Source organism: Mycobacterium sp. NGS18 (assembly GCF_059813185.1).
In genome coordinates this window covers 230,687-286,694 of sequence record NZ_JCALEC010000004.1, presented here as the reverse complement: position 1 = coordinate 286,694, position 56,008 = coordinate 230,687, and the positions used below count along the sequence as shown (strand labels likewise).

58 protein-coding genes (2 of these 58 cut by a window edge) are annotated in these 56,008 nt (G+C 68.3%); 38 read left to right on the top strand and 20 right to left on the bottom strand.

Annotation, left to right across the window (positions count from 1 at the left end; translation table 11 throughout):
* The 5 genes in view from AC5Y31_RS10470 to AC5Y31_RS10450 are tightly spaced (at most 3 nt apart) and all read left to right on the top strand, a layout consistent with a single transcriptional unit that may run on beyond the window.
* Positions 1-396, top strand: the 3' end of a protein-coding gene (locus tag AC5Y31_RS10470) for a cytochrome P450 (RefSeq protein WP_499980357.1). 777 nt of this gene lie to the left of the window's left edge; only the last 396 of its 1,173 coding nucleotides appear in the window; its start codon lies beyond the left edge, outside the window; its stop codon occupies positions 394-396.
* Positions 397-399: 3 nt separating this feature from the next.
* Positions 400-1,368, top strand: coding sequence for a zinc-binding dehydrogenase (locus tag AC5Y31_RS10465; protein WP_499980159.1), 969 nt, complete (start codon positions 400-402; stop codon positions 1,366-1,368).
* The gene (locus tag AC5Y31_RS10460; RefSeq protein WP_499980155.1) at positions 1,365-2,117 is read left to right on the top strand and encodes an HpcH/HpaI aldolase family protein; all 753 of its coding nucleotides are present in this window, start codon (positions 1,365-1,367) and stop codon (positions 2,115-2,117) included. Before AC5Y31_RS10465 ends, AC5Y31_RS10460 begins: the two co-directional genes overlap by 4 nt.
* Positions 2,117-2,848 carry an SDR family NAD(P)-dependent oxidoreductase gene (locus AC5Y31_RS10455; RefSeq protein WP_499980152.1) on the top strand — a complete coding sequence of 244 codons (732 nt, stop codon included), beginning with the start codon at positions 2,117-2,119 and terminating at the stop codon, positions 2,846-2,848. Before AC5Y31_RS10460 ends, AC5Y31_RS10455 begins: the two co-directional genes overlap by 1 nt.
* Positions 2,830-4,302, top strand: a complete 1,473-nt coding sequence (locus AC5Y31_RS10450) for a flavin-containing monooxygenase (RefSeq protein ID WP_499980150.1) — start codon at positions 2,830-2,832, stop codon at positions 4,300-4,302. The genes AC5Y31_RS10455 and AC5Y31_RS10450 overlap by 19 nt, the downstream gene beginning before the upstream one ends.
* Here the strand turns inward: AC5Y31_RS10450 and AC5Y31_RS10445 are convergent.
* Positions 4,292-5,395 (bottom strand): alcohol dehydrogenase catalytic domain-containing protein, encoded by a 1,104-nt coding sequence (locus tag AC5Y31_RS10445; protein WP_065023830.1) that lies wholly within the window; start codon positions 5,393-5,395, stop codon positions 4,292-4,294. The genes AC5Y31_RS10450 and AC5Y31_RS10445 overlap by 11 nt on opposite strands.
* A gap of 14 nt (positions 5,396-5,409) precedes the next feature.
* On the opposite strand from AC5Y31_RS10445, the gene AC5Y31_RS10440 reads away from it, so the two are divergent.
* From AC5Y31_RS10440 to AC5Y31_RS10365, 16 genes are all read left to right on the top strand, one after another.
* Positions 5,410-5,877, top strand: a complete 468-nt coding sequence (locus AC5Y31_RS10440; RefSeq protein WP_065023721.1) for an acyl-CoA thioesterase — start codon at positions 5,410-5,412, stop codon at positions 5,875-5,877.
* Positions 5,878-5,911: 34 nt separating this feature from the next.
* Positions 5,912-6,361 carry an SRPBCC family protein gene (locus tag AC5Y31_RS10435; protein ID WP_065023720.1) on the top strand — a complete coding sequence of 150 codons (450 nt, stop codon included), beginning with the start codon at positions 5,912-5,914 and terminating at the stop codon, positions 6,359-6,361.
* Entirely contained in the window at positions 6,358-7,965 is a 1,608-nt protein-coding gene (gene fadD5 / locus AC5Y31_RS10430) for a fatty-acid--CoA ligase FadD5 (RefSeq protein WP_499980144.1), read from the top strand. The genes AC5Y31_RS10435 and fadD5 overlap by 4 nt, the downstream gene beginning before the upstream one ends.
* A gap of 298 nt (positions 7,966-8,263) precedes the next feature.
* On the top strand, positions 8,264-9,001 hold the full coding sequence (locus tag AC5Y31_RS10425) for an MlaE family ABC transporter permease (RefSeq protein WP_109401185.1): 738 nt from the start codon (positions 8,264-8,266) through the stop codon (positions 8,999-9,001).
* Between the two features lies 1 nt (position 9,002).
* Entirely contained in the window at positions 9,003-9,872 is an 870-nt protein-coding gene (locus tag AC5Y31_RS10420) for an ABC transporter permease (RefSeq protein ID WP_064856337.1), read from the top strand.
* Between the two features lie 5 nt (positions 9,873-9,877).
* Positions 9,878-11,092, top strand: coding sequence for an MCE family protein (locus tag AC5Y31_RS10415; protein WP_301632284.1), 1,215 nt, complete (start codon positions 9,878-9,880; stop codon positions 11,090-11,092).
* A complete protein-coding gene (locus AC5Y31_RS10410) occupies positions 11,089-12,117 on the top strand; it encodes an MCE family protein (protein WP_065023718.1) in 1,029 nt (342 codons plus the stop codon). Before AC5Y31_RS10415 ends, AC5Y31_RS10410 begins: the two co-directional genes overlap by 4 nt.
* A complete protein-coding gene (locus tag AC5Y31_RS10405; protein WP_065023828.1) occupies positions 12,114-13,718 on the top strand; it encodes an MCE family protein in 1,605 nt (534 codons plus the stop codon). Before AC5Y31_RS10410 ends, AC5Y31_RS10405 begins: the two co-directional genes overlap by 4 nt.
* On the top strand, positions 13,715-15,280 hold the full coding sequence (locus AC5Y31_RS10400) for an MCE family protein (RefSeq protein WP_065023717.1): 1,566 nt from the start codon (positions 13,715-13,717) through the stop codon (positions 15,278-15,280). Before AC5Y31_RS10405 ends, AC5Y31_RS10400 begins: the two co-directional genes overlap by 4 nt.
* Positions 15,280-16,449 carry an MCE family protein gene (locus AC5Y31_RS10395; protein ID WP_234787307.1) on the top strand — a complete coding sequence of 390 codons (1,170 nt, stop codon included), beginning with the start codon at positions 15,280-15,282 and terminating at the stop codon, positions 16,447-16,449. The genes AC5Y31_RS10400 and AC5Y31_RS10395 overlap by 1 nt, the downstream gene beginning before the upstream one ends.
* Entirely contained in the window at positions 16,443-18,035 is a 1,593-nt protein-coding gene (locus tag AC5Y31_RS10390; RefSeq protein WP_065023715.1) for an MCE family protein, read from the top strand. Before AC5Y31_RS10395 ends, AC5Y31_RS10390 begins: the two co-directional genes overlap by 7 nt.
* Complete coding sequence (locus tag AC5Y31_RS10385; RefSeq protein WP_065023714.1) at positions 18,005-18,679, top strand: Rv1363c family protein; 675 nt, start codon at positions 18,005-18,007, stop codon at positions 18,677-18,679. The genes AC5Y31_RS10390 and AC5Y31_RS10385 overlap by 31 nt, the downstream gene beginning before the upstream one ends.
* The gene (locus AC5Y31_RS10380) at positions 18,676-19,623 is read left to right on the top strand and encodes an RDD family protein (RefSeq protein ID WP_499980138.1); all 948 of its coding nucleotides are present in this window, start codon (positions 18,676-18,678) and stop codon (positions 19,621-19,623) included. The genes AC5Y31_RS10385 and AC5Y31_RS10380 overlap by 4 nt, the downstream gene beginning before the upstream one ends.
* Positions 19,620-20,165, top strand: coding sequence for an Rv1363c family protein (locus tag AC5Y31_RS10375; protein WP_499980134.1), 546 nt, complete (start codon positions 19,620-19,622; stop codon positions 20,163-20,165). Before AC5Y31_RS10380 ends, AC5Y31_RS10375 begins: the two co-directional genes overlap by 4 nt.
* Positions 20,132-20,839: a mammalian cell entry protein gene (locus AC5Y31_RS10370; RefSeq protein WP_499980132.1), complete on the top strand. Its 708-nt coding sequence runs from the start codon at positions 20,132-20,134 to the stop codon at positions 20,837-20,839. Before AC5Y31_RS10375 ends, AC5Y31_RS10370 begins: the two co-directional genes overlap by 34 nt.
* Positions 20,840-20,842: 3 nt before the next feature.
* Positions 20,843-21,508 (top strand): YoaK family protein, encoded by a 666-nt coding sequence (locus AC5Y31_RS10365; RefSeq protein ID WP_499980131.1) that lies wholly within the window; start codon positions 20,843-20,845, stop codon positions 21,506-21,508.
* Between the two features lie 83 nt (positions 21,509-21,591).
* On the opposite strand, the gene AC5Y31_RS10360 is transcribed toward AC5Y31_RS10365, so the two are convergent.
* The 10 genes from AC5Y31_RS10360 to AC5Y31_RS10315 are packed head-to-tail and all read right to left on the bottom strand — an operon-like array spanning position 21,592 to position 32,077.
* Positions 21,592-22,377 carry a mannan-binding family protein gene (locus AC5Y31_RS10360; protein ID WP_499980128.1) on the bottom strand — a complete coding sequence of 262 codons (786 nt, stop codon included), beginning with the start codon at positions 22,375-22,377 and terminating at the stop codon, positions 21,592-21,594.
* 10 nt (positions 22,378-22,387) lie between these two features.
* Positions 22,388-22,942 carry an Rv1363c family protein gene (locus tag AC5Y31_RS10355; protein WP_499980124.1) on the bottom strand — a complete coding sequence of 185 codons (555 nt, stop codon included), beginning with the start codon at positions 22,940-22,942 and terminating at the stop codon, positions 22,388-22,390.
* Positions 22,943-22,963: 21 nt separating this feature from the next.
* Complete coding sequence (locus AC5Y31_RS10350; RefSeq protein WP_499980122.1) at positions 22,964-24,214, bottom strand: MlaD family protein; 1,251 nt, start codon at positions 24,212-24,214, stop codon at positions 22,964-22,966.
* Positions 24,211-25,422 (bottom strand): MCE family protein, encoded by a 1,212-nt coding sequence (locus tag AC5Y31_RS10345; protein ID WP_499980118.1) that lies wholly within the window; start codon positions 25,420-25,422, stop codon positions 24,211-24,213. The genes AC5Y31_RS10350 and AC5Y31_RS10345 overlap by 4 nt, the downstream gene beginning before the upstream one ends.
* A 38-nt stretch (positions 25,423-25,460) precedes the next feature.
* The gene (locus tag AC5Y31_RS10340) at positions 25,461-26,606 is read right to left on the bottom strand and encodes an MCE family protein (protein ID WP_499980355.1); all 1,146 of its coding nucleotides are present in this window, start codon (positions 26,604-26,606) and stop codon (positions 25,461-25,463) included.
* Positions 26,607-26,638: 32 nt separating this feature from the next.
* The gene (locus AC5Y31_RS10335; protein WP_499980116.1) at positions 26,639-27,676 is read right to left on the bottom strand and encodes an MCE family protein; all 1,038 of its coding nucleotides are present in this window, start codon (positions 27,674-27,676) and stop codon (positions 26,639-26,641) included.
* A gap of 4 nt (positions 27,677-27,680) precedes the next feature.
* Positions 27,681-28,772, bottom strand: a complete 1,092-nt coding sequence (locus tag AC5Y31_RS10330; protein ID WP_301632260.1) for an MCE family protein — start codon at positions 28,770-28,772, stop codon at positions 27,681-27,683.
* On the bottom strand, positions 28,769-30,346 hold the full coding sequence (locus AC5Y31_RS10325) for an MlaD family protein (protein ID WP_499980114.1): 1,578 nt from the start codon (positions 30,344-30,346) through the stop codon (positions 28,769-28,771). Before AC5Y31_RS10325 ends, AC5Y31_RS10330 begins: the two co-directional genes overlap by 4 nt.
* A complete protein-coding gene (locus tag AC5Y31_RS10320) occupies positions 30,347-31,204 on the bottom strand; it encodes an ABC transporter permease (protein WP_499980113.1) in 858 nt (285 codons plus the stop codon).
* A 3-nt stretch (positions 31,205-31,207) separates the two neighbouring features.
* Positions 31,208-32,077 (bottom strand): MlaE family ABC transporter permease, encoded by an 870-nt coding sequence (locus AC5Y31_RS10315; protein WP_065023701.1) that lies wholly within the window; start codon positions 32,075-32,077, stop codon positions 31,208-31,210.
* A 368-nt stretch (positions 32,078-32,445) separates the two neighbouring features.
* Between AC5Y31_RS10315 and AC5Y31_RS10310 the strand changes: the two genes are divergently transcribed.
* Together AC5Y31_RS10310 and AC5Y31_RS10305 are read left to right on the top strand one after the other, a co-directional pair.
* Entirely contained in the window at positions 32,446-33,039 is a 594-nt protein-coding gene (locus AC5Y31_RS10310) for a hypothetical protein (protein ID WP_065023700.1), read from the top strand.
* Positions 33,040-33,069: 30 nt separating this feature from the next.
* Complete coding sequence (locus AC5Y31_RS10305; RefSeq protein WP_499980110.1) at positions 33,070-33,702, top strand: Rv1363c family protein; 633 nt, start codon at positions 33,070-33,072, stop codon at positions 33,700-33,702.
* An 18-nt stretch (positions 33,703-33,720) separates the two neighbouring features.
* On the opposite strand, the gene AC5Y31_RS10300 is transcribed toward AC5Y31_RS10305, so the two are convergent.
* Positions 33,721-34,797 carry a phosphodiester glycosidase family protein gene (locus AC5Y31_RS10300; RefSeq protein WP_499980107.1) on the bottom strand — a complete coding sequence of 359 codons (1,077 nt, stop codon included), beginning with the start codon at positions 34,795-34,797 and terminating at the stop codon, positions 33,721-33,723.
* 134 nt (positions 34,798-34,931) lie between these two features.
* On the bottom strand, positions 34,932-35,654 hold the full coding sequence (locus AC5Y31_RS10295; RefSeq protein WP_499980106.1) for a pirin family protein: 723 nt from the start codon (positions 35,652-35,654) through the stop codon (positions 34,932-34,934).
* 99 nt (positions 35,655-35,753) lie between these two features.
* Here AC5Y31_RS10295 and AC5Y31_RS10290 point away from each other — a divergent pair, with 99 nt between their 5' ends.
* Positions 35,754-35,927: a hypothetical protein gene (locus AC5Y31_RS10290; RefSeq protein WP_301632249.1), complete on the top strand. Its 174-nt coding sequence runs from the start codon at positions 35,754-35,756 to the stop codon at positions 35,925-35,927.
* A 16-nt stretch (positions 35,928-35,943) separates the two neighbouring features.
* The gene (locus tag AC5Y31_RS10285; protein ID WP_499980104.1) at positions 35,944-36,783 is read left to right on the top strand and encodes an SDR family oxidoreductase; all 840 of its coding nucleotides are present in this window, start codon (positions 35,944-35,946) and stop codon (positions 36,781-36,783) included.
* Between the two features lie 2 nt (positions 36,784-36,785).
* Here AC5Y31_RS10285 and AC5Y31_RS10280 read toward each other — a convergent pair whose 3' ends face one another.
* Positions 36,786-37,910, bottom strand: coding sequence for an NDMA-dependent alcohol dehydrogenase (locus AC5Y31_RS10280; RefSeq protein WP_065023695.1), 1,125 nt, complete (start codon positions 37,908-37,910; stop codon positions 36,786-36,788).
* A gap of 82 nt (positions 37,911-37,992) precedes the next feature.
* The gene (locus tag AC5Y31_RS10275; protein ID WP_499980103.1) at positions 37,993-38,733 is read right to left on the bottom strand and encodes a glucose 1-dehydrogenase; all 741 of its coding nucleotides are present in this window, start codon (positions 38,731-38,733) and stop codon (positions 37,993-37,995) included.
* Positions 38,734-38,821: 88 nt separating this feature from the next.
* Between AC5Y31_RS10275 and AC5Y31_RS10270 the strand changes: the two genes are divergently transcribed.
* The 5 genes from AC5Y31_RS10270 to AC5Y31_RS10250 all read left to right on the top strand — a co-directional run bounded on the left by AC5Y31_RS10270 (position 38,822) and on the right by AC5Y31_RS10250 (position 42,991).
* Positions 38,822-39,451: a TetR/AcrR family transcriptional regulator gene (locus AC5Y31_RS10270; protein WP_499980101.1), complete on the top strand. Its 630-nt coding sequence runs from the start codon at positions 38,822-38,824 to the stop codon at positions 39,449-39,451.
* Between the two features lie 93 nt (positions 39,452-39,544).
* Positions 39,545-40,732, top strand: coding sequence for an LLM class flavin-dependent oxidoreductase (locus tag AC5Y31_RS10265; protein WP_301632239.1), 1,188 nt, complete (start codon positions 39,545-39,547; stop codon positions 40,730-40,732).
* A 52-nt stretch (positions 40,733-40,784) separates the two neighbouring features.
* Positions 40,785-41,636, top strand: a complete 852-nt coding sequence (locus AC5Y31_RS10260) for an alpha/beta hydrolase (RefSeq protein ID WP_301632237.1) — start codon at positions 40,785-40,787, stop codon at positions 41,634-41,636.
* 99 nt (positions 41,637-41,735) lie between these two features.
* Positions 41,736-42,488, top strand: coding sequence for a DUF2786 domain-containing protein (locus tag AC5Y31_RS10255; protein WP_301632235.1), 753 nt, complete (start codon positions 41,736-41,738; stop codon positions 42,486-42,488).
* Positions 42,485-42,991: a TIGR04338 family metallohydrolase gene (locus AC5Y31_RS10250; protein WP_499980100.1), complete on the top strand. Its 507-nt coding sequence runs from the start codon at positions 42,485-42,487 to the stop codon at positions 42,989-42,991. Before AC5Y31_RS10255 ends, AC5Y31_RS10250 begins: the two co-directional genes overlap by 4 nt.
* 37 nt (positions 42,992-43,028) lie before the next feature.
* Here AC5Y31_RS10250 and mymT read toward each other — a convergent pair whose 3' ends face one another.
* A complete protein-coding gene (gene mymT, locus AC5Y31_RS10245; protein WP_064856982.1) occupies positions 43,029-43,178 on the bottom strand; it encodes a copper-binding metallothionein MymT in 150 nt (49 codons plus the stop codon).
* A 121-nt stretch (positions 43,179-43,299) separates the two neighbouring features.
* Here mymT and AC5Y31_RS10240 point away from each other — a divergent pair, with 121 nt between their 5' ends.
* A complete protein-coding gene (locus AC5Y31_RS10240; protein WP_499980098.1) occupies positions 43,300-43,956 on the top strand; it encodes an O-methyltransferase in 657 nt (218 codons plus the stop codon).
* Positions 43,957-44,084: 128 nt separating this feature from the next.
* Entirely contained in the window at positions 44,085-44,531 is a 447-nt protein-coding gene (locus AC5Y31_RS10235; RefSeq protein ID WP_065023688.1) for an SPW repeat protein, read from the top strand.
* 69 nt (positions 44,532-44,600) lie between these two features.
* Here AC5Y31_RS10235 and ilvD read toward each other — a convergent pair whose 3' ends face one another.
* Positions 44,601-46,316 carry a dihydroxy-acid dehydratase gene (ilvD, locus tag AC5Y31_RS10230; protein WP_301632228.1) on the bottom strand — a complete coding sequence of 572 codons (1,716 nt, stop codon included), beginning with the start codon at positions 46,314-46,316 and terminating at the stop codon, positions 44,601-44,603.
* Positions 46,317-46,393: 77 nt separating this feature from the next.
* On the opposite strand from ilvD, the gene AC5Y31_RS10225 reads away from it, so the two are divergent.
* The 4 genes from AC5Y31_RS10225 to AC5Y31_RS10210 all read left to right on the top strand — a co-directional run bounded on the left by AC5Y31_RS10225 (position 46,394) and on the right by AC5Y31_RS10210 (position 49,874).
* A complete protein-coding gene (locus AC5Y31_RS10225) occupies positions 46,394-46,966 on the top strand; it encodes a DUF305 domain-containing protein (RefSeq protein WP_499980097.1) in 573 nt (190 codons plus the stop codon).
* Complete coding sequence (gene ricR / locus AC5Y31_RS10220; RefSeq protein WP_499980096.1) at positions 46,963-47,256, top strand: copper-sensing transcriptional repressor RicR; 294 nt, start codon at positions 46,963-46,965, stop codon at positions 47,254-47,256. Before AC5Y31_RS10225 ends, ricR begins: the two co-directional genes overlap by 4 nt.
* A gap of 78 nt (positions 47,257-47,334) precedes the next feature.
* Entirely contained in the window at positions 47,335-48,546 is a 1,212-nt protein-coding gene (locus AC5Y31_RS10215) for an MFS transporter (RefSeq protein WP_301632223.1), read from the top strand.
* 161 nt (positions 48,547-48,707) lie between these two features.
* A complete protein-coding gene (locus AC5Y31_RS10210; RefSeq protein WP_499980094.1) occupies positions 48,708-49,874 on the top strand; it encodes a L,D-transpeptidase in 1,167 nt (388 codons plus the stop codon).
* A 98-nt stretch (positions 49,875-49,972) separates the two neighbouring features.
* Here AC5Y31_RS10210 and AC5Y31_RS10205 read toward each other — a convergent pair whose 3' ends face one another.
* The gene (locus AC5Y31_RS10205; RefSeq protein WP_499980093.1) at positions 49,973-51,958 is read right to left on the bottom strand and encodes a M13 family metallopeptidase; all 1,986 of its coding nucleotides are present in this window, start codon (positions 51,956-51,958) and stop codon (positions 49,973-49,975) included.
* A 53-nt stretch (positions 51,959-52,011) separates the two neighbouring features.
* Between AC5Y31_RS10205 and AC5Y31_RS10200 the strand changes: the two genes are divergently transcribed.
* Together AC5Y31_RS10200 and AC5Y31_RS10195 are read left to right on the top strand one after the other, a co-directional pair.
* Positions 52,012-52,728 carry a hypothetical protein gene (locus AC5Y31_RS10200; protein ID WP_499980092.1) on the top strand — a complete coding sequence of 239 codons (717 nt, stop codon included), beginning with the start codon at positions 52,012-52,014 and terminating at the stop codon, positions 52,726-52,728.
* Positions 52,725-53,438 (top strand): hypothetical protein, encoded by a 714-nt coding sequence (locus AC5Y31_RS10195; protein ID WP_301632217.1) that lies wholly within the window; start codon positions 52,725-52,727, stop codon positions 53,436-53,438. The genes AC5Y31_RS10200 and AC5Y31_RS10195 overlap by 4 nt, the downstream gene beginning before the upstream one ends.
* Before the next feature lie 9 nt (positions 53,439-53,447).
* Here the strand turns inward: AC5Y31_RS10195 and AC5Y31_RS10190 are convergent, their stop codons facing one another.
* Together AC5Y31_RS10190 and AC5Y31_RS10185 are read right to left on the bottom strand one after the other, a co-directional pair.
* Entirely contained in the window at positions 53,448-53,963 is a 516-nt protein-coding gene (locus AC5Y31_RS10190) for a helix-turn-helix domain-containing protein (protein ID WP_499980091.1), read from the bottom strand.
* Positions 53,960-56,008 carry the 3' portion of an MMPL family transporter gene (locus AC5Y31_RS10185; protein WP_499980089.1) on the bottom strand. The gene runs 939 nt beyond the window's last position, so only the last 2,049 of its 2,988 coding nucleotides appear in the window; its start codon lies beyond the right edge, outside the window — the gene reads right to left on this strand; the stop codon is at positions 53,960-53,962. The genes AC5Y31_RS10190 and AC5Y31_RS10185 overlap by 4 nt, the downstream gene beginning before the upstream one ends.

Sequence of the window (56,008 nt, the reverse complement as noted above, 5' to 3'; positions counted from 1 at the left end):
GACCTGAGCAGCGTGGAACTGGCCCGCGAGGAGATGATCCGCTTCTGCGCCCCGGCACAGTGGTTCGCCCGCACCGCCCGCAAACCCTTCACGCTGCACGACACCACCATCGCGCCGGGACAGCGCATCATCACGCTGCTGGCCTCGGCCAGCCGCGACGAGCGCCAATACCCCGAGCCCGACGAATTCCGATGGAACCGCCCGATTACCCGGTCGCTGGCTTTCGGCCGCGGACAGCACTTCTGTATCGGCTACCACCTGGCGCGCCTGGAAGTCACTGTGCTGGTGACCGAATGGCTGCGCCGGGTCGGCGACTACCGCATCGTCGACGACGGCGCGACCAGGCTGCCGTCGAGTTTCCAGTGGGGCTGGAACTCCATCCCGGTGGAGGTCTGAAACATGTGGGCCCACCGGCTGATCGCGCCCTATGCATTCGAGCGGATCGACGTCCCCGAGCTCACCGAGGACCAGGTCGACGAGGGCCAGGTGCTGCTGGCGTTCGTCGCCGCCGGCGTGTGCGGCAGCGACCTGCCCGCCTTCCGCGGCGCGCAGGGCAGACTGCCCGGGGACAGCGGTGCCCGCGCGGCGGAGAAGAACGGCTTCCCGATCCACGAGATCGTCGGCGACGTGATCGCCAGCCGGCACCCGCGCCACCGCCCCGGCGACCGTGTCGTCGGCTGGGCATCGGGCTTCGACGGTTTGATGCAGCGGGTGATCGCCGACGGCGACGGGCTCGCCGGCCACGACCCGACGCTGGCGCCCGAGCACGCGGTGGGTCTGCAACCGCTGGCGTGTGTGCTCTACGCCGTCGAACAACTTCCCGACCTGGCCGGCCGCCATGTGGCGGTGCTCGGGCAGGGCTCGATCGGTCTGCTGTTCAGTGCGGTCGCCAAAGCCGCCGGCGCGCGCCGCGTCTCAGGCGTCGACCCGGTCGACCGGCGCGCTGTCGCCGCCGCATTCGGCGTCGACACCGTGGTGCAGTCCACCAGCGACCGCTGGGTGCATCACCTCGACGCCGGCGACCGGCCGGAGATCGTGATCGAGGCGGTCGGCCACCAGGTCGCCACCCTGAGCCACGCCATCGACGCCGTCGCGCCCGGCGGCACCGTCTTCTACTTCGGTGTCCCCGACGACGACAGCTACCCGATCAGCATGCGCACCATGCTGCGCAACAATCTGACGTTGATCTCCGGCGTGACCCGGGACCGCGCGCGGATGCTGGACGCCGCAAGCAAATTCGCCGCCGAGCACCCCGACCTGCTGGGCAACTACGTCACCCATGTCTTCGGTGTCGACGACGCGCAGGCGGCCTTCGAATTGGCGTCCCGTCCGGTGCCGGATCGCATCAAGATCGCGATCGTCGGATGATGTCGGCGTTGCGTACCGCGCTGACCGAGCAGACACCGCTGTGGGGCGGCTGGATCACCGGCCCGACCGTGCTCGGGCCGGAGGAATTCGCCCGGGCGGGCTATGACTACGTGGGCTTCGACGCCCAGCACAGCTACCTCGACGACGCCGCGATCGCACAAATGCTGCGCTATGTCGAACACCTGCCGATCGCCACGGCGGTACGGCTGCCGAATGCCGATTCCGCGCCGATCGGCCGGGTGCTCGACGCCGGGGCCGACGCGGTCATCATCGCGATGATCGAAACCGCCGAACAGGCGGCGGCCGCGGTCTCCGCCGCGCGCTACCCACCGGCCGGAGTCCGCAGCTTCGGTCCGCTGCGGCCCGCGCTGGGCCGTGACCTGACCGCCTTGGAGTCGCGGGCGGACGTGTTCGCCATGATCGAAACCGCCGGCGCACTGGACGAGGTGAAGCAGATCTGCGCGGTACCCGGACTGGCCGGGGTCTACGTCGGGCCCGCCGATCTGGCGGTCTCGATGGGCGTCGACGTCGCCCAGGCCACCACCCACCCCGACCTGCGGGAGGCGATGACCCGGATCCAGCGCGCGGCCTTGGAGTCCGGGGTGATCGCCGCAGTACACGGCGGGTCCGGTGCGGCAGGACGCACTTTGGCCAGGCTGGGCTACCAGATGATCACGCTGGCAGCCGAATCCCAGGCGCTACGGTGCGGGGCGCTCGAGCATCTCAACGAGGCTCGAGGCAGCCACTGATGGGGCAACCGCGAGTGGCTTTGGTTACCGGCGCCGCCCGCGGCCAGGGGTGGGCGATCGTGGAACGGCTGCGCGCCGACGGGTTCGCCGTCGCCGCCTGCGACATCAACGAAACGGAACTGGGGGCCGCGATCAGTGCGCGGGACGATGACGCGGTGATCGGGGTCGCGCTCGACGTGACCTCCCCGGCGCAATGGGACGCCGCGGTGGCAGCGACCGTGCAACGCTTCGGGGCGCTGACCGCGCTGATCAACAACGCCGGCACCCTGCACCGGGCGGCGATCGCCGACGAAACCCCGGAGGCTTTCGAAAACGCTTGGCGGGTCAACTGTCTCGGACCCTTCTTGGGCGTCCAGGCGGCCCTGCCGCAACTTCGCGCCGCCGAGGGCGCCGCCATCGTGAACACCTGCAGCACCGGGGCGATCCGGCCCTTTCCGCAGCACAGCGCCTACGGTTCGTCGAAGTGGGCGTTGCGCGGCCTGACCCAGACCGTCGCCGCCGAACTGGCGACGGCCGGGATCCGGGTCAACGCGGTCTTTCCCGGACCGATCGCCACCCCGATGCTCGATGCGGGCACCCAGCAGCGGCTTGCCGCGGTGGCCGCGACCGGACGGCTCGGCCGACCGGGCGAGGTGGCCGACGCGGTCGCCTTCCTGGTGTCTGACGCGGCGTCGTTCATCACCGGCGCCGAACTGATCGTGGACGGCGGCCAATGCCTGCAGATTCGCTGAGTGTCGGCATCATCGGTGCCGGGCCCGGCGGGTTGGCGCTGGGAATCCTGTTGCGGCGCGCGGGCTTCACCGATTTCACCATCTTCGACCGGGAGGACGGCGTCGGCGGCACCTGGCGGATCAACACCTATCCGGGGCTGGCGTGCGACGTCAAATCGCACCTGTACTCCTACTCCTTCGAGCTGAACCCGCACTGGTCGCGGCAGTGGTCGAAGCAACCCGAGATCCTGGCGTACTTCGAACGCTGCGCCACCGATCACGGTCTGCGGCCGCACCTGATGCTGCGCACCGAGATCCGCTCCGCGGTGTGGGAACACGATCGACGGCAATGGTGTCTGACCACCACCGACGGCAACGAGCACCGGTACGACGTCGTGGTCTCGGCGGTCGGCCTGTTCACCCAGCCGGTGCTGCCCGACCTGGCCGAGGAGCAGCCGTTCACCGGCACCGTCATGCACTCGGCGCGCTGGGATCACTCGGTGCGACTCGACGGCGCCAGAATCGCCGTGCTCGGAACGGGTTCCACCGCGGCGCAACTGGTGCCGGAGTTGGCCCGGGTCGCCGAGAAGGTTTATTCGGTGCAGCGGTCGCCGACCTGGATCCTGCCCAAACCGGATCGCCGCTACAGCGCGCGAGAGCGCTGGGCGTTCACCCGCGTCCCGCTGGCCAAGCGGCTGTACCGGATGCGGCTGTGGCTGCGCAGCGAGGCGAACATCTCGGTGATCGAGAACGGCAGCGACAAGACGGCCGAGTTCACCGCCACCGCACGAAAGCTGTTGGAGCGCGCCGTCACCGACCAACGGCTCCGCGCCGCGCTGACCCCCGACCACCCGCTGGGCTGCAAACGGCTGGTCTTCTCCTCGGACTACCTGCCCGCGCTGGACCGCCCCAACGTCGAGGTGGTCACCAGCCCGGCCAAGGCCCTGCGCTCGCGATCCCTGGTCACCGAGGACGGCACCGAGTGCGACGTCGACGTGGTGGTCTGCGCCACCGGGTACGCCGCTACGGACTACCTCGGCCAGATCGAGGTGGTGGGCGAGGGCGCCAGTCTGCGGCAGGCGTGGCGCGACGGGCCGCGCGCCTACCTGGGCATGGCGATGCCCGGGTTCCCCAACTTCTTCATGCTCTACGGACCCAACACCAACGTCGGCTCCAACAGCGTCATCTTCGTGCTGGAAGCCCAAGCGCGCTACATCGTCCGGGTGCTCAAACATTTGCGGCGCCGGCGCAAAACCTATGTCGCGGTGCGGCCCGCCGCGCTGGCCGCGTTCGTCGCCAAGATCGACCGCTGGATGCAGGGCACGGTGTGGACCACGCGGTGCAGCAGTTATTTCCGGGCAGCCAACGGCCGGGTGGTCACCCAGTGGCCGCGCAGCGCCGGCGCCTTCTGGGCGATGACCCGCCGCTTCCGGGCCGCCGACTTCGTCTTCGAACCCGACCCGGTCAGAACGTGATGACCTGGCGCACCGCGGTGCCGTCGGCCAACCGGTCCATCGCCTCGTTGATGTCATCAAGGGTGATGGTCGCCGACACCAACTGTTGCACCGGCAGTTGGCCGGCGCGCCACAGCGCGACGAACTTCGGGATGTCCCGGGCGGGCACCGACGAGCCGAGATAGCTGCCGATCAGCGAGCGGCCTTCGGCCACGAAGCCCAGCGGGGACAGGCTGATCCGGGCATCGGGTGCCGGCAGGCCGACGGTGATGGTGCGGCCCCCGGGCGCGGTCAGATCGATCGCGGTCTGCAGCGCGGCCGGATGACCGACCGCCTCGATCACCATCGGTACGCGCACGCCGGCGTCGACGGCCTGCTGCGGCGTGTAGGTGCGTTGCACGCCCAGACCGCTGGCCGCCGCGAGCTTCTCGGGTAGCTGGTCGATCGCGATCACCTCGACCCCGTCGTGCGCCAGCACCGTCAGCACCGCCGCCATCCCGACCCCGCCGAGCCCGACCACCGCCACCGTCTGCCCAGCCACCGGGCGAGCCACGTTGAGCACCGCGCCGCCGCCGGTCAGCACCGCGCATCCGAGCAACGCCGCCACCGACGGCGGCACATCCTCGGGTACCGGCACGGCGCTGGTCGCGCTGACCACCGCATGGGTGGCGAAACCGGAGACACCGAGATGGTGGAAGACCGGCTGCCCGGCCCGGCGCAGCCGGATCCCGCCGTCGAGCAGGGTGCCCGCGCCGTTGGCCGCGCTGCCCGGCTCGCAGGGGGTCAGGCCCTCCGTGGCGCACGCCGGGCAATGCCCGCACCGGGGCAGGAAGGTCAGCACCACCCGCTGCCCGGGCGCGATGTGGACACCGTCACCGATCGCCTCGACGATGCCGGCCGCTTCATGGCCGAGCAGCATCGGCACCGGCCGCACCCGGTTGCCGTCCACCACCGACAGATCGGAATGGCAGACCCCGGCGGCTTCCACTCGGACCAGCAGTTCCCCCGGTCCCGGCGGCGCCAGCTCCAGCTCGGTCACCGTGATCGGCCGAGACCGGGCATACGGTCGTGGCGCCCCGATCCGCTCCAGCACCGCGCCGCGGATGGCAACCATGCTGGAATACAACCATGAATGCCGCGGTCCCGCCTGCCCCGGAAGGGTTGACCAGCCAGGACTTTCCGGTGCACTGGCCGGTGCTGACCCGCTGGGCCGACAACGACATGTTCGGCCATCTCAACAACGCGGTGTACTACCAGCTGTTCGACACCGCGATCAACGGGTGGATCGCCGCCAACGCCCCCGACGTCGATCCGGTCGGCATGCCGGAGCTGGGGGTGGTGGCCGAGTCGGGCTGCCGTTTCCTGGGCGAACTGGCCTTCCCGGACCGGCTGGCGGTCGGGCTGGCGGTCACCCGGCTGGGGCGCAGCAGCGTCACCTACCGCCTGGCGGTGTTCCGGGCCCCCGATGAAGAGGCAGACCCGGCCCCGCTGGCCGCGCTCGGGCACTGGGTGCACGTCTACGTCGACCGCAGCACCCGGCGACCGGTGCCGATCCCCGACGGCATCCGGGCACTGCTGGCCACCGCCCAGGTCTAGCGTCGCGCGGTTCGCCGATGGATATGCTCGCCCAATGCCGCTCGTGAGCAAGACCGTCGAAGTCGCCGCCGACGCCGCCACCGTCATGGGGATCGTCGCCGACTTCGAGGCGTACCCCCAGTGGAACGACGAGGTCAAAGGACTGTGGGTGCTGGCCCGCTACGACGACGGCCGGCCCAGCCAGCTGCGCCTGGACGCCTCGTACTCGGGTTTCGACGGCACCTTCATCCAGGCGGTGTACTACCCCAGCGCCACCCAGATCCAGACCGTGCTGCAGCAGGGCGACCTGTTCAGCAAGCAGGAGCAGCTGTTCTCGGTGGTCGAGATCGGGGCCACGTCGCTGCTCACCGTCGACATGGACGTCGAGACCGAGATGGCGATGCCCAAGCCGATGGTCAAGAAGGCCTTTAGCAACGTCCTGGACTACCTGGCCGACAATCTCAAACGGCGCGCCGAGGAACTGGCGGCGGGAGGGTCCAATTGACCCACCCGGCAACCGATCCCGCTGAGCAGCCGTATCGAGCCCGACGCCAGAACTGGGTCAACCAACTGGACCGGCACGCGCTGATGCAGCCCGACGTCCCGGCGCTGCGGTTCCTGGGCCGGACCACGACGTGGGCGCAGCTGCGGAAAAGGGTCGGCGCGCTGGCCGACGCCCTGAGCCGCCGCGGTGTCGGCGCCGGCGACCGGGTGATGATCCTGATGCTCAATCGCACCGAATTCGTCGAGACGGTGCTGGCCGCGAACATGCTGGGCGCGATCGCCGTCCCGGTGAACTTCCGGCTCACCCCGTCCGAGCTCGCCTATCTGGTCACCGACTGCGAGGCGCGGGTGCTGGTCACCGAGACGGCGCTGCTGCCGGTGGCCCTCGGCGTGCGCGAGCTGACCGACACGCTGGAAACGGTGGTCGTGGCCGGCGAGGCCGGCGAAGGGCTGATCGCCTATGAGGACCTGATCACCGAGACCGGGCAACCGCACTCGCCGGTGGACATTCCCAACGATTCGCCGGCCCTGATCATGTACACCTCGGGCACCACCGGCCGGCCCAAGGGCGCGGTGCTCACCCATACCAACCTCACCGGCCAGGCCATGACCGCCCTCTACACCGCCGGGACCGGTCAAGGCGACGTCGCTTTCATCGGGGTGCCGTTCTTCCACATCGCCGGCGTCGGCAACCTGCTGCCCGGCATGTGGCTGGGTATTCCGACGGTGATCAATGCGCTCGGTGCGTTCAACGCCGGCCAACTGCTCGACGTGCTGTCCGCCGAGAAGGTCACCGGCATCTTCCTGGTGCCGGCCCAGTGGCAGGCGGTCTGCGCCGAGCAGCAGGCCAATCCGCGCGACATCCGGTTACGGACCATGTCCTGGGGTGCCGCCCCGGCGTCGGACAGCCTGCTGCGCCAGATGGCCGAGACCTTCCCGGACACCAAGATCCTGGCGGCATTCGGGCAGACCGAGATGTCGCCGGTCACCTGCATGCTGCTGGGCGAGGACGCCATCCGGAAGCTGGGCTCGGTCGGCACCGTCATCCCGACCGTCGCCGCGCGGGTGGTCGACGAGAACATGAACGACGTCGCCGTCGGTGAGGTAGGGGAGATCGTCTACCGGGCCCCCACCCTGATGAGCGGCTACTGGAACAACCCGGAAGCCACCGCCGAGGCGTTCGCCGGCGGCTGGTTCCACTCCGGGGATCTGGTCCGGATGGACGCCGAAGGCTATGTCTGGGTGGTCGACCGCAAGAAAGACATGATCATCTCCGGCGGCGAGAACGTGTACTGCGCCGAGGTGGAGAACGTCCTGGCCGGTCACCCCGACATCGCCGAGGTCGCCGTGATCGGCCGCCCGCACGAGCAATGGGGCGAGGTCCCGATCGCGATCGCCGCGGTCACCCGGCCCGATCTGGCCTTGGCCGACCTCCAGGACTATCTGACCGAGCGACTGGCGCGTTATAAGCACCCGAAGGCGCTCGAGATCGTCGACGCCCTGCCGCGCAACCCGGCAGGGAAGGTGCTCAAAACCGAACTGCGCATTAACTACCGAACGGCCCCCGGAGCCGAGTCGGTCACCGCCACAACCGATACCGGCTAGCGCCCTACCGTTGAGGTGGCGGCACGTTACTGTCCGGTAGCGAACCTGTGTAGGTTGCGCCGAATCGATGCCATCCTCACGCAGTCATCAGGTATGGTCCGATGGTCGCCAACGGCACCTTGGGCCGCTATGGTGACGCGGGTCTCGTAGGAACATGGACGGACGGAGAAGCCACTGTGCGACGCGATCCCTTGCTGCGTCGTGACGCGGGGTCTCCGGTGAGGGGGTTGTTGTGACGGCTCCTGCGCGTCCCCGCCTGGCTGATTTCGCCCGTGATCGGCTGCTGCCGCCGCTGGTGATGGTCGGCGGGTTCTTCCGGATGTGCGCGCTGACCGCGCGTGCGCTGTTCGTACCGCCGTTCCAATGGCGCGAGACGCTTCAGCAGGGCTGGTTCATCACCAGTGTTGCCATCATCCCGACCATCGCGGTCGCCATCCCGCTGACCGTGCTGCTGGTCTTCACCCTGAACATTCTGTTGGCGCAGTTCGGTGCTGCCGACGTCTCCGGCGCCGGTGCGGGCATCGCGGCCGTCACCCAGCTCGGGCCGTTGGTCACCGTGCTGGTGGTCGCCGGCGCCGGCTCCACCGCGATCTGCGCGGACCTGGGCGCCCGCACCATCCGCGAGGAGATCGACGCGATGGAGGTGCTCGGCATCGACCCGATCCACCGGCTGGTGGTGCCCCGGGTGATCGCCGCGACCGTGGTCGCGTTGTTGCTCAACGCTCTGGTGATCGTGATCGGCCTCGCCGGCGGCTTCCTGTTCGGTGTCTACCTGCAGAACGTGTCCGGCGGCGCCTATCTGTCCACGCTGACCTTGCTGACCGGGTTGCCCGAGGTGGTCATCTCAACGGTTAAGGCCAGTGTCTTCGGGCTTATCGCAGGCTTGGTCGGTTGTTATCGGGGTCTTACCGTTCGGGGCGGGTCCAAGGGGCTCGGGACCGCCGTCAACGAGACGGTGGTGCTCTGCGTTCTTGCGCTGTTCGCCGTGAACGTGGTGCTGACCACCATCGGCGTGAAGTTCGGAACGGGGACCTGACATGTCGACATCGGCAGTGCTGCGGGGCCGGTTTCCCGGCCTGATCGCGAACTATCACCGTTACGTCGGGGCGGCCGGCCGCTCCCTGGAGAAGAGCGGCCAGCTCGGCTGGTTCTCGGCGACCGCCGTGCGTCAGATCCCCTGGGCGCTGCGGCGGTACCGCACCGAGACGCTGCGCCTGATCGCCGAGCTGGGCATGGGCACCGGCGCGATGGCCGTGATCGGCGGCACCGTGGCCATCATGGGGTTCGTGATGCTGGCCGGCGGCTCGCTGATCGCCATCCAGGGCTTCACCTCGCTCGGCAACATCGGGGTGGAGACCTACACCGGTTTCGCCGCGGCGCTGGTCAACGTCCGTGTCGTCGGGCCGGTCAACGCCGGCATCGCCCTGGCTGCCACCGTCGGAGCGGGAGCGACCGCCGAACTCGGGGCGATGCGGATCAGTGAGGAGATCGACGCACTCGAGGTGATGGGGATCAACTCGATCTCCTACCTGGTGTCGACCCGGGTGGTAGCCGGCTTCACCGTGATCATCCCGCTGTACGCGCTCGCGCTGATCATGGCGTTCGCCTCACCGCAGATCGTCACCACGCTGTTCTTCGGGCAGTCGTCGGGAACCTATGAGCATTACTTCCGGACGTTCCTACGCCCCGACGACGTGTTCTGGTCGTTCCTGGAAACCATCCTGATCGCGGTGGTGGTCATGATCACGCACTGTTACTACGGGTTCAACGCCAGCGGCGGCCCGGTCGGCGTCGGCGCCGCCGTGGGCCAGTCGATGCGCCTGTCCCTGGTCACGGTGCCCACTGTCGTGCTGCTCGCAGCGTTGGCGCTCTACGGCGTCGACCCCAACTTCAACCTGACGATGTGACGGCGATGGCAACCGGGAAGCAGAACAAAATCCAGAGCCCGCCCTACAAAGTGGCGGGGGTGGTGACCTTCGCCGTCCTGGCGCTGATCGTGGGGCTGGTGTACGGCCAGTTCCGCGGGTCCTTCACCAAGACGACGTCGTTGACCATGGTGGCGCCGCGTGCCGGTCTGGTGATGGACCCGGGCGGGCCGGTGACCTACAACGGCGTCCAGATCGGGCGCGTGGCCAGCATCGCGCCGACGGAGCACGACGACAAGCCGGCGGCGAAGTTCACGCTCGACGTCGACCCGCAGTACATCAAGCTGATTCCGTCGAACGTCAAAGCCGACATTCTGGCGACCACGCTGTTCGGCAACAAGTATGTGTCGCTGACCGCGCCGGAGCACCCCACGCCTGAGCGCATCAGCACCAAGCACATCATCGCGACCTCGGTGACGACCGAGCTCAACACGCTGTTCGAGACCATCAACAACCTCTCGGACCACATCGACCCGATCAAACTGAATCTGACCCTGCATGCGGCCGCCGAGTCGTTGACCGGGTTGGGCGACAAGCTCGGCGAGTCGCTGGTCAACGGCAACAAGATTCTCGACGACGCCAACGCCTACATGCCGTCATTGCGCCGCGACCTCAAGGGCTTCGCGAACCTGGGCGAGATCTACGCCGATGGAGCACCGGATCTGGTCGGGTTCATGGAGAACTCGATCCCTGCGGTCAAGACCATCACCGCTCAGCAGAAGGAACTGGACGCCGCGTTGCTGGGCGCCGCCGGCGTCGGCAACCTCGGGGCGGACGTCACCAACCGGTTCGGGCCATACTTCCGCCGGCAGTTCTCCGACCTGGTGCCGGTCTCGGCCCTGCTCGACGAGTACAGCCCGGAGCTGTTCTGCGCCATCCGCAACCTTGCCCAGGGCGCCCCGAAGGTCTACGAATTCCTCGGCGGCGGTGACGGTTACGCCCTCGACACGGTCAGCGAGCTGGTCAGCCCGGCCAACCCCTACATCTACCCCGATAACCTGCCGCGTTACAACGCTCGCGGCGGCCCCGGCGGTGCCCCTGGCTGCTGGCAGGAGATCACCCGCGACTTCTGGCCGGCGCCTTACCTGGTGGCCGACACGGGAGTCAGTCAAGCGCCCTACAACCACTTTGAATCCGGATCGCCCTTCGCCGTTGATTACGTCTGGGGCCGTCAAGTCGGGGAAAACACGATCAACCCATGAACATCACCAGAACCGCACTCAAACTCGGCGCCGTCGGCTCGGTGCTGCTGCTCTTCACGGTCGGCTTGGTCGTGGTGTTCGGCCAGGTCAGGTTCGACAGGACGGCCGGCTACTCCGCCGAATTCACCAATGCCAGCGGCCTGCGGGAGGGACAGTTCGTCCGCGCCTCCGGCGTGGAGATCGGCAAGGTCAAGAAGGTGCGCCTGGTCGACGGCGGTCGCCGGGTGGTGGTGGACTTCAACGTCGACCGGTCACTGCCGCTGTACCAGTCCACCACCGCGCAGATCCGCTACTCCGACCTCATCGGCAACCGCTACCTGGAGCTCAAGCGTGGCGAGGGCGAGGGTGCCGACCAGCGGTTGCCGGTGAACGGGTTCATCCCGTCCGCCCGGACCGAACCGGCACTGGACCTGGACGCGCTGATCGGCGGTTTCAAGCCGGTGTTCCGGGCGCTGGACCCCGACAAGATCAACACCATCGCGTCGACCATCGTCACGGTCTTCCAGGGCCAGGGCGGCACCATCAACGACATCTTGGAGCAGACCGCACAGCTGACCTCGCACATCGCCGAGCGGGATGCGGCGATCGGCGAGGTGGTCAAGAACCTGAACGTGGTGCTGGACACCGCGGTTCGGCACCGCCAGACCTTCGACGAGACCGTCGACAACTTCGACAAACTCGTCAAGGGTCTCAACGCCAACAACACCACCCTGGCCAACGGCACCGCCGAATTCGGTAACGCCGCCGGCAATCTGGCCGACCTGCTGGCCGACAACAGGAAGCAGTTGCACAGCTTGTTCCCGGAGGCGGGCCCGGAGCCGCCCGACCGGATGGCTGACGTCGAGGCGCTGTTGGAGAAGATTCCGCGGGCGCTGAAGCTGATTGGACGCACCGGTGTCTACGGTGACTTCTTCAACTTCTACATCTGTGACGCCACCATCAAGCTGCCCGGTCTGCAGCCCGGCGGGCCGGTGCGCAACGTCCGGTTGTGGCAGCAACCGACCGGGAGGTGCACGCCGCAGTGAGGACCCTGGAACCGCCCAACCGGGCACGGATCGGAGTCATCGGCGTCGTCACGTTGGCGCTGGTGACGCTGGTGGGGCAGAGCTTCACCACGGCGCCGATGCTGTTCGCCGAGCCGAGCTACTACGGTCAGCTCTCCGACACCGGCGGGCTGACCGCCGGTGACAAGGTGCGCATCTCGGGCGTGGACGTCGGCAAGGTCCAGGACCTGTCGATCGAAAACGACCATGTGCTGGTGAAGTTCTCCGTCGGCGCGCACCCGATCGGCAGCGACAGCCGGATCGGGGTCCAGACCGACACCATCCTGGGCCGCAAGGTCCTGGCGATCGAGCCTAAGGGTGAGCGCCGGATCGCGCCGCAGGGTGTGCTGCCACTGGGGCAGAGCACCACGCCCTATCAGCTCTACGATGCGGTCTTCGACGTCACCAAGGCCGCCTCCGGCTGGGACATCGACACCGTCAAGAAGTCGCTGAAGGTGCTGTCGGAAACCGTCGAAGAGACCTCGCCGGACCTGAGCGCCGCGCTCGACGGTGTCGCGAAGTTCTCCGACACCATCGGCAAGCGCGACGAGGAGATCACCCACCTGCTCGCGCAGACCAACGAGATCGCCACCGTACTGGGTAACCGCAGCGGCCAGATCGACGCCGTGTTGCGCAACACCCAGACTCTGCTGGCCGCGTTCAACCAGCGCAGCCAGGCGATCTCGGCATTGCTGGGCAACATCGCCTACTTCGGCGAGCAGGTTCAGGGCCTGGTCCGGGACAACCCGAATCTGGATCTGAGCCACGTGTTCAATGAGGCCGCCAACATCACCGACATGCTGGTGCGGCGCAAGGGCGAACTGATGGAGATCTTCACCATCTTGGGCAGGTACCTGACCATCGTCAACGACGCGGTCGCTTCGGGGCCCTACTTCAAGGTCTCCACCTTGAACCTGATCCCGTTCTGGATTCTGCAGCCGTGGGTCGACGCCGCGTTCAAGAAGCGGGGTATCTCGCCGGAGGAATTCTGGCGCAATGCCGGCCTGCCGGAGTTCCGCTACCCCGATCCCAACGGGACCAGGTTCGCCAACGGTGCGCCGCCGCCTGCTCCGCAGGTGCTCGAGGGCACCCCCGAGCACCCGGGGCCGGCGGTCGCACCCGGCTCGCCGTGCTCCTACGCGCCGGCGGCCGGAATGTTCCCGACCCCGGGCAACCCGCTGCCGTGCGCGAACCTGGACCCGAACGCCGGGCCGTTCGGCCCGAGTGGTCCCTACCCGGGTCCGGTGGATGTGCTGACCTCGCCGCCGAACCCCGACGGCATCGGCTCGACACCCGGCATCTCGATCGCCGGCCGGCCGGGCGAGACGCCGCCGCTGGTGCCCGGTACTCCGGTCCCCATGCCCGACGCCAACCCCGGGGCACGCTCCGAACCGCTGGGCCCGATGCCCGGACCGGCTCCGGCCAACCCGGGCGCGGCACCGCCGCCTCCGGCGATGGCACCCGGCCCGCCCGCTCCGCCCGGACCGGGCAACCAGTTGCCGGCACCGTTCATCACGCCCGGCGAAGGCGGAAACAGCCAGCCCGGTGGTGGCGGCGGCGCAAGAGGGAGTGAGCGGCCGTGAGTACCGTCTTTGATGTTCGCAACCTGCGACTGCCGGAGCGGTCCCGGACGACGGTGATCGTCGGATCACTGCTGTTGGTGCTGGCGCTGCTGGTGGGCTTCGGCGGCGTGCAGCTGTTCCGCAAGCTCAACAGCACCACCGTGGTGGCCTACTTCCCGCAGACCGACGCGCTCTACCCCGGCGACGCGGTGCAGATCATGGGTGTCCGGGTGGGCGCGATCGACAAGATCGAGCCGGCCGGCGACAAGATGAAGGTCACGCTGCACTTCAACAACAAGTACAAGGTGCCCGCGGACGCCAAGGCGATCATCTTGAACCCGACCCTGGTGGCGTCGCGGACCGTCCAGCTGGAGCCGCCGTACCGGGGCGGGCCGGCGCTGGCCGACAAGGCCGTCATCCCGGAGGAACGCACCGAGGTCCCGGTGGAGTGGGACACGCTGCGCAACGACGTCACCAACATCATCAACAAGCTGGGCCCGACACCCCAACAGCCGAAGGGACCGATCGGCGAGGCCATCGAGTCGTTCGCCGACAGCTTGAGCGGCAAAGGCAATCAGATCAACAACGCGTTCGACAGTCTCTCGGACGCGCTGACCGCGCTGAACAAGGGCCGCGGCGACTTCTTCGCGGTGGTGCGCAGCCTGTCGCTGTTCGTCAAGGCGCTCGACCACAACGACCAGCAGTTCGTGGCGCTCAATCGCGACCTGGCCACCTTCACCAACAACCTGACCGGCACCGACCAGGACCTGGCTAAGGCCGCCGACCAGTTCTACGCGACGATGACGATCATCAAGGCGTTCCTCAACCAGAACGCCGACCCGCTGGTCAGAACGATCAACAACGCGGAGCAGGTGACGACCGCCATCACCCAGCCGGACGCGCTGGACGGTTTCGAGACCTCGCTGCACGTGCTGCCCAACGTGCTGGCCGCCGTGGGCGAGATCTACCACCCGGCGCAGGGCGCGGTCACCGGTTTTCCGGTGCTGATCAACTTCGCCAACCCGATGGAGTTCATCTGCAGCGCGATCCAGGCCGGTAGCCGGCTGGGCTACCAGGACTCCGCGGAACTGTGTGCGGAGTACCTGGCGCCGATCGCCGATGCGATCAAGTTCAACTATCTGCCGTTCGGCATCAACATCTGGACCAACGCCTATACGACGCCGAAGCAGATCGCCTACTCCGAACCGCGGCTGCAGCCGCCACCCGGGTACAAAGACACCACCGTCCCGGGTATCTGGGTGCCCGACACCCCGTTGTCGCACAAGAACTCCCAGCCCGGCTGGATCACCGCACCCGGCATGCAGGGTGTGCAACCCGGTCACGACACCGAGCGGCTGTTGACGCCGGAGTCGCTGGCTCAGTTGATGGGCGGCCCGGACCCGGCGCCGGTCCAGTCGCAGTACCAGACGCCGCCCGGCCCGCCGAACTCCTACGACACCGAGCCCGGCCCGCTGCCCTACGTCGGTCTGCCTCCCGGCCAGGCGCCGATCCCGCCGCCCCCGCCGGGACCCAACGTGATCCCCGGCCCGGTCGCACCGCTGCCCCCGCGAGGTGAAGGCTGATGAGACGCAGTATCGCGATGAAGACGGTCAGCCGGCGCGGCTGGCAGGCCCTGGTGCTGCTGATGGCCACCCTGACGCTGACCTCGTGCGGCAGCTGGCGCGGTATCGCCAACGTGTCGTTGCCGGGCGGTCCGGGCAGCGGCCCCGGTGCCTACACGGTCTACGTCCAGGTGCCGGACACCTTGGCGCTCAACGGCAACAGCCGGGTCCTGGTCGCCGACGTCTTCGTCGGCGCGGTCGAGCACATCGAGCTGAAGAACTGGGTCGCGACGCTCAAGCTGAAGCTGAACAAGGACGTCCACCTGCCGCGCAACGCCACGGCGAAGATCGGCCAGACCAGCTTGCTGGGTTCGCAGCACATCGAGTTGAAGTCGCCGGAGAACCCGGAGGGCGAACTGCGCAACGGCGACACCATCGCACTGAACAATTCGTCGTCGTACCCGACCATCGAGCGAACGCTCGCCGGTCTGGCCCTGCTGCTGCAGCGCGGCGGATTGTCGGACCTGGACACCATCACCACCGAGTTCGCCGCGCTGTCCAACGGGCGGGCCGACCAGATCCGGGCGTTCCTGACCAAGCTCGACACCTTCGTCGCCAACCTCAACGACCAGCGCGAGGACATCACCCGGGCGATCGACTCGTCCAACCGGTTGCTGAGCTACTTCGGTGCCCACAACGACACCATCGACAAGGTCCTGACCGACTTCCCGCCGCTGTTCCAGTACTTCAACTCCCAGCAGCAGATCTTCATCGATGCGATCGGAGCGCTGGGTGCGATGGGCGCCTCGGTCAACCAGCAGATCGCACCCGCGCGGGGTGATCTGAACAAGGTGCTGACGAATTTCCAGTGCCCGGGACGCGAGCTGCGCAAGGCGTCGCCGTACATCCCCGACCTGCTGCAGGTGATGATCACCGCGCCGTATCACGTCGACGGTGCCTTCAAGGCCGTCCGCGGTGACTTCATCAACACCTCGCTGGTGGTCGACCTCACCTATGCGTCCATCGACAACGCGATCCTGACCGGAACCGGCTTCTCCGGGATGCTGCGGGCACTGGAGCAGTCGTTCGGCCACGACCCGGAGAAGATGATCCCGGACATCCGGTACACGCCGAACCCCGCTACCGCCCCCGGTGGCCCGTATGTGGAAAGGGCTGACCGGAATTGCTGAAACCACAGATTAAGCGTCAACTGGTCATCTTCACCGTCCTGACCGCGGTGGCGTTGCTGGTGTTGGGTGTCTACTACCTGCGGTTGCCGACCCTGGCGGGCCTCGGCCAGTACACGCTGAAGGCGAATCTGCCGGAGGCCGGCGGTTTGTACAAGACCGCGAACGTCACCTACCGCGGCACCATCATCGGCAGGGTCACCGCCGTCGAGCCCACCGAGACGGGTGCGCAGGCGACGATGCAGATCTCCAGCAAGTACAAGATCCCCGCCGATGCCAGCGCCAACGTGCATTCGGTGTCGGCGATCGGTGAGCAGTACCTGGATCTGGTGTCGACCGACAACCCGGGGCAGTACCTGAAGCAAGGCCAGACGATCACCAAGGGCACGGTGCCCTCGGCGATCGGGCCGGCGCTGGACACCGCCAATCGTGGTCTGGCCGCGTTGCCGGCCGGCAAGATCTCGGCGCTGCTCGACGAGACGGCGACGGCCGTCGGCGGGTTAGGCCCGTCCCTGCAGCGGCTCGTCGATTCGACGCAGTTGATCGTCAGTGACTTCAAGGCCAATCTCGACGACGTCAACGACATCGTGAACAAGTCGGCACCGATCATCGAAAGCCAGGTCGATTCCGGCGACGCCATCCATCAGTGGGCGCGCAACCTCAACGTCCTGGCCGGCCAGGCGGCCAGCCGCGATGAGACGGTGAAGCACATCATCCATGAGCTGCCGCCGCTGATCGATCAGGTGCACACGCTGTTCAGCGAGACCAAGGACTCCCTGCCGCAGCTGATGGCGAACGCGTCGATCCTGACCGAGATGGGCAGACGCTACAACCGCAACACCGAGCAGGCGCTGGTGTTCCTGCCCCAGGCCGGCTCGATCATCCAGACCGTCAGCTCGGTCTTCCCCGGCCGGGCGTTGCTCGACGTGGCCCTCGGCGCGTTCCCCGGTCCGGTCTTCCCGATTCCCGTTCCGGGCCTGAGCTTGAACTACCCGCCGCCGTGTCTGACCGGTTATCTGCCGGCTTCGGAGTGGCGGGCGTTCGCCGACACCAGCCCCGCCGAGCTCCCGGACGTCTCCTGCCGTATTCCGCAGGACACCCCGGCCAACAACGTGCGCGGTGTGCGCAACATCCCGTGTGTGGACGTGCCCGGCAAGCGGGCGCCGACTCCCAAGGAGTGCCGCAGCGACAAGCCGTACGTCCCGATGGGCACCAACCCCTGGTACGGCGACCCGAACCAGATCCGGAACTGCCCGGCGCTGGGGGCGCGCTGCGACCAGCCGGTCGAGCCGGGTCACGTGATCCCGGCGCCGTCGGTCAACACCGGCCTCAACCCGCTGCCGGCGGATATGGTGCCACCGACACCGCCGCCTGCGAACGACCCGTTGACCCGGCCGGGCACCGGTAGCGTGCAGTGCAACGGGCAACAACCGAACCCCTGCATCTACACTCCGGGCGGGCCGCCGACGGCGATCTACAATCCGCAGAGTGGCCAGGCGGTGGGGCCAGACGGCGTCGAATACTCCGTCGAGAACTCGATGAACATAGGAGACGACGCATGGAAGGGGATGCTGGCGCCGTTCCAGTGACCACGGACGGGGAACAGCAGACCGCAGACACCGCTGATAACGCAGATCTCCAGGATGGCCCGGAGGCAGCGGACGAGGACACCACAGCCGACGTCACGTCGGCCGAGCCGGTCCAGGCCGACCCGGAGGAGACGGAACCGACGCCATCCCGCCTCGGTCGACGCCAGCTACTGGGGATCTGTGCGTTGCTGGTGCTGTTGGCGGCCGGTCTGACGGCTCTCGGATACCTGAGCATGCGTGATCACGCGGCGAGTCAGGTGATGGCACGGGACAACGCCGAAGCCATCGAGGCGGCGAAATCGTGCGTGCTGGCGACCCAGGCCCCGGACCCGGGTGATGTGTCGCTGTCCCAGGAGAAGATCTTCAACTGTTCGGCTGGGGAGTTCCGCACTCAGGCCGCGCTGTACGCCCAGATCCTTCCGCCTGCGTACCAGGCGGCGAAGGTCCAGGTCGAGCTCACCGAGATGGGCGCCGCGGTGGAGCGCAACAACCCGGACGGCTCGGTCGACATCCTGGTGGCATTCCGGATCAAAGTCGACAATGTCGAGGCCAAGGGCCGCGAGGCCGGCTACCGGTTGCGTGCCCAGATGGTCCGCGAGGACGGCCAGTACCGGATCGCCAAGCTCGACCAGGTGGCCCGGTGACCGAAGCCGTTCTCGACGCGCCGGCCGGCCCGCCGGCGCGGTGGCGTAGCCGCGTCATCGCCTATGCGGTCGACCTGCTGCCCGGGGTAATCGTGGTGACGGCGATGGCCCTGGCGGCACTGAGCTTCCCGAGCGGCGGGGTCTGGTGGTGGGTCGCCATGACACTCATCGGGGTGGTGATCCTGGCGACCGCGATCAACCGGGTGCTGCTGCCGGCCATCACCGGGTGGAGCCTGGGCCGCGCGTTCGCCGGACTCGAGGTGGTGCGCGGCGGCGGAACCACCGAAGCCGTCGGCGCCGGACGGTTGCTGGTGCGCGAAGTGGCGCATCTATTGGACGCTGTGTTCCTCGGCTGGCTTTGGCCGTTGCGCGACCGGCGCGGGCGTACCTTCGCCGACCTGGTGGCGCGCACCGAAGTGCGACCGGCGAAGCTGCGAGTGCCGCCGGCGAACAACCGGCTGCGGGCGATGGCGGCCTTCGTGGCCGCAGCCGTTCTGAGCCTTGCCGGTGCCACCGCTGCCTACGCGGTGGTCTACCGGACAGAACACAACGCGGATCAGGCTCGCATCGAGATCGCCCGCCAGGGCCCGAAGATCGTGGCGGACATGTTGTCCTACGATCCCGAGACCCTGCAGGATGACTTCGACCGCGCGCAGGCGCTGGCCACCGACAAGTACCGCGAGCAGCTGGTGCCCCAGTTGGACGCCATCCGCAGCGCCAAGCCGGTGCCGAACTTCTACCGGGTCACCGACGCGGCGGTGCTCGACGCCGCCAAGAGCCGCGCGACCATGCTGCTGTTCCTGCAAGGCCAGCGCGGCACCGCCGGAAAGGAGCGGTTGATCAGCGCCACCGTGCGGGTGGTGTTCGCCAAGGTGCAGGACAGCTGGCGGGTGGACGATCTGTCCGTCGTCAGCAAGCCGCTGCCCGCCGAGGGGGACAAATGAGTCCGCGTCGTCGGGTCTTGGCCGATGACCAGCCGCTGTTCGTGGAGCGCACGGTGCCCGATCGGCGGCTGAGGACGGTGATCGCAGGTTCGCTACTGATCGGCGTCGCCGCGATCGCGATCTGCGCCGCGACGCTGTTCAGCCATGAGCAACACCGCAGGTCGGCGCTGCGCGACGTCGACGCGCTGGCCGCGGTCCAGTCGTTCATGACGATGTTCACGTCGCCGGATCCGTTCCACGCCAACGACTATCTGGCAAACGTCCTCGACCACGCGACCGGGGACTTCGCTCAGCAATACCAGGACAAGGCCAACCAAATCCTGGTCGCCGTGGCGCGCAGTGAGCCGACCACCGGAACGGTGATCGCGGCCGGTGTCGAGCGGTGGAACGACGATGGCAGCGTCAGCATGTTGGTGGCCGTCGAGAACAGCGGCAAGTCGCCGGACGGTAAACATGAGGTCAAGGCCGCAACTCGCTGGCTGGCGACGGCGCAGCAGGAAGGGGACCAGTGGAAGATCAGCAATCTGAACCAGGTGCTGTGACCGAGACCGGCCCCGAGGCGTCGGACGAGCTGGAGCTCGATCCCGCCGCCGAACCGGCCGGCGAGAAGTCGGCCGACGCTACCGAAGCCGAGCCGGACGCCGAAGCCGAGGCCGAGTCTGAGCCCGAGACCGCGGTGGATGCTCGCCGCGGGCGCCGCAAGCTCGGCCTGCGGATCGCGGTCGCGGCGTCGGCGGCGCTTTTCGTCGGGTCTGCGGCGTTCGCGGCGGCCGCCGCACAGCCGTATCTCCTCGACCGGGCCGAGGTGGCCACCAAAATCGACGTCGCCCGCACGGCAGCCCGAGCGATCCACACGCTGTGGAACTACACGCCGGAGAACCTGGACACCCTCCCGGACCGGGCGGCGGTCTACCTCAGCGGCGATCTGGAAGCCCAGTACCGCAAGTTCATCGCTGCGATCGCCGACAGCAACAAACAGGCCAAGGTCACCGACAGCACCGAGATCGTCGGCGCCGCAGTCGAATCGCTGAACGGCCCCGAGGCCACCGTGCTGATCTACACCAATACCTCGGCCACCAGCGAACTGTCCAAGACCATCCCGCAGATCAAGTACCTGACCTACCGGCTGTACATGAAACGCGATCAGAATCGCTGGGTGGTCACCAGGATGCCGACGATCACCTCGCTGGATCTCACCCCGCGGTTCCAGAGCTGACTCATGCCGGTCACCTCGCCGCTGTCGCAACGGCGCACGGTGACGGCATTACTGCTGCTGACCTTCGCCACCGGCCTGGTCGACGCGGTCAGCGTGCTGGTACTCGGCCGGGTGTTCGTCGCGAACATGACCGGCAACGCGATCTTTCTGGGCTTCCTATTCGTCGCCCACGCCGGCATCGATCTGACCGCGGCGGCCGTGGCGGTCGGCGGGTTCCTGCTCGGAGCGATCGCCGGCGGCCGCTTGGTGCGGGCACTGGGACAGCGACCCCGGACCTGGGTCACCACCGCCTTAGGCATCGAGGTGGCGCTGCTCCTGGCGCTGGCCGCACTGGCCGGGTTCGGGGTGCTGCGCTACCACGACGCCAGCAAGCTGGTTTTGATCGTCGGCCTCGCGGTGGCATTCGGCATGCAGAACTCGACGGCGCGCCAGTTCGGCATCCAGGAGCTCTACACCACGGTGCTCACCTCCACGATCGTCGGAATCGGGTTGGACAGCAGGCTGGCCGGCGGGACCGGGCACCGCGAAAAGCTGCGCTACGGCGTGGTATTGACGATGATCGGCGGCGCCACGGTCGGCGCGACGCTGTCTCATGTCGTGGTGGCGCCGGTGATCGCGCTGACCGCGGGCGTGGTCGCCGTGAGCCTGCTGCTGTTCCGCTACGGCTAGCCCCTCTTCGCACGAGATTGCGACCATGCAGGGAAATCGGCGAAATCGCCTGCGCCAGTGCAATCTCGAGTCGGAAGCGCTGCTCAGACCCCGCCGTACTCGGGGCGCAGAATCGAACGCAGCGCCGCTAGCGGGATGTGCGCCTGGACGTTGCCGCCGTCCATGTACCACTGCATCTGGTTGTACTGGATCGGCGAATCGTGGCTGACCGGATAGTCGGGCATGTACAGGATCAACTCGTCGGGGGTCAACGCCCACGACCGGTAGCCGCCGGAGAACACCTTGTCCGGGGTGAACCGCTCGGGGACGAACGGGTAATCCCCGGGCCGGTGCTCCCAGAACGCCCGGTCGAGTGCCTCGACGATGTAAGGCTCGCCGAGTTGTGGGATCGTCGCGAGTGGGTCCACCCCGGGCTTGGTGATGTCGGCCAACTGCAGCTGGCGGCCGCCGGCCCCCATGTCGAAGGTGAAGGTGCGGTAGGCGTTGTTGATGTAGGGGCCGTCGGAGTGATAGTCCTCGTGGAAGACCACAGTCAGCGCGTTGCCGTGCTGAAAGATCTCGAAGTTCTCGTTGCCCCAGCTGTCGACGACCATCGAGGCGCCCTTGGCACGCCAGTTGGTGAACAACTTCGACAGGTAGTCGCGAATCGGCGGGCCCGCCACCGGGTGGTCGACCAGCTCTGGCGGCACCGCCATCCGGATATAGCGGGTGGCCAGCCGCTCGGAGCGCACGTCGGTGCTGCAGTAGTGCCCGTCCCAGTCGCCGCCCAGCCCGCTGCAGAACGACGGGGCCGAGGCACCGGCCTCGGGTGCGGCGCACACCATCAGCGCCGCCGCCGTTATCCCCGTCAGTAGCCGGGTCGCCCACATAGCTTGCCTCCTAGGGCAATTCGACTTTGCTCGCCAACCATCGACCGTCGACCTTCTGCATCGTCATCTTCATCCGGCTGCGGTCCACCCGCGGGTCCGGGCGGGTGGTGTTGCTAACCGTCTGATTGACCATCAACAGCACCACTACGGTGTCCGTGGACTCGGACTGGACGGCCGAATCCACCACGACGCCTTGGGCCGACGCCTTGTTGTCGATCAGCAGCTGGCGCAGCTCCACACTGGCCTTGGTGTAGGTGTCCTTGAAATCCCCGGTCGCGCCGTTGAGCACCGCGGCGAAATCGTCGTCCACCCTGTCGGAGTCGATGCTGGTCAACACCTGGGCGTAGTCCACCGCGGCGCGTTGCCCGGCCGCGGCGGCGGCGGCGACCCGATGCTGCTGCCACAGCTGCCAGCCCAACCCGGCGACCAGACCGAAGACCATCAGGTAGGCGGCTGCGACACCCGCCATCGCCGGCGTGCGGCGCCGAGAGCGCACCGGTCGAGCCGGCTCCGGCACTTCTTCGGGCAGGTCTTCGGTGGTATCCGGTTCGTCAGCGGTGCTCACCGCGGCGTCTCCTTTGAAACATCAGCGTGGTGGATCGATCAACAGCGGCGGCCCGCCGTACTCGAGAGGAATCGTGTAGCGGCCCTTGGGGGTTGGATCGGTGGTCGCGGCCAGGTCCGCTCCGGGCGGAGGGCCCGCGGTGTCGTCGCCCGGTGGGCGTGGCGCATTGTGGGCGCCGCGCACCAACACCGACTGGTCGGTGTCGCGGCAGTAGCCGTACAGGAACGGTTCGGGAAAGTCCGCTGCCGACGGGTTGCGCCGCGGCGTCCCATAGTCGCAGGTGTAGCGCGGGTAGATGTCGACGGTCGCCCACATCCCGTCCTCGTGGATGGCCGAGCTGAGCGCCTCCACCGTCGAACCCCGGTAGTTGGGGAACAGCGCGTTGAGTGCCGGTGTCCGCACGTAGAGCAGCTGCGCCGTGGTGACCAGGTTGCCCAGCAGCCCAACCATGGTGTCGGAGTTGTCGTCGAAGAGGCCGTCGACCGACGACAGCATCGCCGGTGACTGATCGACCAGCTGCCGGTAGCCGCCGATCATCGGGTTGACGCCTTTGAGCACCTTGTCGAGATTGTCCGACGTCGCGGCCAGACCGTTGTTGACGTCGCTGAGCATGGTGAGCACTACCCGGCTGGTCTTCAACAGGCTCACCGTCTGCGGCAGAACCGAATCCAGGGTCGACAGCAGGAAGGTACCGCCGTCGACGATGTCGGTGAGCTTGCGCGGGCCGTCCTCGGAGAGGCTGAGTTCGGACTTGATCAGATCGAGCTTGCGCGGGTCGGTCTGGGCCAGCATGCCGTCGGCGTCGGCGAGCAGCTGCGAGATCGGGATCGGCGTGGTCGCCTGATCGCGGGCGACCACGCTGCCGCCGGACAGGAACGGGCCGGTGTTCGATGGCGGCTCGAAGTCGATGTACTGCTCGCCGGCGGCTGACAGACCAGAGACCCGCACCGTGCTGGCCGCCGGGATCTTGACCGTCGAGGAGATGTTGGCGACCGCGTCGACCCCGTTCGGTGTGACCCGCAACGACTCGATCCGGCCCACCGGTACCCCGCGCACCGACACGTCCTGGTTGGCCAGCAACCCGCCGGAATCCGGCAGCGCAATCGTGATCTGGTAGGTCGAGCGCGCCGGATTCACCTGCAGCGCCCCGACGAGCAGGTAGGCGGTCGCCACTACCAGTGTCATCGCCAATGCGAGCCCGGACAGCAGGTTCTTGCGCCGGTAGCCGGCGCGGACCAGGGCCACCAGGTGCCGGCTGAGTGCCTCGATCATGGTTTCGGCCCCGGTGTCGGCGGGCCGGGCTCGGCAGCGGCCAACTCTGCTTCCGCCGGGGTCGGGGGTATCGGCGGACCGACCGCGGTCCACGGCTCCTGCCCCATGTCGGAGTCCGGGCCGCGCCCCACCACGCGTTCTTGGAGCCGCCACAGCGCGTACTTGATCGAACCGGCCATCTTGGCCCAGTCGTAGCGCTTCGGGCCGTGAAACGCCGGGTCGCCCTTGAACCCGGCATCGGGCATCGAACCCCACACCAGGCGGTCGATGCTGGCGTGCACCGAAACCCCCGAGCCGACCGTCATTTTGACGATCGGTGCGACCAGCCGGTTCAGCGCGTACAGGCTGGTGTCGGGATCGGTGGCCACGTCGTTCCACGCGCCGGCGACCGTGTTGGCGTCCTTGATGAAACTGTGCCCGGAATCGTCGGTTCCGGCGATCGAGGGGAACCGGGCCAGCTGCCGGCTGGTCGCGCCCAGTTGCTCGACCAGGTCGGCGAGCTGGCTGGTGTTGTCCACCAGGGTGTCGGTCGCCGGAACCGCTGCGTTGAGGACGTCGGTGAGCGCGGCGCTGCGCGCATCGAGCTGGTCGGCGAGTCGGCTGGTCTCGCGCAGCGCCGTCTCGATCTCGCCGGAACGGGCATTGAGTTTCGTCAGCAGTTCGTTGGACTGGTTGATCAGCTTGCCGAACGCCTTGCCCTGGTCGCCGGTCGCCTTTCCGGCTCCGTTGACGATATTGGTGAAGTTCTGCACCGCCCCGCCGTTCACCAGCAGCGCCGCCGAGCTCAGCACCGACTCCACGGTGGCCGCCGACGCGGTGGACTCCAGCCCGATGGTGTCGCCGTTTTTCAGCAGCGGCGCCGACGGGTCCAGGGGCACCGGCGGCTTGATCGCCACGAACACATCACCCAGCGGTGTCGCCGAACGCAATTCCGCGGTGCTGCCCAGCGGAATCCGGGCACCGTCCATGATGCGCAGCGTGGTGACCGCGGTGTAGTTGCGGGCCGCCATCGACTCCATCTGGCCGATGTCGGCACCGGCGAGCTTGACCTTGGCGTGCCCCGGCAGGTTCAGTGCGTTGGCGAACACCGCGGTGATCAGATAGCCCCCGCTGCCGATGCCCGGCGCCGGCAGCGGCAGGCTGTTCAGGCCACTGGTGCCGCAACCCGACGCCGACGAGGTGATGACCGCACTGCACAGCAATGCCATGGCCGTCCTCGGTGCCCGTCTGCGTCGTTGTCTCACGTCTACTGTCCCATCATCGAAAGGCCGTCGAGGACGTAGGTGAGGCCGAAGTCCGGCCCGTAGTCAGCCAAAGTCCCCGTTCCGCAACCCAATTGCCGAAGGTGCATCATGTTGCACAGCTCCTTGGTGCTTTGGCTGTCGACGAGAATCTTGTCGGCCAGGGCGTGCAGGCGGACCGCTCCGTTGTTGGTGTCGACGGTGTTGTAGATGTTCTCCAGGGTCAGCGGCAGCAGGTTGATGAGCTCGGCCAGGTCGCGCTGCTTCTCCACCAGGGTGGTCACCGCGGTGTCGCCGTTGAGGACGGCCTGCTTGAGGTGGTCGCGATTGGCCTGCAGCAGCGTCGTCGCCTGGGTGACGATCTCGTTGAACTTGCGGCCGGTACGCCCGGTCCCGAAATCCTCGTTGGCCAGCATCTGACTCAACTGACGTGTAGTGGAACCGAATTGGCGCAACTTCGCGTCATTGCGGGCCGCCGCGTCCATCAGCGAGCTGAGGTTGGTGATGATCGTGGTCAACTGATCACCGGTCGCCTCGCCGCGGTCGGAGCTCAGTTGCAGGGCGCGCGACAACTCGCTCAGCGCGGATTTGATCTTCTCGCCGTTGCCGTCGGCGATATCGGCGCCGGCGTTGATCACGTCGGCCACCGGGCCATTGCCCTTGCCGTCGCCGCCGAGCGATTTGGAGACCTTGTCGAGCATGTCGAGCACGCGATCGAAGGCCACCGGTGTCCGGGTGCGGTTCAGCCCGATGGTGGTGCGGTCGGCCAACACCGGGCCGCCCGCATACGCCGGGGTCAGCTCGATCTGCCGCGCGGTGAGGATCGAGGTGTTGATGGTCACGGCGTGCACGTCGGCCGGGATCTTCACACCGCGGTCGACGGTGAACTCGGCCTCGACGTAGCCCCCCTTCGGGGTGATCTTCTTGACCTTGCCCACCGGCATCCCGAGCACCGCCACCACGTTGCCCTCGTATAGCCCTGCGGCGCTGTCGAATTGGGCCGTGACGGTGATGTGTCCGCCGAACGGGTTCAGGTAGTAGGCCGCGGCGGCGGCGACGATCAGCGCCCCGGCGATCAGGGTGGCAAGCATCGCCCGGACGCGGCGCCGGCTGGTGACGGCATTGCCGTTACCGGTGCCCGGTTCTTCTATCGGCTCGTCGGCGAGGACGGCCGGTGCCGCGCTCATCTGCAGTCCTTGAAGTACTCGATCATGCCGAACTGCTTGGCGCGGCCGCTGATCGCGCACATCCACGAGTCGATCGCGATGCCGTTGCCGGCGAAGAACTCGATACCGGGGCCGTAGCCGGTGGCGTTGGTCAGGCCCCGCAAGGGCGGCGGCGCGGACTGGATCAGGCTGCGCAGCAGATCGTCATGCTGGCCGAGCATGTCCGAGAGCGCACGCAGGTTGACCAGCATGTCGTCGAGCATCACCCGGTCGTTGACCACGACGTTGTTCAGGTTGCCCGTCAGATTGGTCAGCGCAGCCAGCATGGCGTGGAAGGTGTTCTGCCGCGCCACCAGTTCTCCGATGAAGTCCTGGCCCTGATCGACCAGGTTTCCCAGGCTGGTCTGCTGGTTGCGCAGTGTGGTGGCCACCCGCTGGGTGCTGGCGAGCAGGGTGCCGATCTGATCGCGCCGGTCGGCGGTGATCTTGGACAGCGAGTGCAGATTGGCCATCGCTTGCGGAATCACCGGCGGGAGTCCGCTCAATTGTTGGCCGAGCACGGCCAGGGACTGCCCGAACTGGTCGGAGTCGACCTGGTCGAACGTCGTGGTGGCGTCCTCCAGCAGCGACTCCAGGGAGTAGGGCACCTCGGTGTGGGCGAGGGTGATCCGTTTGCCGGGCAGCGAGCCGGCGCCGTCGGGCTCCAACCGCAGGTAGCGCGAGCCCAGAATGGTCATCACCTGGATCGTCGCCCGGGTGTCCTTGCCCAGCGGGATGTCATTGCGCACCGTCAGGCCGGCTTCGACGTGGTCACCGGCCAGGCGCATGCTCGATACCCGGCCCACCTCGATGCCCGCGACCACGATCGGGTTGCCGGGGGCCAGCGCGGCGGCCTGGGCGAACTCCGCGGTGTAGCGCGTGTAGCCGAAGCCGAGCACCTTGACCAACAGTGCTGCGGCCACGACGACGGCCACCACGGCCAGTGCCCCGAACCCCAGCCAGGTGGTGTTGTAGGACTCCAGCGGTCGGGTGCGCCACTGACGGACGAACTTCATGGCGCTACCCATCGGCGGTGTTCCTGCATCTCGGCGTGTGCCACGCCAGGTTCTCCCGGGTTATCGGGCGGGCATTGCCCGGGGTAGCCGCGTTGACGATGATCGTGGTGATGTCGTTGAAGCCGGGGAAGAAGCCGGTCGCATTCAGATCGCACAGGTAAGCGTTGCCGTAGGCGCCGTCTCCGAACGCCCGGCCCAGGCCCTTGAGCACCAGGGGCAGGTTGGCGCCGGTGAACGCCAGTTGCGGTTCGATTCCGGCCATGTGCTTGGTGAAACCGGGTTCCCGGTTGATCATCTCCTCGAATGACGGGAAGACCTCGTCGGCGATCCGCGAGAGCTGGCGCGTCACCTGGGCCAGCGAGCCGACCGAGGACTGCAGGGCCGGGCGACGCGCATCGAGGTCGGCGACCGCGGTCCGCGCCTGGGTCAGCGCATGGTCGAGCTGATCGTTCTGCCCGGCGATGGTGCCGGTCAGCCTGTTCAGGCTGGTGATGAGGTCACCGAGCACCTCGTCGCGCCCGGCCAGTGTCGCGGTCAGCGTCGACGACTGATCCACCAGCGCGGTGATCGAGGCCTGGTCGCCCTGCAGCGACTGCAGCACGCCCTTGGTCAGATCGTCGGCCTGCTTGGGATTCAGCAGCGACATCAACGGTTTGAACCCGTTGAGCAGGGCGCCGACGTCGAAGGACGGTTCGGTGCGCTCGACGCCGATCACGCTGCCGCGCGGCAGGATTCGTTCTTGGCCGGGGGCGCCCTCGCTGGCGCCGAGCGACAATCCGAGGTAACGCTGGCCGATGATGTTCTGATACGTCACCGACGCGACGGTGTTGCTGTAGAGCTTCTGGTCGCTTTGGACGATGAAGGAGACGCTCGCGAGTTTCCCGTCCAGTTCCACCTTTTCGACCCGGCCCACCCGGACCCCGGCCATCCGGACGTCGTCGCCTTCGCGCAGCCCGTAGACGTCGGTGAACACCGCCGCGTAGGGCGTCGTCGCGCCGGCCACGTCACGGCGCAGCGTGGCATACACGAGCCAGGTCAACACCATCGAGATGACCATGAACAGGGACAGCCCGACCAAGGGGCCCCGGAATCTCATTTGTGGCCACCGTCTTTCGCCGGTGCCGGGACGAACGAGACCGCCGAGCCCCGCGCGACCGGACCCAGCAGCAGCTGGGTGGCCACCGAGGCCGGCTCGCTCTGACCGGTGACAAGCCCGGTGATCAGACCGAGCTGGTTGCGTTCGGCCTGACTGCCGACTGGTCCCACATTGCCGCCGAAGGACGCCGGCGCCGCCGGCTGCCACTCCGGGGCGTGCGGCTGGACCGGGATGATCGGGCTCGGCGGCGGCGGGGGAGCAGGGTCGAGCGGGTCGGCGGTGCTGGGAACCCGCGGGAAGGGTCCGGTCCACCACGGCAGCGGAGGGTTGGTGTCCTCGAGGCTGCGGTTGGGGTCGACCAGCGGCGGCCCGACGGCGCGCAGCTTCCCGTCGGGGCCGATCTCGGTGCCCGCCGGCGGCTCCAGGCCGGCGGGGAAGTTGTAGTTCTGCGGCAGCATGTTCTCGGGCAGTTCGGGACGCACTGAGATCAGCGGCGCGGTGAAGCAGCTCGGGCCCTTCACGTCGCCGTACTGCGGGCAGTCCGCCCGGGTGTAGGTGTGCATCGGGGTGAAGGACAGGTTGGCTCGCATGTTCCTGGTGACCAACTTGGGGTCGTAGAGCTGGTCGAAGAACTTGTCGGAGAGCCGGTTGACCCGGGTGAAGATCGGAACAAACTTGTCGGCGTTGTTGGCCAGCACGCCGATGACGGGCGTGAGGTCATGGGTGATCTGGATCAGCTGATCGGTGTGGTTGTCGAGCGCTTCGCGGGTGACACCCACGGTGTGCTGGCTGCCGGCGACCAACGAGGCCAGCTCGGCGCGCTTTTCGGCGAACGCCCGCATCGGCTCGACGGCCTGGTGCAGGGCGTCGACCAGGTCGGGGGCGCTTGCTTGCAGGCCATGGGTGGCGTCGAGCAGCGCCGAGACCGTCGACGGCCCGGGGTCGGTGGCGACGATGCCGTTGAGCTGATCCAGCAGCCGGGACATGTTCGCGCCGGCGCCCAGCAGCTTGACGCGCCGATTATCGGTGGCCGCGCCGACGGCGGCCAGAATGCCCAGGCTGTGGTCTTCGCGACTACGGCCGGTGGCGGCCAGGATGTCGCGCAGCTTGGAGACGGTGGTCTGGAAGATCACCGTCGACAATTCGCCGTTCTCGGCGATGTGCGTGCCGTCCCGGATGGTGGGCCCGCCAGTACCGGAGTCGACCAGCTGAATCGATGACACCGCGAAGACGTTTGAGGGCACCACCCGGGCGGTCACCGACGTCGGGATGTCCTTGGCGTAGTCGGGTTTGAGGTTGATGTGCACGAAGTTCGGTTTGCCGTAGGCCGCCGGGATCACGTCGGTGACGTTGCCGACCAGCAGGCCGTGGTACTTGACGTCGGACTGGGCGGGTAAGCCGTCGCCGACGTTCATCAGGTCGGCCACCACCCGCACGTAGCTGTTGAGCATGCCGGTGGACTTGGCCAGCAGGCCCGCGGTGACCAACGCGATCACCGCGAGAACCGCGACGCCGGCGCCCAGCAGTTGGCGTTCGGAGGGGCCGCGGCCGTCGAGATCGAGTGAGTTGCTCATTCAGCCACCGAACCTGGCGCCGGCGTCGATGCTCCACAACGCCATCGTCAGCAGCATGTTGACCATGATCACGATCGTGATGGAGGCCCGCATGGCGCGGCCGGCGGCTACTCCGACGCCTTCGGGGCCGCCGGAGGCGTAGAAGCCGTAGTAACACTGCACGGTGGAAGCCAGCCACACGAACACCACGCACTTGATCACCGAGTAGACGATGTCCTTGCCGCTCAGCATCATCGTGAAGTAGTGCAGGTACGGCCCGATCGAGCCGCCGCTGATGACGCCGGTGACCACCTGACAGGTCAGGTAGGTGATCGCCAGGCAGGCCACGTACAGCGGGATCACCGCGATGGTCGCGGCCAGCAGCCGGGTGGTGACCAGGTAGGGGATGGGCTTGATCGCGATCGACTCGAGGGCGTCGATCTCCTCGGCGATCCGCATCGCGCCGAGTTGCGCGGTGAAGCGGCAGCCGGCCTGCATGGCGAACGCCAGCGACGCCATGATCGGCGCGAGCTCGCGGGTGTTGACCAGCGAGGAGATGATGCCGGTCGCCGGACCCAGACCGAGCAGGTTCAAGAAGTTATAGCCCTCGATCGCCACCAGGGCGCCGGCGGTGAATCCGAGCACCACGGCCACCCCGGCGGTCCCGCCGCCGACCACGATGGAGCCGTTGCCCCAGGCGATGTCGGAGAGCAGCCGCAAGAACTCCTTGCGGTAGTGCCGCAGGACGGTCGGGACACCGGCCGCGGCCCGGCCGAAGAAGACCAGCATGTGTCCCAGCCGGACGGTCGGGGCGGATGCCATTCGGTAGGCGCGCAGCAGTGGGCGCGCGATCGCCGGGACGTACGGGGAGACCGCCATCTCTTACAGACCCGTCCGGGGATACAGCACGTTGTAGAGCTCGCTGATGCCGACGTTGACGATCATCAGCACCAGGATCGACTCGACGACCGACGCGTTCACCGAGTTGGCGACGCCGGCCGGCCCGCCCCGGGTGGACAGCCCCTTCTGGCAGGACACCACCGCGACGATTGCGCCGTAGACCACCGCCTTGATCAGCGCGACGATCATGTCGCCGGTCGTGGCGAACGAGGAGAACGTCGCCACGAAGCTGCCGGGCGCGCCCTTCTGGAAGTAGACGTTGAACAGATAGCTGGCCAGGAATCCGACGAAGCAGGTGATCCCGGTCAAGGCGACGCCGATCATGATGGCTGCGGCGAAGCGCGGCACGACCAGGCGGCGGATCACCGAGACGCCCATCACCTCCATGGCGTCGGTCTCCTCGCGCATGGTGCGCGAGCCCAGGTCGGCGGTGATCGCCGAGCCGACCGCGGCGGCCATCAGCATCGCCGCCACCAGGGACGCGGCTTGGCGGATGACGGCCAGCCCGGCGGCCGCACCGGCCAGTGACGTCGCCCCGACCTGGTTGGCCAGCAGGGCGAACTGGATGGACAGGGTCACCCCGATGGGCAGCGCCACCAGCACCGTCGGCAGCACCGCCGTGTTGGCCATGAACGCGCTCTGCCGGACGAACTCGCCCCACTGGAACCGGCCGCTGAACAGATCGGTGAAGAAGTACTGCACGGTGCGCACGGCCAGCACGCACTGCTCCCCGACGGTGGTCAGTGATGCCAGCGGGTGGCGGTTGACGTAGCCGACGGTCCAGTCCTCAATGGCGGCCACCCCGTCGAGGGGCGCCGTATCGCCGGATTCACGTTGACCTTGGGTGGTCATCGGTCGCCGACCGTGCACTTGCGACCACCGACGGTCGGCGATTCCGCGCTGGGCCGATGATCCATGGCGGACATGGTAGCCACCGTTCTTACTCCAAGGTAGGGTTCGGCGATTCCGGCACCGACTCGTGAAGGAACCGGTGGGATGTGCGGCGCGGCGGTCCGCACAGAACTCATCGGACGTCGGCGCGGCGTTTCATCCGGCCATGATGTCGGAGACCGTGCCCCGGCAGCAGCGCTTCGAGCAACATGACTCGGCTTATGGCCGGGTTACTCACCGGTAGCACCGATTTCGCGGATTCAGTGTCCTGTGGGCGGCCGCGGTGGCAATACTCGACGCGGACGAAACCGAGCGCGGGGAGACTGCCGATGCGGAGATGGTGGGCGCGGGCCGCTGCCGGTGCGGTCGCCTGCGCGGCGGCGACCGGGGTGCTGCCGGTGCCGCGCCCCGCCGTCGCTGATCCCAACCAGCCGCCGGCCCTTCCGGTGTTCGTGCCGACGCCCACCGACTGGTCACCGCATATGGACTTCTGGCCGTACAACACGTTCACCTATCAGGTCACGCCGGAGATGATCAGCGGCATGTCGGACTCCTGCCAGTGGTTCACCGCGCAGTTCGACCCGCTGATGGGCCAGATCAACGACTTCAACCGCATCCTGGCCGAGCGCCACGACGTCTACCCCGGCGTGCAGTCGCAGGCCGATGCGGTGCTGGCCAACATCGACCGGTCGACGGGTTTTCTGGGGCCGCGGCTGCAGCCGCTGACGATCCGCAACACCCCCGACAACTACGGGCCCTATTCGCCGATCTACGGCGGCGAGCAGCTGACCGGGGTGCTGTTCCAGTTGTCCCGCATCGCCGACAGCATGCGCAAGAAGCAGCCGGCGGGCTTCGCCCGTCCCCATATCGATTCCGCCGCCGGGTGGGGCAGTGCGTTACGGAATTCCGGGGCCTGCACCTGAGCTCCCGCCGCTGCGGGTAGGTTCGGTCACGTGTCGGAGGAGACGGATTCGGCCGACGATCACGTCGAAGTCGAGGCCGAAGACGAGGCTGCCATCGAAACGGCAACCGACGAAACGGCAACCGACGAAACGGCAACCGATGAAACGGCAACCGATGAAACGCAGCCCGTCGACGCCGATGCCGGCCCGGGAAGCACGAGGCGGCGATGGATCGCCGTGGCGGTGTTGGCGCTGGGCGTGATCGGCGCGGCCTACGAAGGCTGGCTGCTGTTCGCACACCATCAGCGCGAGGTGGCCGCCGCGCAGGCGCTCGACGCCGCCCAGAAGTACACCACCGTGTTGACCGGGGTGGACCCGGCGGCGATCGACAAGAACTTCGCCGAGGTGCTCGACGGGGCCACCGGCGAGTTCAAGGACATGTACGCCGCGTCCAGCGAGCAGCTGCGCCAACTGCTGATCGACAACAAGGCCGCCGCGCACGGCACCGTCATCGAGGCGGCGGTCAAGTCCGCGGCCAAGAACCAGGTCGAGGTGCTGCTGTTCGTCGATCAGTCGGTGAGCAACAAGGCTTCTCCGCAGGCGCGGATCGACCGCAGCCGCATCGTGATGACCATGGAGAAGGTGAACGGCCGCTGGCTGGCCGCCAAGGTCGACATGCCCTGATTATTGGGCGGCCCGCCGTTAGTTGAACGCCAACCAGCTGGGCAGTGCGCGTTCATGGGCGTCGCACAGCACCTGGGCGGTGTCGCACGATCCACGCGGCACACCGGCGCCGGTCCACATGCCGCCGGCGTCGCGGCGCAGCACGACCGCCGACGACGAACCGCCGTCGAGCAGGACGGCGTGATCGCTACCCAGGCCGCGGAACAGGTCCTGCATGTTGTCCGGGGTGTAGTGGCCGCCCTGGAAGATGTACATCTCGTCCTTGGCCCGCGAATAGCCCAGCGCGGTGCGCGCCGCGCTCGGGCCGCCGTCGTTGAGTTGCCCGGTGACGCCGGGCGCCAGCAGCCCCAGGCCGCTCACCGCGACGAACCGGTCTCCGCGTTCCACCAGGCCGGTGATGGTCGGCCCGGCCGCGTCATAGTCCCCGCCGTCGCGGCCGCCGCGCGGCCACAACACATACGGCGCACCGCGGGTCGGCAGGATCATCGTGGTCAGTGTCGACCAGTGCTCGTTGCCGCCGGACAGTCCCTGCTTGCCGGCGTAAGGGATGGTGCCGGTGACGGCGACGTTGGCCCGGCCCTTGCCGCGGGTGTTGTCCACGTAGGCGCCCAGCGGGGAACTGCACTTGGTGGTCCGCCAGGATCCGCCGCGCTGGCCGCGGATGTCGAAGAAGTTGGCGTTGATCGCCACCATCGGCCGGCCCAGCGCCTGCCAGGCCTGCAGCGGGGTGTACAGCTCGGAGGCCTGCAGCAGCCCCTCGCTGGTGCGGGCCCGCGGATCGCGTTCGCAGCGGCTCTGGACACCGCTGTGACTGTCGACCAGCAGGTGCGGCTCGATGCGCTGCGAGGCCGCCTTGAGCACGACCAGGTGCCCGCCGCCGGACATCTCATACCAGTCGCCGGCGGCGTTGAGCATCGGTGCGGGATGCCCGCCGCCGAAGTTGTAGACCACGTAGGAGCCCGGCGTGCGGGCGATCGCGGCGGCCAACTGGTCTTGGGCGGCGGCGCGCGCGGTCGGCAGGCCCGGGCCGAACGCCAGGGTGGCGCACAGCAGCACCGCGCTGCAGCCGGCCGCCAGGCGGCGCGCGAAAGCCATTGGAGTCAACACTGTTTGCCCCTTCGGCTCCGGACCGGCAGACACCAATTTCCCAGGTTAGCCACAGAAACCGCCGGGGCAGCGTCCCGTGATCGGACTGTGCTCCGTCGGTGCCGGATCGGTTATCGGCGTGTTCAGCCGCCGAGACGGCCGCGCATCGCCCAGATCAGGATCTCCGCCGGCGCTTCGGCGCGCACCCGTGGGCCGCCGCCGCCGGTGAAGCGGACCGCGTCACCGGTGTGCAGGGCGCCGGTGCCCTCCAGCTCGACCTGGCCGCGGGCCACGAACAGGTGCGCGTAGGGGGCGTCGGGCAGTTCAACGCTGGCACCGGGTTGCAGCCGGGCGGCGTACAGCGTGGCGCCGGCGTTACCGATGGTGATCGCGGCGTGCGGGTCGCTGCCGGAGGCGACGGTGACCAGCCCACCGCCGGTCAGCGCGTCGCCGATCTCCTGCTGTTGATAACCCGGGGTGCGGCCGGGCGTGTCGGGCATGACCCACATCTGGATGAAATGCACCGGCGCACTGGCCGATTCGTTGCGTTCGGAATGCGCGATGCCGGTGCCGGCCGACATCCGCTGGGCCAGGCCGGGGCGGATCACCCCGGAGTTGCCGATCGAATCGCGGTGGGTCAACTCACCGGACAGCACCCAGGTGACGACCTCGGCGTCGCGATGCGGGTGCGTGTCGAAGCCGGACGCCGGCGCCACCACGTCGTCGTTGTTGACCAGCAGCAGTCCGTGGTGGGTGTTGTCCGGGTCGTAGTAGTCGTTGAACGAGAACGAATGCCGCGACGTCAGCCACGGTGCGCGGGTAACCGCCCGGTCGGCGGCCCGACGGACGTCGCGCAAGCCGGTCATGACCGCCAGGCTAACGCGCGGCGAGATGATTACCCCGCCTGTTCTTCGGGTACGCGCTGCAGGCGGCATTCCGTTCGACAAGCAGGTAGGTGATCCGCGATGGAACGTGCAAGCGCAAAACACAGCCCTCGGGAAGACGACCAGCTCAAGGCCGAGCTGCGGGGCACCTTGCAGGGCAACCGGTCCAGCCGGGTCGAGGAATGGCGTGACCCGGAGCCCCCCGCCGATGACGACCCGGACATCCCGCTGGCCGGCCCGCCGCCGGGGACCTGAGCAGAACGGGCCGCCGATGGGTTTTCCCGAACAGCAGCAGACCCCGCCCGGGGTTCAGAGCCAGATGCAGCCGGTGCCCGACTGCGGTGAAACCAGCTATCAGGGCTCCGGCAAGCTGGCCGGTAAACGTGCGGTCGTCACCGGCGGTGACAGCGGTATCGGCCGCGCCGTGGCGATCGCGTTCGCGCGCGAGGGCGCCGACGTGCTCATCGCTTACCTCGACGAGGACGAAGACGCCCGCGACACCGCCCGCTACGTCGAGGAGGCCGGCCGGAAGTGCGTGCTGGTCCCCGGCGACCTGTCCGACCCGAAACACTGCCGAGAGGTCATCGACCGCGCCGTCAATGAATTCGGCGGAATCGACGTGCTGGTCAACAACGCCGCCTACCAGATGAGTCATCCCAGCCTCGACGAGATCAGCGACGAAGAATGGGACTACACCTTCAAACTCAACATCGGCGCGTACTTCTATCTGGTCAAGGCGGCACTGCCGCACATGGGCGCCGGCGCGTCGATCATCGGCAGTTCCTCGGTCAACTCCGACGCCCCCAATCCCACCCTGGCGCCGTACGCGGCGACCAAAGCGGCGATCGCGAACTTCTCGGCAAGCCTTGCGCAGCTGCTCGGCGACAAGGGAATCCGGGTGAACAGCGTGGCGCCGGGCCCGATCTGGACGCCGCTGATTCCCTCGACGCTGCCGCCGGATGCGGTCGCATCGTTCGGTGACAACGTGCCACTGGGCCGCGCCGGCCAACCGGCCGAACTCGCGTCCAGCTATGTGCTGCTCGCTTCCGACGACGCCAGCTACATCTCCGGGGCGCGGCTGGCCGTCACCGGCGGACGGCCGATCCTCTAGATTTACCAGTCGGATTCGTCGAAGGTGATGACGCCGCGGATGTTCTTGCCGTCGACCATGTCGGCGTAGCCGTCGTTGATGTTCTCGAGCTTGTAGGTCGTGGTGATCATCTCGTCGACCTTGAGCAGCCCGGACTTGTACAGGCCCACCAGCCGCGGCGTCTCGATGTGCGAGCTGCCGCCGCCGAAGATGTTGCCCTTCAACGTCTTCTGCAACATGGTGAACAGGAACAGATTCAGCTTGACGTCGGCGTCGACCATCGAGCCCATGCCGGTGACCACGCAGGTGCCGGTCTTGGCGGTCAGCGTCAGCGCCTCTTCGATGTACTCGCCTTTCATGTCGCCGACGGCGATGATCACCTTGTCGGCCATCAGGCCCCAGGTCTCCTCCATGACCGGCATGATCGCCTCGGCCATCGACGGGTAGACGTGGGTGGCCCCGAACTTGACGGCCGCATCGCGCTTGAACGCCACCGGGTCGATCGCGATGACGCGCCGTGCTCCGGAGAGCACCGCGCCCTGCAGGGCGCTCATGCCGATCCCGCCGACGCCGATGATGATCACGGTCTCGCCGGGCTTGACCTCGGCGACGTTGGTGGCCGAGCCGAACCCGGTCGGCACCGCGCAACCCATGATCGCCGCGGTCTCGAACGGCACGTCTTTGTCGATTTTGACGACCGAGTCCTGGTGCACGGTCACATACGGCGAGAAGGTGCCGAGCAGGTTCATCGCCGAGACCTCGTGCGAACCGGCGTGGATCCGGTTGGTGCCGTCGGCGATGGCCTTGCCGCCCAGCAGCACCGCCCCGCGGTCACACAGCGAACGGAAGCCCTTCATGCACGGCGGGCAGGAGCCGCAGGCGGGGATGAAGGCCATCACCACGTGGTCGCCTTCTTCCAGGCCGGTCACGCCCTTGCCGACCTTGGTGATGACCCCGGCGCCCTCGTGGCCGCCGAGGGCGGGCAGCGCCATCGGAGTGGCGCCGGTGGTCAGGTGGTAATCGGAGTGGCACATGCCCGCGGCATGCATCCGGACCTGGACCTCGCCGTCGACCGGGTCGCCCAGCTCGATCTCGTCGACCCGCCACGGCGAGTTCAGCTCCCACAACAATGCGCCCTTGGTCTTCATGCGGGCGATCTTAGCCAGTTGGCCGGAACGTGTTACAACTCCGGTGCCCAGCACCCCGGGTGAGCTGCTAAAACGGCTCTTATCACCCGTTGTGCGGGATGCCCACCGAGAGCCCGCCGTCGATGACCAGGTCCGCCCCCGTCATGTAGGAGGACTCGTCGGAGGCCAAGAAGACCACCGCGGTCGACACCTCGGCGGACTTGGCACCGCGGCCCAGCGGGATCTGCAGGGAGTCGTCGGGGATGGCGATCGTCATCCGGGTGCGGATCAGGCCGGGCAAAACGCTGTTGATCCGGATGTTGTGCGGAGCCAGCTCTACGGCGGCTGCCTTGGCCAGGCCGCGCACCGCCCATTTCGAGGCGACGTAGCCGTGCAGGCCGGCGGTGCCCCGGATGCCCTCCACCGAGGAGATGTTGATGATGGAACCGCCGCCGGCCGACTTCATCGGTGCGACGGCGGCGTGCATGCCCAGCATGGTGCCGGTCAGGTTCACGTCGAGCACCTGCTGCCAGGCGGCGACGTCGAAGTTCTCCAGGGTGTTGTATTTGGCGATCCCGGCGTTGTTCACCACCACGTTGAGGCTGCCGAACTCCTCGACGGCGCATTGCACCGCGGTCTGCCAATCCTGGCTCTGGGTGACGTCGAGGCGGACGAACCGGGCGGTGTCGGACCCCAGCTCGTCGGCGAGCTTGGCGCCGTCGGCGTCGAGGATGTCGCCGATCACGACCTTCGCGCCCTCGGCGGCCAAAGCGCGTGCATGCGCGGCACCCATGCCCCGCGCGCCGCCGCTGATCAGCGCAACCTTGCCCTCGACTCTGCCCACTGGGTTCCTCCGCCGGGTACTCCGATCGAACACGTCTATTCGCGCGCAAGCGTGGCATAGCCGTCCCGGCAGTGCACACTCGGCAGTCATGGCGGTCAATCGGCAGGGCGACGCGACGCGGGCGCGGTTGGTGAAAGCGGCGGAGAAGCTGTTCGCCGCGCACGGTGTCGAGGCGGTGTCGGTCCGGGCGGTCAACGCGGCCGCCGGGCTCGGCGCGGCCTCGGTGCACTACCACTTCGGCTCCAAGGACGAGCTGCTGGCCGCGGTGCTGGTCGACCTGGGCGGCGCGGTGCGCGACCAGATCCAGGCAGGCGTCGACGCGCTGGCCGCCGCGCCCGAGCCGCCGAACGCGGAGTCGCTGGTGCGCGCCGTCACCGATCCGTACCTGCAGTTGCTGACCCGGCACCGGACCCGCGGCATGCGTTGGGTCAAGATCATCGCGCAGATCTCCCAGCAGGGGCACCCGGCGATGCGGGCGGTGGACCAGCACGTCAGCGATGCGGTGATGGTCCAGGTCCGGCGAGCCTTTCCGGATGCGGATCCCGCCCGGATCGAACTGCGGTGGGCGATCGCCATCATGGGCTTTCTGCAGGCGCTCAGCCGTGCCGATGAGTGGAGCCGCAACGGCCCCCGGCTGTCGCCGCCGGAGCTGGCCGCCTTCTACGACGACGTGGTCGGCTATGTCAGCGGCGGGGTGGCCAACCTGCTGGGACGCTGAGTCTCGCGCGGCATATTTCTGGATCACTTGATCCAATCACCTGATCCACCTATGCTCCGGTGCAGTGCCGCGCGACCGAAGGAGACGACGCTGATGTGGACCCCGGAATCGCTGAAATTCGGTGCCTTCCTCGCGCCGTATCACCCGCTGAACGCCGATCCGGCGCTGCAACTGCGCCGCGACATCGACCTCATGGAGCACCTCGACCATCTCGGATTCGACGAGGCCTGGATGGGCGAGCACCACTCCACCGGCGCCGAGATCGTGCCCGCCCCGGATCAGTTCATCGCCGCCGCGGCCGAACGCACCAGCCGCATCCGATTCGGCACCGGCGTGGTCTCGCTGCCCTATCACCACCCGCTGATCACCGCCGACCGGATCACCCAGCTCGATCTGCTCACCCGCGGCCGGCTCATCTTCGGCACCGGGCCGGGCAAGATTCCGCTGGACGCGCTGATGATGGGCATCGACCCGGCCGATCAGCGCCGCCGCCAGGGTGAGGCGCTGGAGGCGATCCTGCCGTTGCTGCGCGGCGAAGTCGTCAACATGACCACCGACTGGTTCACCCTGCGCGACGCCCGGGCGCAGCTGCCCACCTATGATCCGGCCGGCATCGAGGTGGTGGCCGCGTCGACGATCTCGCCCAACGGTTCGGTGCTGGCCGGCAGCCACGGCCTGTCGCTGATGTCGCTAGCCGCCAGCTCACCGGCCGGGTTCGACACCCTGGACCGCAACTGGGGCGTTTACGAGAAGGTCGCCGCCGAACACGGCCACATCGCCGACCGGGCCCGCTGGCGGCTGGTCAACCCGATCTTCCTCGCCGAAACCCGCGCCGACGCCGAACGGGCGGTCAGCCGCCGGATCGACGCGATCGCCGCCTACGTCAACCGGCAGATCGGGGCGACCCCGGACTGGGCGCAGACCCCGCACGGCATCGTCGAGCAATGGCGCACCGACACCATCGGTGAGTTCGGCCAGGCCGTCATCGGTACCCCCGAGGACGCCATCGCCCAAATCGAGCGGCTGATCGACAAGACCGGCGGATTCGGCACGCTGCTGATCCTGCACGTGGACATGGCCAACTGGGAGGACACCAAACGCAGCTACGAGCTGTTCGCCTCCGAGGTGGTCCCGCACTTCAAGAACCGCAACCGCGGCCGCGAGGCCAGCCTGCAATACGCCTCCGACCACCGCGAACAGCTGGTCGGGGCGCTGGTCGGGGCGCTCACCAAGGCCACCAGCGAGTATTACGGCGAACCCGCCGCCGCACCGGGGCGCTGAGCAAACTAGCGGCCGGCGGCCGGCCCCAGGCCGAAGTCGCTACGCTGCTCGGATGGCATCTCCTCGCTCTGTCACCCACACCGAGCGAACCTTCGACGGCGTGCGCGGGGTGCGAATCGTCTACGACACCTGGACGCCGGAAACGGCCCCCCGTGCCGTGGTGGTGCTCTCGCACGGCTTCGGTGAGCATGCCCGTCGCTACGACCACGTCGCGGCGCGGTTCGGCGAAGCGGGACTGGTGACCTACGCGCTGGATCACCGCGGGCACGGCCGATCCGGGGGCAAGCGAGTGCTGTGCCGGGACATCTCGGAATACACCGGCGACTTCCACACGCTGGCGGGCATCGCCGCCCGGGAGCACCCCGGGGCACCGCGCGTCGTGCTCGGGCATTCCATGGGCGGGGCGATCGTGTTCAGCTACGGCGTCGACCGCCCCGACGACTACCAGTTGATGGTGCTGTCCGGGCCTGCGGTGGACATGGCCGGCACGGTCTCGCCGTTGCTGGCGTTCGTCGCCAAAGCGCTCGGTGTGCTCGCTCCCGGCCTGCCGGTCGAGAAGCTCGACAGCAGCCTGGTCTCCCGCGATCCGGCGGTGGTGGCGGCGTATAACGAGGATCCCCTGGTGCACCACGGTCGGGTACCGGCCGGTGTGGCGCGGGCGCTGATCAAGGTCGGCGAGACCATGCCGTCGCGGGCGGCGGCACTGACGGCGCCGCTGCTGGTGGTGCACGGCGAGCAGGACGGTCTGGTGCCCGCCGCGGGCAGCGGGCGGCTGGCGGAGAGTGTCGGGTCCGCTGATGTGCGGCGGACGGTGTACCCGGTCCTGTACCACGAGGTGTTCAACGAGCCCGAGCGCGCGCAGGTACTCGACGACGTGGTGGGCTGGATCGACGCGCACCTGTGAATCGCCGTCGGCGCGGTGTCGCCGGCGTCGGTTAGCGTTGCCGACCATGAGCACCGACGACGACGAGGCGGAGCGCAGCGACGCTGAGGAGCGGCGGCAATGAGCACCGACGACAAGATGTTGGCGCGCATCGCCGCACTGTTGCGCCAGGCGGAAGGCACCGACAACGCGCATGAAGCCGACGCGTTCATGGCGGCGGCGCAGCGGCTGGCCACCGCGACCTCCATCGACCTGGCGGTGGCCCGCGCGCATTCGGCCACCCGGACCGCGGCGACGGCCCCGGTGCAGCGCACCATCACCATCGGGTCGCCGGGCGCCAAGGGCTTGCGCACCTACGTGCAGTTGTTCGTCGGCATCGCCGCGGCCAACGACGTGCGCTGCGACGTGGCGTCGAACTCCACGTTCGTCTACGCCTACGGCTTCGCCGAGGACATCGACGCCACGCATGCCCTCTATGCCAGCCTGGTCGTACAGATGGTGCGGGCCTCCGACGTCTACATCGCCAGCGGCGCACACCGGCCCACCCCGACCATCACCGCCCGGCTGAACTTCCACCTCGCGTTCGGCGCCCGGGTCGGCCAGCGGCTGGCCGAGGCCCGCGACGAGACCCGCAAGGAGGCCGAGGAGGACCGTCGCCGTCCGGCCGGCACCGCGATCGCGTTGCGCAACAAGGAGATCGAGCTGCACGACTATTACCGCAGCGCGTCGCAGGCACGCGGCACCTGGCGGGCCACCCGAGCCTCAGCGGGCTATTCCTCGGCAGCACGACGGGCCGGTGACCGGGCCGGCCGGCGAGCACGGCTGGGCGACGACACCGAGCTGTCGGTGGCGCGCTCCGCGCTGGAGCGGTGAGCGAGCGTTCCGAGCGCGACACCCAGCGCGCCAAGGTCTATGCCGCAGAGGTCTTCGTGCGGACTTTGTTCGATCGCGCCGCCGAGCGCGGCTCGGGCGACATCGATTTCTTCGGCACCCGGCTGACCCTTCCGCCGGAGGCCCGCTTCGGCTCGGTGGCGGCGGTGCAGCGCTACGTCGATGACGTCCTGGCGCTGCCGTCGGTACGCGGCCGCTGGCCGGAGGCCGCGGCATTGCGCGTGCGCGCCCGCCGCGGCGCCACGGCGGCGCACTACGAAAAGCTAGGGCAGGCAGGCGTTATCGCGGTACCGGACCAACGCGGTGCCCAGTGGGCGCTGCGGGAACTGGTGGTGCTCCACGAGATCGCCCATCATTTGTGCGACATCCGGCCGTCGCACGGCCCGGATTTCGTTGCGACGTTGTGCGAGCTGGCCGAGATCGTGATGGGTCCCGAACTGGGCCATGTGTTGCGGGTGGTGTTCGCCAAAGAAGGCGTCCGGTGACGCACGGCCTCCAGGTGCGTCACCGGACCGCGCGTCCTCAACTGCTGACGGGGACCAGTTCGTCACCGCAGGTGCAGCGGTAGGCCGCGCCGGCGCCCTCGCAGTGGCATGCGGATTCGATCCGGACCCGGCAGCCGCAGCCCTCGTGACCACAGGTCAGCACGGTTCCTGCTTCGTAGTTCGCCATGTGTCTCTCCTTCGGTGATGCGAGCCGGCGAGGTGCCGGCCCGTCCGACTATATACCCCATAGGGGTATGGGGTAAAGGCCCGCGGGCGGGAATCATGATTGCGGTCTAGCCTCGGTGGACGTGACTGAAACCCCCACGCCTCGCGACGTCGACACCCTGCTGGACCGCATCTTCTCCGGCGAGGACCCGGAGTTGCAGGCCGCGCTGGCCGCCAGTGATGCGGCCGGACTCCCGCCGATCGCGGTCTCGGCGCAACAAGGCAAGTTCTTGAATCTGCTGGCCGCGGCAATGCGCGCCACTCGCATCCTGGAGATCGGGACGCTGGGCGGCTACAGCACGATCTGGTTGGCACGGGCCGCCGGTCCCGGGGGTGCCGTGGTGACGCTGGAGTACGAGCCCAAGCACGCCGAGGTGGCCCGGGCCAACCTGGACCGCGCCGGTGTCGGTGACCGGGTGGATGTCCTGGTCGGCCCTGCGCTGGAGACCCTGCCGACCCTGACCGGCGAGCCGTTCGACCTGGTGTTCATCGACGCCGACAAGGAGAACAACGTCGGCTACCTGAACTGGGCGGTGCAGCTCAGCCGTCCCGGCTCGGTCATTGTGGTGGACAACGTGATTCGCGAAGGTGCGATTCTGAACCCGGATGCGGATCCGACCGCGCGGGGCAGCCGGGACGTGCTGGAGCTGATGGGCGAGCACCCGGGTCTGCAGGCCGCGGCGATTCAGACGGTCGGCGCCAAAAGCTGGGACGGCTTCGCCATCGCGGTGGTGCAGTAGCCCAGGTATTCGCTGTTCGACCAGGCGATTCGGCGTTGCTGGCGGATCGCCGGCGGGCGTAACCTTTCATCAGGTGGATGGGTGCAGTCGGCACCAAAATGCCTGCTGCGTAAAAGAAAGGTCGCGAAATGAGTACAGTCCATTCATCAATCGAGCACCACCCCGATCTGTTAGCTCTTCGGGCGACGTATGACCGAGCGGCCGAGTCGATGGCGGCGCAATTCACCTTCGGGATGACGCTGTTGACGGCGGTCTATGCGGCCCTGTCACCGTGGATCGTCGGGTTCGATGGCACGTCCCGGCTGACGTTCAACAACTTCGTCGTCGGGGCGGTGGTGGCCTTCCTGGCATTCGGCCTGGCCTCGGCGCTGGACCGCACGCACGGTATGGCGTGGACCCTGCCGGTGTTCGGCGTGTGGTTCATCATCTCCCCGTGGGTCCTGCGGGACATGTCACCGACGCCGGGCATGATCTGGTCGAACGTGGTCGCCGGTGCGGTGTTGACCGCCCTGGGTCTGACCGCCGCCTACTTCGGTAGGCGCGCCCGGCACGACGTGACCACGCACGCTGCGTGACCTCGGTAGGTGGCTGACCGGCCGGACCGCCGGCCGGTCAGCCCAGTGCGGCGCTGCGCCGGCGACGGGCTACCCGCAGACCGCGCCGACGGCCGCCGAACCCACCAGCTTGCGGTACTTGGCCAGTACGCCGGTGGTGTAGCGCGCCGGGGGAGCGGTGAAACCCTCGGCGCGGGCGGCGAATTCGGCCGGGTCGGCCACCACGTCCAACGTCGCGTTGGCCACGTCGAGGCGGATCGTGTCGCCGTCCCGCAGGAATGCCACCGGCCCGCCGTCGACCGCCTCGGGCGCGATGTGGCCGACGCACAGCCCGGTGGTCCCGCCGGAGAACCGGCCATCGGTCAGCAGCAGCACGTCTTTGCCGAGGCCGGCACCCTTGATCGCGCCGGTGATGGCCAGCATCTCGCGCATCCCGGGACCGCCCTTGGGGCCCTCGTAGCGGATCACCACCGCGTCTCCGGCACTGATCGTGCCGTCTTCGAGCGCATCCAATGCGGCCCGCTCACCGTCGAAAACCCGTGCGGTGCCCTCGAACACGTCGGTGTCGAAGCCGGCCGACTTGACCACGGCCCCCTCCGGGGCCAGCGAGCCGCGCAGGATGGTGATCCCCCCGGTCGGGTGGATGGGGTTGGTCAGCGCGTGCAGCACCTTGCCGTCGACGACCGGGGGGTTGAGCTCGGCGATGTTCTCCGCCATCGTCTTTCCGGTGACGGTCAGGCAGTCGCCGTGCAGCAGGCCGGCCTCCAGCAGGGTCTTCAACATGACCGGGACTCCGCCGATCTTGTCGATGTCGAACATCACGTGCTGCCCGAACGGTTTCACGTCGGCCAGATGCGGCACCTTCGCGCCGACCCGGGAGAAGTCGGCCAGGGTCAGCTCGACCTCGGCCTCGTGCGCGATCGCCAGCAGGTGCAGCACCGCGTTGGTGGACCCGCCGAACGCCATCACCACCGCGATCGCGTTCTCGAACGCCTCCTTGGTCAGGATGTCGCGGGCGGTGATACCGCGGCGCAGCAACTCCACCACGGCCGCCCCGCTGCGCCGGGCGTAGCCGTCCCGGCGGCGATCGGCCGAGGGCGGCGAGGCGCTGCCCGGCAGCGACATACCGAGCGCCTCGGCCGCGCTGGCCATGGTGTTGGCGGTGTACATGCCACCGCAGGCGCCCTCGCCGGGACAGATGGACCGCTCGATGATGTCGACGTCCTCGCGCGACATCAGCCCCCGCGAACAGGCCCCGACCGCCTCGAAGGCGTCAATGATCGTCACCTCGCGCTCGGTGCCGTCGGAGAGCTGGGCGTAGCCGGGCATGGTCGAGCCCGCATACAGGAACACCGCGGCCAGGTCGAGGCGCGCCGCGGCCATCAGCATCCCGGGCAGCGATTTGTCGCAGCCGGCCAGCAGCACCGAGCCGTCGAGCCGTTCGGCGCACATCACCGTCTCGACGCTGTCGGCGATCACCTCGCGCGACACCAGCGAGAAGTGCATGCCCTCGTGTCCCATCGAGATGCCGTCGGACACCGAGATGGTGCCGAACTCCAGGGGGTAGCCGCCGGCTTCGAAAACGCCCTCCTTGGCGGCCTTGGCCAACCGGTCCAGCGACAGGTTGCAGGGGGTGATCTCGTTCCACGACGACGCCACGCCGATCTGAGACTTGGCGAAGTCGTCGTCGCCCATGCCCACCGCGCGCAGCATCCCGCGGGCGGCGGTCCGCTCCAGGCCGTCGGTGACGTCGCGACTGCGGGGTTTGATGTCGACGGACGAGGTGTCGGTGCTCCCAGAATTCACCCGCTAAGTATGCCGGTAGGGGGTGGGCGGACCAAACGAATAAAATACCCCGCGGGGGTATGCGCTAAAGTGTGCGCATGAGATCCACCGTCACCGTCGTCGTCGCGCTTGCCGTCAGCATCGCGGCCGGCGCCTGTCACCGCCCGCCGGAAGCCCCGCCGGAGGCCGCTGTCTCGAGCAGTTCGGCGGCGGCCAACACCGGCAGCCCTGTCGACATCGCATTCCTGGAGAACGTGGTCGTGCATCACCAGCAGGCCCTGGAGCTCACGGCCCTAGTCGGCGGGCGCAGCACCGATCCGGCGCTGTGGGCGCTTGCCAACCAGATCACCGCGCAGCAGCAAACCGAACTGCAGGGCTGTCAGGCGCAACTGCTGCAGTGGGAGGCGCCGTCTGGCGGGCACCACGCGGCCGCGGACATCCCTGGAATGGTGGATCAGGCCACCCTGGACAGGCTGCGGAGCCTGCGCGGCCCTGCTTTCGAAAAGCTCTGGCTGCAATCGATGATCGAGCACCATCGTGGCGCGATCACCATGGCGCACAACGAGATCCAAGACGGTCAGAGCCCGGAGGCGATCAGCATCGCGCAGTCGCTGGCGGCACGACAGCAGATCGAGATAGACCAGATGAACCAACAGTTGGGGGCGCTATGACCACCGATGTACCCGGGTACTCCCCGCAGAAGGACAACTACGCCAAGCGGATGCGCCGCATCGAGGGCCAGGTGCGCGGCATCGCCAAGATGATCGATGAGGACAAGTACTGCATCGACGTCCTGACCCAGATCAGCGCGGTCAACAGCGCGCTGCGCTCGGTGGCGCTGAACCTGCTCGACGAGCATCTGGCGCACTGTGTTCGTGGTGCCGTCGCGTCCGGCGGCGAGGAGGCCGACGCGAAACTCACCGAGGCCACCGCCGCTATTGCGCGGTTGGTTCGTTCCTGACCCCCGCGCCGTTACCATGTGACCCAGCAGTTACCGGGAGCGCCATGCGCCAACACCACTCGACGCTGCCCCCACAACATGACTGTCGACACCGCAAAAGCCCGCACCGGGCCGTGGACGCCCCGGACCACGGCCCAGTTGGCCATCCTGGCCGCGGCTGCCTTCATCTACGCCACCGCTGAGATCCTGCCGGTCGGGGCGCTGCCCGCGATCTCGGAGGGCCTGGGCGTTAGCGAAGCGCTGGTCGGCACCCTGCTGGCCTGGTATGCGGTGGTGGCAGCGGCGACGACGATTCCCCTGGTGCGCTGGACCGCGCACTGGCCGCGCCGCCGGGTGCTGCTGCTTACGCTGTTCTGTCTGACCGCCTCGCAGGTGATCTCGGCGATGGCGCCAAACTTCACCGTGCTGGCCGGCGGGCGTGCGCTGTGCGCCGTCACCCACGGCCTGATGTGGTCGGTGCTGGCGCCGATCGCCACCCGGTTGGTGCCGCCCAGTCACTCCGGCCGGGCGACCACGGCGATCTACGTGGGCACCAGCTTGGCACTGGTGGTCGGTATCCCGCTGACCTCGGCCATGAGCCTGCTGTGGGGCTGGCGGCTGGCGGTGGTGGTGATCACCGCGGCCGCGGCGGCAATCACCGTGGCGGCGCGGTTCGCGCTGCCCGCGCTGGTGCTCAGCACCGACCAGCTGGCGCTCGTCGGCCACCACCACTACCGCAATCGCCGGTTGTTGGGCGTGAGCGCGGTGATGCTGATCGCGGTCATGGGCCACTTCATCTCCTACACCTTCATCGCGGTGATCATCGGCGACGTGGTCGGCGTCCCGGGGGCCCGGCTGGCCTGGCTGTTGGCGGCGTTCGGGGCGGCCGGCCTGGTCGCGATGCCGATGTTGGCCCGCCCACTGGATCACCGGCCCAAGGCGATCACCGGGGGCTGCATGGCTGCGATGTCGGCGGCTTTCGTCGTCTTGGCGTCCCTGTCGATCGGCGGGCACCACACGACCGGCACGACACTTGCCGGAGCGGCGGCGATCGTGCTCTGGGGTGCTATGGCGATGGCGGTGTCGCCGATGTTGCAGTCCGCGGCGATGCGCACCGCACCCGACGATCCCGACGGTGCGTCGGGTCTGTACGTGACGGCGTTTCAGGTCGGCATCACCGGGGGATCGCTGGCCGGCGGCCTGCTGTTCGAGCGGGCCGGAACGTCGGCGATGCTCAGCGCATCGGCACTGCTGGTGGGCCTCGCGGCGGTGGGGATCGCGGTCAGCAAGCGGCTGTTCGTCGTTCCCTGACGTGCCGGGGGCGGTTACCTTCGCCACTGTGCCGCCGGTACAAACCGCAGGTCAATAGGGTGCCCAACCGGGTTTCGGGAGGTTTTCGGCTCGCTGTACGAGTTAGCTGGCGGTCGCCTTGTGCCACACTTGAAGCCAAGATTGTCCACGGAGGTAGACGCATGTCGGGATGGAAGCTCGCGGGCATCGGCGCCTGGCTGTCCACCGCGGGAATGGCCGCGGTGCTCACGCTGGGCTGCGGAGTGGCGCTGGCCGACCCGCCGCCGCAGCCGGGGGAGCCCGCGCCGGTGAACGCCGGCCCGGTCGACCCGTTCGCGCCGCCGCCGGCGGAGTTGCCGCCGCCGCCGGACCCCTTCGCGCCGCCTCCGCCGCCAGCGGACCCGTTCGCGCCGCCTCCGCCTCCTCCGCCGCCGGCGGACCCGATGGCGTTCCCGCCGCCGGGGGAGCCCGCGGCCGCGGGCGAGCCGGTGCCCGGTGAGCCGGTGCCGGGCGAGCCGGTGCCGGGCCAACCGCTGCCGGGCCAACCGGTGCCGGGCGAGCCGGGTGCGGCACAGCCGGGTGCGGTACCGGTCGCTGCCGGGCCGGTGGCCGGGCAGAACCCGGAGCCGTTCACCGGCACCCCGCCGTTCCTACCGCCGTCGTTCAACCCGCTGGACGGCTCGCTGGTGGGCGTGGCCAAGCCGATCATCATCAACTTCCAGCGGCCGATCGCCGACAAGGCGATGGCCGAGCAGGCGATCCACATCTCCTCGAACCCGCCGGTGCCCGGCAAGTTCTACTGGATGACTCCCAGCCAAGTGCGGTGGCGCCCGTTCAACTTCTGGCCCGCCCACACCACCGTCACCGTCGACGCGGCCGGCACCAAGTCGAGCTTCCGCACCGGCGACTCGCTGGTGGCCACCGCCGACGACAAGACCCACCAGATGACGATCACCCGGAACGGCAAGCTGGAGAAGACTTTCCCGATGTCGATGGGTATGTCGACCGGCGGGCACGAGACCCCCAACGGCACCTACTACGTGTTGGAGAAGTTCCCCACGGTGGTGATGGACTCCTCCACCTACGGGGTCCCGATCAACTCCACCTACGGCTACAAGGTGACCGTGCAGGACGCGGTCCGCATCGACAACAGCGGCGGCTTCGTGCACAGCGCCCCGTGGTCGGTCAACGACCAGGGCAAGCGCAACGTCAGCCACGGTTGCATCAACCTGAGCCCGGCCAACGCTAAGTGGTTCTACGACAACTTCGGCAGCGGCGACCCGGTCGTGGTGAAGAACTCCGTCGGCACCTACACCAAGAACGACGGCGCCCAAGACTGGCAGATGTAGGGCCGCCCTCCCTCAGCAGCGAAAAGACGTGAAAGCCCCCATTTCAGGTCCGAAATGGGGGCTTTCACGTCTGCTCGCGCGATAAAACGCAGCCGCGCTCAGTTCCAGATGCGCACCCGCTGCGCCGGCTCCAGGTACAGCGCATCATCTTCCGCGACGTCGAAGGCGTCATAGAACGCGTCGATGTTGCGGATCACCCCGTTGCAGCGGAACTCCGGCGGTGAATGCGGATCGGTCGCCAGTCGCCGGATCGCCTCGGCGTCACGGGATTTGGTGCGCCACACCTGCGCCCAGCCGTAGAAGACGCGCTGCACCCCGGTCAGGCCGTCGATCACCGGGGCCTCGGCGCCGCCCAGCGACAGCTGGTAGGCCAGCAGGGCGATCGAGAGCCCGCCGAGGTCACCGATGTTCTCCCCGACGGTGAACGCCCCGTTCACGTGCCGCCCGTCGCCCAGCGCCCGCGGCACGTAAGTCTCGTATTGAGCGATCAAAGCGTCTGTGCGCACGCCGAATTCGCTGCGGTCGGCATCGGTCCACCAGTCGATCAGGTTGCCGTCGCCGTCGTACTTGGCGCCCTGGTCGTCGAAACCGTGGCCGATCTCGTGGCCGATCACCGCACCGATCCCGCCGTAGTTGGCCGCGTCGTCGGCCTCGGGGTCGAAGAACGGCGGTTGCAGGATCGCGGCGGGGAAGACGATCTCGTTCATGCCCGGGTTGTAGTAGGCATTGACGGTCTGCGGTGTCATGAACCATTCGTCGCGGTCCACCGGCGAGCCCAGCTTCGCCAGTTCGCGGTCGTAGTTGACCGCGTAGGCCCGCAGGAAGTTGCCGTACAGGTCAGCGGGATCGGTGACCACGGCCGAATAGTCACGCCAGCGCGCCGGGTAGCCGACCTTGGCGGTGAACTTGTCCAGCTTGGCCAGGGCCCGCTCCCGGGTCTCCGGGGTCATCCAGTCCAGGCCGGTGATGCTGACCCGGTAGGCCTCCCGCAGGTTCGCCACCAGCGCATCAATGCGTGCCTTGGCGTCGGGCGGGAAATGCTTTGCGACGTAAAGCTTTCCGACGGCGTCGCCCATCATCGACTCCACCAGGGAGACGCCGCGCTTCCACCGGTCCCGGATCTGCTCGGTACCCGACAGCCGGCGCCCGTAGAACTCGAAGTCCTCGGCGACCAGGGCATCGGTCAAGATGCCGGCCCGGCCGTGAATGAGCCGCCACCGCGCCCAGTCTCGCCAATCGGCCAGCTCGGCGGAGTGCCACAGCGCGGCGAACGCGATCAGGTAGTCGGGCTGGCGCACCACGAGCTCGCCCGTGACCTCGCCCGAAACCCCGAGGGCGCCGACCCAGCCCGCCCAGTCGAAACCGGGTGCCTCCTGCGGCAGCCCGGCGAAGGTGCGCAGGTTGTAGCTCAGCTCGGCGTCGCGGCGTTTCACCACGTCCCAGTGCGCGCCGGCCAGCTGAGTTTCCAGCGCCACGATGCGGGCCGCGACCGCGGCGTGCTCAGCGGCGTCCCCGCCATAGACCAGCGCGAACATCGCCGCGATGTGGTCGGGGTAGGCGGCCAGGATCTCGGCGTGCTGCTCGTCGCGGTAGTACGACTCGTCCGGCAGCCCGAGACCGGACTGGGTCAGGTGCAGCAGGTAGCGGGTGGAGTCCTTCGAATCGGTGTCCACGTACAGCCCCACGCCGCCGCCGACCCCGGTGCGCTGGCATGCGCCCAGCACCCGAGCCAGGGCGTCGCGGTCACCGGCGTGCTCGATGGCAGCCAGCTCCGCCAGCAGCGGCTGCACGCCGCGGGCCTGCACGGTGTGCTCGTCGAGGAAGCTGGCGTACAGGTCGCCGATGCGGCGTTCATCGGTCCCGGCCGGCGCGCCCGATTCGGCGGCTTCGGTGAGCAGTTCGCGGACCTGGATCTCGGCCCGGTCGAACAGGGCCCGGAACGCTCCGTCGGTGGCCCGGTCCGGCGGCATCTGGTAGCCGTCGAGCCAGCGTCCGTTGACATGACCGAACAGGTCGTCCTGCGGGCGGACGGCACTGTCGAGATGGCTGAGATCGAGGCCGGAACGCGTCGCTGGTGAGGTCATCGTTGCCCATCCTTTCACGGCGAACCGTACAGCCGTCCTGTAGCGTCACCGCCATGCCTGACGAGGAGCATCCCGACATCTCCACTGAAGCGGACGACGGCGTCGTCGACCCCGGTGAGGCCACCGTCGACGTGCACCAGAACGACGAGGCCGAGCAGTCCGAGAAGCCCATCGCCAAGAAGAGCGCTCATGCCCACCAGGCTCCGGCAGCCAAGACGTCTAAGGCGTCCAAGGGCGCCGTGTTCTCCAGCTACGGCCTGGTTTCGGCGTTCCTCGGCCTGGTCGCGGTGGCCGCGTTGGTGTTCGGTCTGATCACCTGGGATATGCACCGCGGCGACGTCGACGAGCGCTCCTACCGCAGCCGCGTCCTGCAGACCGCGGCCAGCTGGACCAGCGTGCTGATCAACCTGAACGCCGAGAACGTCGAGAAGGGCATGGCGCGACTGCGTGACAAGACCGTCGGCGAACTCAACAGCGAGTTCGACGCCGCGTTGGCGCCCTACCGCGACGTGGTGCAAAAGATCCAGTCCCGCAGCAGCGGCCGGATCGAGGCGGTCGCCATCGAGACGGAACGGCACAACCTGGACGATCCGGCCGCCACCACCGAGCAGGCGTCGACTCCCGGCCGCACCGACCCGGTGATGGTGATCGCCACGTCGATCGCCGAGAACGTCGGCGGCCGGCCGCAGACCGTGCACTGGGCGCTGCACCTCGACGTCAGCGACGTCGATGGGCACCTGATGATTTCTCGATTGAGGTCGATCCGATGAGCAAGCTGGGGAACCTGAAATCGCGGTCGCTGTGGCGCGTCCTGGCTTTCGACATCGCCGCCCCGCTGGCCGCGATCGGCGGTCTGCTTTTTTTCGGGCTGGTCAAAGATTGGCCGCTGTGGTGGGTGTCGGTCTGCTCGGTGCTGGTGCTGCTCATCGTCGAGGGCATGGTGGTGAACTTCCTGCTGCTGCGCCGTGACGGGGTCACGGTCGGCACCGACGACGACCGGCCCGGTCTTCGTCTCGGGGTGGCCGGCCTGGCCGCCACGGCGCTGGTCGTCGCAGCGGTATTCGGATATCTGGACTGGACGGTGCCCGATCAGGAACTCGAGGCCGACTCCGGTGAGGTGGTCAAGACCGCCGTCGCGATGGCAGAGGCCGCGGCGACCGTCTCGCCGGCCAACCCGGACGCGTCGATCGAGAAGGCAGCGACCTTCATGGTCCCCGACCGGGTCAACGCTTTCCGGGAGAGCATCGGCCGCACCGCCACCGAGATGGCCAACCGCAACATCGCCGTGGACGCGCAGGCGCTCAGCGCGGGCGTCGAGGCGCTCGGGCCTTCGGCAGCGCGGGTCGCGGTGGTGCTGCGCAGCGTGCAGTCGGTGGCGAACCAGCAGGTGAAGCAGGCGGTGGTGCCGGTGCGGGTGACGCTGACCAAGCGCGGCGACCAGTGGAGGGTGCTGGAGATGTCCCCGATCCACGCGCGCTGACGCGCGCCATCAGATGGCGTCGGGGGCGCCGCGGGTGTGCAGCTTGACGAACCGGTCCGACAGTCGGCGCATCCGGATCATCAGCGAGGCCGGCGGACTGACCGTGCCGTCCAGGTATTCGCTCAGCGTGTCGGCGGGCACTCCGACCCGCGAGCAGAACTCCTGACGGCTCAGGCCCGACCGCTCGATCAACACCCGCACGTGGCGGGCGACCTCGGCGCGTTCGTTGGCCTCCAGGTGGTCGCGGGCGCGGGCCAGTACCTCCGAGAGCGCCTTGGAGATGCCGTAGGGTTCGGTGCCCTCCAGCACCTCTTCGACCTGGCGAGCGGTGCGCCCGTACGGGTCACGCTTGAGCGCCACCACGATCAGCTGCCAAGTGGCGATATCGCCGGACTGTAGCGCCGAGCGGATGGCGGAGGTCGGCCAGAACTCCACCGGCCGGTCGGTGTTGCCGGGCCGGGAATCGGGCCGGGAATGTCCCCGGCGTGGCAGCGATCCGCTGCGTCGGTCCGCGGCCAACGTCACCTCGCCTCCTCCAGCATCGCCACCGCAACCGCCAGGCAGCGTCCCCGGACGTGTTCCCAGTCCGTGCCCGCGCGGGGCGCACCGTCGCCGGAGTCGTCCTCCACGCGTTCGGCGGGTGCCGGGTCGGCGAGCCGACAGACCAGCTGCGTGGCCATCCATTGTCGTTCGGCTGGTTGCCCAGAGTAGTACTTGTCGATCCCCTTGAGTGCCTCAGCAACGGTTTTCGGGTCCAGTACGTCGGCGAGCTCGGCGAGCTCGGAGTAGTCCCGGCGGCTGTTACGTGACATCAGCAGGTAGCCCTTGAGCCGCAGTGTCTCGGCGCCGGTGGGAATCTGCAGCCGGTCGCCGGTGGGCAGTTGCACGGCCGCGGTCTCCATTGGGCGGCGACGCGTCAACGTCGGGCCCTCGAGCCCGATCTCGTTTGCTACCCACGCCTCGGTCTCCAGCGCGTCGAGCGCGACCGCGAGCCGGCGCCGCCACACCGTCACCGGGTGCACCGGCCGCACCGCCTTCGGCATCGCCCGGCCGGTGCCGGTCCGGGACTGCCAGCCGCCGGCCAGCCTGGCCAGCGCGTGGGCCCTCGTCTTGCCGCCGGCGGGCACCGCCGCCGCACCGACCGGTAGCACTTCGATCTTGCTGGTTGCTATCTCGGCAAGGCCGCAGCCGCGCAGTGCCAGCGGGTCGCCGACGCAGACGGCGTCGGGAACCAGTTCTTTGAGCTTCGCCGCCGACTTGACCACCACCCGAAGGTCGGCGCTGGGCGTGATCAGCGCGGAGATGTCATCGGGGATCACCACGACGTCGCCCAGATCGACTGTGGGCAACGGCTTCTCGAAGTCCACCGAGGGCAGGATCCGGGCCAGCCAGCGCGGCAGCCACCAGTTCCACTCGTCGAACATCTTCATCAGCGCCGGCACCAGCACCAACCGCACCACCGTGGCGTCCACCGCGATCGCCACCGCGCAGGCCACCCCGAGTTCGGCGACCAAGGGCATGCCGGCGAACGCGAAGCCGATGAACACCGCGATCATGATCAAAGCGGCGCTGGTGATGGTGCGCGCACTGGTGCTCACCCCGTGGGCGACGGCGTCGTGGGTGTTGCCGGACTGCAGAAAACGCTCCCGGATCCGGGTCAGCAGGAAGATCTCGTAGTCCATCGACAGGCCGAACGTCATCGCCAGAACGATCGGCGGGATGAAGCTGTCGATCGAGCCGGTGGGCGCGAACCCGAGTCGCTCCAGCCACCCCCACTGGAACACCGCGACCAGGCTTCCGTAGGCGGCCGCCACCGACAGCACGGTCATCACGACGCCCTTGAACGCCAGGAACACCGACTGGATCGAGATCAACAGCATCAGGAACGCGATCACGGCCACGAAGACCAGCACCAGCGGTTCGGCCGCCGCGACCCGGTCGTCGAAGTCCTTGATCAACGCGGTGGGCCCACCGACGTCGACCCGCACCGACGGCGATCCGGCCGCTTCGGGCAGGTGTTCGCGCATCCAGTCGATGGTCTCGCGTGCGGCCATGTCCTCGGGATCGACCGACAGCACCGCAGACAGCAGCCCGCTGCTGTCGTCGTCGCCGAAGACCGGTGGGGACACCGAGGCGATGTTGGGGGCCTGCGTCATCGCCTGGCGGACCGCCAGGAACGTCTGGGCGTGCTCGGGCGCCGATGCGTGCGCGTCGGGGATGGTGACCAGCACCCGGATCGGCCCCAACGCGCCGGGGCCAAGGGCCTGCGCCGCCGCGGCCACTCCGCCCCGGATCTCATGGGAGGAGTCGAACTGGTGCAGCATGCTATTGCCCTGCTCCAGCGACAGCGCCGGCGCCGCGATCGTCAGCAGGAACCCGGCGGCCAGCAGCGCCGACACCCAGGGGCGGCGCATCACCCACGCCGTCCAGCGGGTCCAGAACCGGGACTGGACGGCCTGCGGGGTGCGCGCCCAGTGCAGCAGCGCCGAGCGTTTGGCGACCGGGCGGCCGAACACCGCCAACACCACAGGGGTGAGGGTGACCGCGGCCAGTACCGCAACCGAGACAGC

Coding starts and splice junctions, on each gene's coding strand:
- AC5Y31_RS10460 (WP_499980155.1), top strand. CDS start 1,365: ATGATGTCGGCGTTGCGTACCGCGCTGACCGAGCAGACACCGCTGTGG.
- AC5Y31_RS10375 (WP_499980134.1), top strand. CDS start 19,620: ATGAGTCCGCGTCGTCGGGTCTTGGCCGATGACCAGCCGCTGTTCGTG.
- AC5Y31_RS10235 (WP_065023688.1), top strand. CDS start 44,085: ATGAGTACAGTCCATTCATCAATCGAGCACCACCCCGATCTGTTAGCT.
- AC5Y31_RS10285 (WP_499980104.1), top strand. CDS start 35,944: ATGGGTTTTCCCGAACAGCAGCAGACCCCGCCCGGGGTTCAGAGCCAG.
- AC5Y31_RS10415 (WP_301632284.1), top strand. CDS start 9,878: ATGGCAACCGGGAAGCAGAACAAAATCCAGAGCCCGCCCTACAAAGTG.
- AC5Y31_RS10300 (WP_499980107.1), bottom strand. CDS start 34,797: ATGGCTTTCGCGCGCCGCCTGGCGGCCGGCTGCAGCGCGGTGCTGCTG.
- AC5Y31_RS10255 (WP_301632235.1), top strand. CDS start 41,736: ATGAGCACCGACGACAAGATGTTGGCGCGCATCGCCGCACTGTTGCGC.
- AC5Y31_RS10420 (WP_064856337.1), top strand. CDS start 9,003: ATGTCGACATCGGCAGTGCTGCGGGGCCGGTTTCCCGGCCTGATCGCG.
- ricR (WP_499980096.1), top strand. CDS start 46,963: ATGACCACCGATGTACCCGGGTACTCCCCGCAGAAGGACAACTACGCC.
- AC5Y31_RS10215 (WP_301632223.1), top strand. CDS start 47,335: ATGACTGTCGACACCGCAAAAGCCCGCACCGGGCCGTGGACGCCCCGG.
- AC5Y31_RS10320 (WP_499980113.1), bottom strand. CDS start 31,204: ATGGCGGTCTCCCCGTACGTCCCGGCGATCGCGCGCCCACTGCTGCGC.
- AC5Y31_RS10395 (WP_234787307.1), top strand. CDS start 15,280: ATGAGACGCAGTATCGCGATGAAGACGGTCAGCCGGCGCGGCTGGCAG.
- AC5Y31_RS10425 (WP_109401185.1), top strand. CDS start 8,264: ATGGTCGGCGGGTTCTTCCGGATGTGCGCGCTGACCGCGCGTGCGCTG.
- AC5Y31_RS10360 (WP_499980128.1), bottom strand. CDS start 22,377: ATGTGGGCGACCCGGCTACTGACGGGGATAACGGCGGCGGCGCTGATG.
- AC5Y31_RS10455 (WP_499980152.1), top strand. CDS start 2,117: ATGGGGCAACCGCGAGTGGCTTTGGTTACCGGCGCCGCCCGCGGCCAG.
- AC5Y31_RS10225 (WP_499980097.1), top strand. CDS start 46,394: ATGAGATCCACCGTCACCGTCGTCGTCGCGCTTGCCGTCAGCATCGCG.
- AC5Y31_RS10260 (WP_301632237.1), top strand. CDS start 40,785: ATGGCATCTCCTCGCTCTGTCACCCACACCGAGCGAACCTTCGACGGC.
- AC5Y31_RS10205 (WP_499980093.1), bottom strand. CDS start 51,958: ATGACCTCACCAGCGACGCGTTCCGGCCTCGATCTCAGCCATCTCGAC.
- mymT (WP_064856982.1), bottom strand. CDS start 43,178: ATGGCGAACTACGAAGCAGGAACCGTGCTGACCTGTGGTCACGAGGGC.
- AC5Y31_RS10280 (WP_065023695.1), bottom strand. CDS start 37,910: ATGAAGACCAAGGGCGCATTGTTGTGGGAGCTGAACTCGCCGTGGCGG.
- AC5Y31_RS10270 (WP_499980101.1), top strand. CDS start 38,822: ATGGCGGTCAATCGGCAGGGCGACGCGACGCGGGCGCGGTTGGTGAAA.
- AC5Y31_RS10325 (WP_499980114.1), bottom strand. CDS start 30,346: ATGAGCAACTCACTCGATCTCGACGGCCGCGGCCCCTCCGAACGCCAA.
- AC5Y31_RS10435 (WP_065023720.1), top strand. CDS start 5,912: ATGCCGCTCGTGAGCAAGACCGTCGAAGTCGCCGCCGACGCCGCCACC.
- AC5Y31_RS10330 (WP_301632260.1), bottom strand. CDS start 28,772: ATGAGATTCCGGGGCCCCTTGGTCGGGCTGTCCCTGTTCATGGTCATC.
- AC5Y31_RS10465 (WP_499980159.1), top strand. CDS start 400: ATGTGGGCCCACCGGCTGATCGCGCCCTATGCATTCGAGCGGATCGAC.
- AC5Y31_RS10210 (WP_499980094.1), top strand. CDS start 48,708: ATGTCGGGATGGAAGCTCGCGGGCATCGGCGCCTGGCTGTCCACCGCG.
- AC5Y31_RS10445 (WP_065023830.1), bottom strand. CDS start 5,395: ATGGTTGCCATCCGCGGCGCGGTGCTGGAGCGGATCGGGGCGCCACGA.
- AC5Y31_RS10350 (WP_499980122.1), bottom strand. CDS start 24,214: ATGATCGAGGCACTCAGCCGGCACCTGGTGGCCCTGGTCCGCGCCGGC.
- AC5Y31_RS10295 (WP_499980106.1), bottom strand. CDS start 35,654: ATGACCGGCTTGCGCGACGTCCGTCGGGCCGCCGACCGGGCGGTTACC.
- AC5Y31_RS10265 (WP_301632239.1), top strand. CDS start 39,545: ATGTGGACCCCGGAATCGCTGAAATTCGGTGCCTTCCTCGCGCCGTAT.
- AC5Y31_RS10440 (WP_065023721.1), top strand. CDS start 5,410: ATGAATGCCGCGGTCCCGCCTGCCCCGGAAGGGTTGACCAGCCAGGAC.
- AC5Y31_RS10410 (WP_065023718.1), top strand. CDS start 11,089: ATGAACATCACCAGAACCGCACTCAAACTCGGCGCCGTCGGCTCGGTG.
- AC5Y31_RS10200 (WP_499980092.1), top strand. CDS start 52,012: ATGCCTGACGAGGAGCATCCCGACATCTCCACTGAAGCGGACGACGGC.
- AC5Y31_RS10310 (WP_065023700.1), top strand. CDS start 32,446: ATGCGGAGATGGTGGGCGCGGGCCGCTGCCGGTGCGGTCGCCTGCGCG.
- AC5Y31_RS10195 (WP_301632217.1), top strand. CDS start 52,725: ATGAGCAAGCTGGGGAACCTGAAATCGCGGTCGCTGTGGCGCGTCCTG.
- AC5Y31_RS10345 (WP_499980118.1), bottom strand. CDS start 25,422: ATGGCATTGCTGTGCAGTGCGGTCATCACCTCGTCGGCGTCGGGTTGC.
- AC5Y31_RS10385 (WP_065023714.1), top strand. CDS start 18,005: ATGGAAGGGGATGCTGGCGCCGTTCCAGTGACCACGGACGGGGAACAG.
- AC5Y31_RS10290 (WP_301632249.1), top strand. CDS start 35,754: ATGGAACGTGCAAGCGCAAAACACAGCCCTCGGGAAGACGACCAGCTC.
- AC5Y31_RS10315 (WP_065023701.1), bottom strand. CDS start 32,077: ATGACCACCCAAGGTCAACGTGAATCCGGCGATACGGCGCCCCTCGAC.
- AC5Y31_RS10450 (WP_499980150.1), top strand. CDS start 2,830: ATGCCTGCAGATTCGCTGAGTGTCGGCATCATCGGTGCCGGGCCCGGC.
- AC5Y31_RS10365 (WP_499980131.1), top strand. CDS start 20,843: ATGCCGGTCACCTCGCCGCTGTCGCAACGGCGCACGGTGACGGCATTA.
- AC5Y31_RS10335 (WP_499980116.1), bottom strand. CDS start 27,676: ATGAAGTTCGTCCGTCAGTGGCGCACCCGACCGCTGGAGTCCTACAAC.